We start from the raw sequence: 57,413 nt of genomic DNA on the forward strand, positions 1-57,413 counted from the left end.
TTCATAAGTTACTCCTGTCAACGACCATCCAAATGATGGTGTTACAAGAGTATGGCTTGCACTCGCTTTACTCTGCCGCGCAGCGGCTTCGTTCAACTACTTGTTCTAAACCGCACATATCTGGCTAGTAAAAGCTTTCTCTAAGCAGTCGTAAGTCACTCGCGGTATCGGTTTTGAACATTACCGTCGTTATTTATCTCGCGCTGCTCTTCGAGGAAATCCTTATTATTCTGCTCCCATCACGCTTCTAATCACGCACTCTGATCCACTAAAAATGGAAGTCACAACGTCACTAGCCTTAAAAAACGCCATAGATTTAACCACTTAGACAGGGTGGCACAAATACTGACACCCGAAATGATAGTTGTATTACTTTCAGTTCGCGCTGTAATTTAATTACAAATAGAAGCCAAGAAAAGCCTGATAAGTGGATTACTCCAACGTAACTTACTGAATAAACGGCATTTAATGGTTTTGAATAGCTCGGAATTTAGGATAACTAAAGAGTTGGTATGTGCGATATAATATACTAGAGGGTAATATGTTTAGTTATAGTGCACTAAGTTGTTAAAAAAGAAGGGCTAATGCCCTACTCTTCTTTATTACTCATTTCTTCACGAATTTGCTCAGCAACGATTTTGATAGCTTGTGCTGTGCTGATGCCCTGGGTCATCATTTCTTGAATTCGTTCAACAGCTTTCTGTTGTTCTTCGTGAGAAAGGGTTGGTAAGTCGTTTAGCATAGTCTGCTCCTTTATTTAGGAGCAGAACTATATAAGGACTGTTAGTAACTAGCAAGGAAATTGATTGACGCACCCATTGCATTTTCATTTGTGTAGTTAGCACTTAAATCTAACTGGAACAAATTGAGTGGCGACAAACCAATACCTGCAGTGACTGTACCTTCTGAACCAGAGTATGCCAAATTCTTGTAGTACCCTGCCCTTAGCTGAAGCTGACGTAAAACATCAACTTCTGTACCAACGCGAATCATCTGTTCATTATCTTTGAACGAAGTAAACTTTTCGGTTTCATTTAAGTCATAGTCGACACTAAGCGTGAAGTAGTCCGCTACGATACCAGCACCTACGGTATATACTGGCTCTAGTTTGTATGCGTATTGGCCACCGACTTTGTGTGTCACACCGCTGGTCGTCGTACTCGTTAAAGTTTGAGATGTATCTTTGGTATTGATATCTCTAGATATTAAGTTGGTAGCCGAAAAGCCAACTCGAAATGGACCTGTGAACCAAAGCGCGCCAGCATCCATATTAAAAGAAGTTTCACCTTCACCATTGTCTCTTACATCAGACAAATCGTAGCTCTTAACAGAAGCAACGTAGTTGTATGTGTAAATACGTTGAAGTTTAGGCGTGATACCAAATGAAATATGCTGCCCCATAAAGGTTTGATATTTAGCGAGAGTTAATCCAACTTCGGTAACACCAATAGCAACGGCTTCTACCGTCGACAACTCAAGCTTATCGGCATCTGTCGCTGACGCTTCATTGTAAACATTTGGTGTAGCAAACGATTCTGTATAGGCTTTGCCGAATAGGTTAGCCGCTATAAATTGATTTGGGATAGCGAATGCGACAACACCACCAAGTTCAACATTAGCTTGGTTACCATCGAGTTTTTTAAGAGCTGCATCTAAATCTGCAGTGTTTGTCGCCGCCAGAGCGGAATCAATATTTGATTTCATGTCTTGGGGGTCATTATAACTACCACCAAAACTTGGAGTGATCATACCCATATCATCGTTACGACGATAAATAGCAACAAGTGCTGGGTTATAGAATGGAGCTGTTAGGAAGTTTGCTGAAACAACACCAACACCACCCATCGCATCACCACGCGCTTCAATGGCGTAGTTTGCTGCTGAAAGAGGAAGACTGGCGAATGCAATTGATGCTGCGAGTAGTTTAGTTGTATTTTTCATGCCGTTTATCTTTGTTAGATCCCTTACATTATTAACGGCTCAATTCTAAATTACTTTAGCTACTCTTCGCTAGAAATATCATAAGTTTTACTGATAGTTTGTGCTTGCTCTATCGCTATGTCACCTTGCCAGCGCGAATGTACCATTGATACAGCTAAAACATAACGATCATTGGGCAGTTCTTCACCCGTTAAATTGGTCGGATAATCGGATTCATAACTTTTACCCCACACCTGCTTATATCGTTCATCGACATAATCGTACAAACCTACGTCTAGCTTTGGTAATGGGCAGTAGGGGTTCAGCAGTGCTTTTTTATCGATCAACCAAGAGTCTTTAGATGCCCAACGAACTTGTTGACGCATAACCACTTCACCAAGAATGACCCAAGTGCTCCAGGAGTTACCGCTATTTCCTTTTACAGTCAGGCGATAAAGTCCGGAATCAAGTTGAGACGCTAAGCTATAACGTTTGCTGTATACGCTCACTGAAGTGTTATTGATTACCGGGTTGCCTTTGGTAAACTCACTGTCAGACGAAACGACCTTGTCGACCCACTTCTCAAAGGCGATGTCTTGGATGTTGCTTTCCGATTCAACATCAATAGCCACGCGGAATGTTTCCCTGCCTGGGCTTTGAATAATGTGTCTTTTCACGACGACCGAGCTTATCCAGTCCGGTAACGTTTTTTTTGTAAGCGTTTTACCACAATCCTTGTTCAATGCTTGATCGAACAGTTGATTGAGATGATCTTCGCGAGATTGCGAAGCATTGATTTGCCAAACTTCCACCAATGAATCAAACATCAATGCTAAATCATTATCTAGCAGGTGCTTGTGCACTTGTGTCAGTGCATCACTGTCCTTAAACCAATCGGCTGCGTGTGCAGTATTGATGACACTTGATAAAATGAGTAGTGGAAGTAAGGCTTTTTTCATTACGCTTTCATCTTGTAGCCAACGCCACGTAAGGTTTCAATTTCTAAACCTGGCAACTTCTGTCTTAGTTGCAGAACGTGTGTATCTACAGTACGAGTTGTTGGGAAGTGGTTGTAACCCCAAACGTGGTCTAGTAGCTCATCACGAGTAAACACTCGACCAAGATTACTTGCCAAGAATAATAGTAAATCAAATTCCGTACGCGTTAACGTGACTTCCAGTTCGTTAAAAAACACTTCACGTGTTGCTTTGTCAATGACAAGGTTTTGAGCCATCACTTTTGATGCATCTTGATCTTCAGCATCAGGTAGGCGTAGTTGTGCACGGATTCGAGCAAACAGTTCAGCTTCTGCAAATGGTTTCGTCAGGTAGTCATTCGCACCTGAGTCTAGGCCGGCTACTTTGTCTTTTACTGTTACGAGAGCCGTTAGCAAAATAACTGGGATGTCTTTCTTTTTCTTCCAACCTGGAAGTGAATCTACTGAGTCACCATCAGGAAGTTGACGGTCTAGGATCACAAGATCCGCTTGTTCCCAATAGCCTTCAACTTCAGAGATCAGCTCGGCATGTAAACATTCATATCCAGCTTGCTCAAGGCTAACTAATAAACCGTCAGCTAAATTTTTATCGTCTTCAACGAGAAGCAATGTCTGTTTCACAAGGTATCTCCAAAATAAATGTTGTTGGGGGGCCGATAAGCGTCATGTGACCGCCCATTTTTCCGACCATAGATTCTACTATCGTCAGACCTAAACCGAGTCCACTCTTACTTACGAATGGCTTTCTTAGTTGCCCCCAATCTTTGCGAGACAAGTCTCCATTATCTATAACTTTGAATGTCAGCTTCTTGTCAGAAGTATTCAGTTCTAGTATCACCGGGGCAACGCCGTATTTCACGGCATTTCTGATCAGGTTATCGATACACGTTCCTAACCAATATACGTTTACTTTTGCAGCAATATCTTTGTTTACGCGGAGTTCAATGCCCGGTGCAAAGTCTTCTTCAACTTTGTATTGAAGCCACTCTTCAACACTTGGCACCCACTCTGTTGCAAGCGGTTGGTTGTCTGATTGCAAATAGTCTTTACTTGCTTCTGCCAACTGCCTTAAACGGCGTGTATCTTCACACAACCTACGAAATTCATCATATACCGATTCTGGCAAGTGTTCGAACTCTCGCCTAAACCCTTCAACTGTTAATGACAAACTCGCAATCGGTGTTCTTAATTCATGCGTTAGAATTTGAAGAACCAGCATACGGCTCTTCATCTCTTGTTTTTTACTGTTCCAGCGGTAAACCGCCCACCCCAACACGAGTAGGATATTGGCAATCACCAAAATAAACATGGCGATCTGCAGAAGTTCTGAATGATCTTCTATTTCCCAACATACATTGCCGCGTTGGACGAAACAGCTGTTGCTTTCTGAGGACAAACTAAAGGATAAGCCCGCGAGCGTAGCGTTTTCGTTCCAAACTGATTCTTTATACAGGTAATATCTATCACCGCGCTTAACCCACATTTCATCAAGCTCAACAAACATACTCGCACCCGCTAGCAAAGCTGTTATGGCTTCATTGTCCATATTCTGTAGACGAGACAGTAGTTCATCGTGTTCGGTGTTCGGTCGCTCTTGAATGTGCATGTAGCGCTTCAACGAGTCAAATTTCTCTGGGTATAACTCAACGTAGCGTGCGGCATATGAACCGCCACCGGGATGAATCAAACCACTTCGAGTAAACCAACGATCAGAAAGTTTAGTTCCTTTACACATTGCACGAGTAAAGACCAAAGGCTCTGTTATTAGAGGGCTTAAGGGCAACTTTCCGCTGCATGTTTTTGATAACCGGTATAAACGTTGGATGTCTTTTAGTGGGTATTCAGCAGTTTGCGGCAGCATAGAAGACGGCATGATCAAGCGAGTCGGGTAATCAGCCTGAAGCAGTCGAATATCATAAGATTCAATTGCCATTTCATGATCAAAAAGTTTAGTGAAGTTATCGATACGCTCAGGTAAAGAGTCAGCAAACGCGTTCACTGAAACGGATAATGTAGCGATAAGCAGAGTAAATGTTCTTTTGATGATCACAAACCAACGCAAATTCATATAGATCAATCAAATATATACCATTCGTTATCAAAGATAAATTTATAACCGCATGAAAAACCGTGCTAATGACGAGTTATAGCGACAATTTCGATCATATTAGGGCTATGTTGCACAGCTGTACTCACTAATCGTTTGAGTAGTCATAACTTCATTCCAATGAGTTTTACGTCCGTTTATCGGACTGTGCTTATGGGTCATGGATTGTTGCTTTAGGATACAGCGACTTTCAGATGAACAAAAAAAGGAGCTCTAATGAGCTCCTTATTTGGTTACGACTTAATGCTTTTGCTTAGAAAATACTTAAAAAGTGTTTCCTATAGATGCTCTAGAATACCGAGACAGCTCTGTTTCGCATCACCAAACAACATCTGCGTATTCTCTTTGAAGAACAGAGGGTTTTGCACACCTGCGTAACCTGTGTTCATCGAACGTTTGAATACGATAACGCTCTGAGCATTCCAAACTTCAAGTACTGGCATGCCAGCGATTGGGCTGTTTGGATCTTCAAGTGCTGCTGGGTTCACAGTGTCATTTGCACCGATAACCAAAACAGTATCGGTCTCATTGAAGTCATCGTTGAGTTCGTCCATTTCAAGAACGATATCGTAAGGTACTTTGGCTTCAGCAAGTAACACATTCATGTGACCCGGTAATCGACCAGCAACTGGGTGGATACCAAATCGAACATTGATGCCCTGCGCTCGTAGCTTCTCAGTGATTTCATGCACTGGGTATTGAGCTTGAGCTACTGCCATGCCGTATCCAGGAGTGATGATGACTGACTTTGAGTTTTTAAGCATGTCAGCCACGTCTTCAGCTGATGTTTCGCGGTGTTCACCTTGCTCTTCATCACCATCAGACACAACCACGTCTTGGCCGAATCCACCAGCAATAACGCTGATGAAAGAGCGATTCATCGCCTTACACATGATGTAAGAAAGAATCGCACCTGACGAACCAACCAATGCACCGGTTACGATAAGCAGATCGTTCGCAAGCATGAAACCTGCCGCTGCTGCTGCCCAACCAGAATACGAGTTCAGCATAGAGACAACCACTGGCATATCTGCGCCACCAATCGATGCCACTAGGTGGTAACCGAATGCGAATGCGATTAGAGTCATCACCATTAGCGCGAACATGCTGCCGTCCGCTTTAACGAACATGATCATCAGTAGTGTAGAAACTACGATCGCCGCTAGGTTCCACTTATGCTTATGAGGGATGTTCAATGCAGACGAAGAGATAACGCCGCGAAGCTTACCAAACGCAACAATAGAACCCGTGAACGTCACCGCACCGATAAACACGCCAAGGAACACTTCCACTAGGTGGATCACGTGCTCTGCATGAATATCAGCAGGGTTGATAGAAACAGTAGCAGGTGGATCAATGTAACTGTTGTAACCTACAAGTACTGCTGCCATACCTACGAAGCTGTGCAGAATTGCCACCAGCTCAGGCATTTCAGTCATTTCTACTTTTCTTGCGTAGTGGATACCAATACCACCACCGATCACCATAGCAATGATGATCCATACAATACCTGCAGAATGTGGGCCAAAGATCGTCGCGATCAACGCGATTGCCATACCCGTGATACCGTAATAGTTACCTGCACGCGCAGATTCCTGTTTCGACAACCCAGCCAAGCTCATAATAAAGAATACAGCAGCAACAATATAAGCTGCTTGTACTAATCCTTCAGACATCTGTCACTCCTTAGTCTTTACGGAACATTTCAAGCATACGTTTGGTTACGGTAAAGCCACCAAAGATATTGATACTTGCAATTAATACGGCAATAAATGATAAGAACGTGACAACGCCACTTCCTTGTCCTATTTGTAACAGTGCACCGACTACAATGATTCCCGAAATCGCGTTAGTTACGGACATCAAAGGCGTATGCAGAGAATGGCTTACATTCCAAACGACGTAATAACCCACCACACAAGCAAGTACAAAAACGGTAAAGTGAGATAAGAACGCAGCAGGAGCAACCGACGCTACCCAAGCAAATGCACCTACAGCAATCGCCATGCCTGCCACTTTCTTAATTGGAGAAACCGGCTCTTCAACTTTAGGCTCTGGTTTAACCGCTTTGGGCTTAGCTTGTTGTGGTTGAGCTGAAACTTGAATTGGTGGTGCAGGCCAAGTAACTTCACCCTCTTTAACCACAGTAACACCGCGTAGCACGACATCTTCAAAGTCAATATTGATGTTGCCATCTTTCTCTTTGCAAAGCAGTTTCAGCAAGTTAACTAGGTTCGTTGCATACAGTTGAGATGATTGAGTCGGTAGTCGACCAACCATATCTGTGTAACCTACCACTTTGACGCCGTTAGCCGTTGTAATGACTTGATCCGCAACGGTATATTCACAGTTGCCGCCATTGGCTGCCGCAAGGTCAACAATCACACTACCAGCACTCATGCTGTCTACCATCTCTTTGGTAATCAGCTTAGGTGCCGGACGACCTGGAATCAGTGCCGTTGTAATGATGATATCAACATCTTTAGCTTGAGCTGCATACAGTTCTTCAGCTTTCTTATTGAATGCTTCAGACATCTCTTTTGCGTAGCCGTCGCCCGCGCTGGTATCTTCCTTGAAATCCACTTCCAAGAATTCAGCGCCCATAGACTCGACTTGCTCTTTTACTTCAGGACGAACATCGAACGAACGAACGATCGCACCCAAACTACCCGCTGCGCCAATTGCTGCTAGGCCAGCAACACCCGCCCCAGCAACCAGTACCTTCGCTGGTGGAACTTTGCCTGCCGCCGTAATTTGCCCCGTGAAGAATCGACCGAATTCATGCGCCGCTTCAACAACAGCACGGTAACCCGCGATGTTAGCCATAGAACTCAATGCATCTAACGCTTGAGCTCTTGAAATACGAGGTACAGAATCCATCGCCATCACGTTAATATTACGAGTGGACAATTGTTCCATTAATTCTGGGTTCTGAGCTGGCCAAATAAAGCTGACCAATGTTGCGCCATCTTTAAGAAGATCAATTTCATTTTTAGTTTCGTCAACGATCGGAGCGTTAACTTTAAAAATAATATCGGATTTCCAAGCTTCATCTGCGGTGACAATTTTTGCTCCAGCTTGTTCATAAACTGCATCTTCAAAACTTGCTAACGCACCTGCTTGTGATTCAACACAAACTTCAAATCCTAATTTTAGAAGCTGTTCTACCGATTTCGGCGAAGCAGCGACTCGCGTTTCACCTGCGAGTGTTTCTCTTGGTACACCAACTTGCATAGCTATTCCTTGACTATTGGCACAATGACTTATTCGTTTGTATCTAACGACAACTAATACTTCAAGCGTTTTATTCAAAGAACAGGAAAAGTTATTACTTATAACGATTTGGATGGAATTGGAGCACTTCATTTGAAGAAATGACGCCTCTTTTGAGTCAAGAGGTCATACCACTTGCAAATATTCCTTTAAATAACAACCTACTAGCTGTTCTTTGTTCCTAAAACTAAAAAGAGCTTTCAGCATATAGACTGAAAGCTCTCTAAATTATGACCAACATCAATTCTAACCCTATTTGGTTAGCTAAAAATGCTATCGCCCATTTGGTCGATGAACATCTGCGATTTTTTAAGCATCAATTCATCGGCGTCTTGTTTGTTTGAAACAACATCAGAACGAATAAAACGATGAGTTTTGATTTCACCATCGAATTCTTTCTCGATTCGCCCTGCTACACGGTATTGACCAGATTCTGCAATGGCATCTTGATAGATATTGAAACCTTTATATTCGACAGGCTCAATTTCTACTTTTTGTTCGGTTTTTTCTTTGCCACTAAATAATCTAGAAAAGAATCCCACGTTTTTACTCCTTAAATGACCGAATTAACCGTAAACTATCATGACTGTTTACCGCTCAACAATGGCTTTTCATACCATTGTAATTCAACGTCATCATCAAAATTATGTTGACTAAAGATTACGGGGACATTGTCGTCACGCTCGCGTCTTCTGTCGTCAATGATCATACTTTCTGCATTTTTGACCGCGATCTCACTATTTCGTTTATACAGCACCAATTTATCCTCTGGCAATGCCGACAGAAAATCGACATCGAAGCGAATATAGATGGGTTTAAGCTGACCTAAAGCCAAACACGCAAGATCGGCTAACTGCTCGTTGGTATAGCCAGAAACATACTCTTCTGTCGCTAATACATTTCCCACCAAAGTTTCCATATAGTTATGGACATCGACACTGATTTGCATAATACACCTCCATGTTGAGCGGTTGGTTCTAGTTTAATCGTTGTTGTAACTCATCATTGTTGTAACTAATCGCCGTTGTAGCTAACCGCTTCTGTAGCTAGTCGTTATAACATCTGTTCATTGCTACTCAGCTAACCACCTACCCCTTAAGCACAAACTATCTAAATTTAGTTAAGTATCAATAACGGCTGTTTCATTTATCATATATACTGTGTAGCTCGTTCTATGGTTAATAGCAACTGAAATACATATAAATTTCATTGTACAATTAGCGAGCTATGATCATGTTTTTGCTATAATTTAGTGAAAAAGCTTGGCAATTGCTTGTTTACCCGTATCCTACGTATAAAATTAAAATATAAGATCATCATTATAGTTAGGCTCACCACATAAATGACATCTTCTTTCGTCACGTCGAGCATATTTCGATTTTGCTTTCCCTTACTTCTATTAGCAATATTACTTGCAGGTATGAACAACGTCATCCTAGTGACGGATTCAAACTTAGGGTTTGCTAGCAACCTCCCATACATTCTATTGAGCGTTGCGGTTTTGCTGTGCCACACATTTAAGCAAGGTCGTATGGCCATGGTGTCCTTAACCATGCTCGTCGCATACCTCATCATTCAAGTTCGTTTACAAACGCCACTCAACACAGGCACCACTCTATTAGAACTGTCTCTGTTAACCGCTTTAGTTCCTGTAACATGCTTACTGGTGTATGCCTTCCCAGATAACGGCGTTAACTCGAAATCCATGTTCCTATATGCTTTGGTTCTCGTTCTGTTTACGGTATGGGCGCAATTAATTGTTTCTCATTTCCAGTCAGGTGGATTTGAGTCATGGAGCGAAGGTATCCTGTTTATCGTTAACGGATTCTCGAGGCTACCTTTCGTTTTAGTGCTGTATAGCCTTTGTTTACTTGGCCTTACGTCGATTTTAGTTCTGGTATACAACCGCGCGATTGATGTTGTCGTATACAGCGCAATTTTACTTTCTACTAGTACATTCATATTTTTTGATGTGCAATACATCTCTAGTACGATGTTCTCGCTGTCTGGTACGCTATTCATTATCTATGTCGTCTCTGCTAGCCACGATATGGCCTTTAATGACCGTTTAACTAACATTCCAGGTAGACACGCACTAGAAGTGGATATGAAGCACTTAGGGCGAAAATACTCAATGGCGATGGTTGATATCGACCACTTCAAGAAATTTAACGATACCTACGGGCATGACATTGGCGACGATGTGTTGAAGTTGGTAGCACGTATATTGAGTGAAACAACCGGTGGTGCAAAAGCTTATCGCTATGGTGGTGAAGAGTTTACGATTATTTTTAAAGGCAAATACTCGGAACAGGTTAAAGAGCACCTTCAAGTTCTCATTTCGGAAGTACAAAACTACGATATGACGATTCGAAATAGCAACGATCGCCCTGACGACCATGAAGTCGGCATTAAAAAACGTGGTCAGAGCAACAAATCAACTGAAGTCGTAAACGTAACGGTGAGCATTGGGCTGTCTGATAGTAGAACCACTAAACAACCCGTAGAAGTCTTGAAACTTGCCGATAACGCACTGTACAAAGCAAAAGAAACTGGCCGAAACAAGCTGTGTGTCGATAGTTAAAGACGTTGAAAGTCTTGGAATGTAAAGCTCTGAACATCGTAATTTAACGGTGTGAACATCGAAAGCGTTGGTGCTTAGACTAATCTTGGTTAAAGAAGATGACTAAGCTCCCTCCTTTCAAACTACTTCCGTAATTGATAGTAAACCCTATTCCTACATTATCGACCCAGTCATTAAACAGATTTGGGTTAAGCAACCAACCTACACTACCTTCGTAGTAAGCTGTAGTGCCCATAGACGCGACAGTATCACCACCAATATCTATTCTTCTTATACTCGAATACATGGATGTGATGTTTTTGTCCCAACGAACTAAGTCATAGAAGATCTTAGCTTCATTTGCTATGTACCAACCTTCTGGGTGACCAATATTACCGTTATTGGCTTCTCCCCAACCTATACCATTAAAGTAATGCCAACTGGTACTGAGTTTATATTTACCCCAGTCATTCTTATCTTCAAACATCAACTTTATCTTAGGCTCTATTATGTATGCCCAAGCATCCGTGTTCAGATAAAGACCATCCAGCTGACCTTGAATTGGTGCAAGCAACGAAGAACGATATTCAAAATCGTTTCGATAATAGGAAATATGGTTACCAATTGCAGAACTAAAACTCCAGTATTCGTTCAACTGGGATACGTTTGCATACTCAACGTAACCAGAAACAACAGACTCTTTTTGAAAGTCGCTTATCGTTGAACTGGCATATTGAACATCCTTCTCTATCCGCAACGCAGATAAACGAAGTGTTACTTCTTGATGGTTGTCTTCAATATAACTTGGCACTTCAAAGGTATAAGGAAGGCTGAGGGAAGCGATATTTTGTCGGCGACTTACTGAGTCATTAGAGCCAATATCTTCATTGTCCAAACTAAAGACTTTGTTGGGATCAAAATTATTTATGCCAAAGGTAAACACATCCGTATCATTGAGCAAAACACTCGTTGCGAAGGTTTGTTCAATGTCTTTTCTGACCAATTCAGAGAGCGAAGCTGCGTTAACAGCTGTTGGACACACGGAAACAAACAGAGTTAATACAAGACCTTTGTTTGAGTTAGTCATGACGAATGACTTGGAATGCTGCATTTCTTTTATCACTTAAGTCACTTCCTAGCTTATAAGCTACTAGAAGTATAATTCAGGTTACTACCGAAGCTCGTCAACTATTGCTCAAGCTCCATAATATCGCGTTGTATGTAGGTATTTCTTCCACTTTGCTTGGCCTGATACAATGCTTGGTCAACCTTTTCGTAAATAGAAGCGATAGCTTCACCACCTTCAGGGATGAATGACAACACACCTTGTGACGCTGTCACCCTGTCAGACACTGCTGAGTAGTCGTGGACGTAGTTCATTTGATGCAGTGCTTCTTTTACACGATTGGCCTGTAAATTAGCCGCGGAGCTGTCGGTATCACTCAGAATGATGACGAACTCTTCACCGCCGTAACGTCCAACAAACTCTCCAGCTCGAACAAAGAGCTCTTTCAAAGTATTGGCAAGCCCTTGCAGGCACTTATCCCCTTGAATGTGGCCATAGTTATCGTTGTAAGGCTTAAAGAAGTCAACATCGAGTAGTATGACGGTCATGGATATATTACGTCGTCCGTGCCACGCAATGCTCTCTTCAAGCTTAGTATCCATATATCGACGGTTGTATAATTTGGTTAGGCCGTCTTCGTTGGCTTGTTGTTGCAGTAAAATATTCAGTTCTTCGAGTTTGGCGGTACTCTGTTTTAACTCTCGTCTCATGTGCGCAATACGCTGCATCGCAATCAACTTAGAGTTCAAAACAACTTTGTTTACCGGTTTGATCAAATAATCATCGCCACCAGCATCAATCGCTTTTGCGATCATTTCAGGCTCTTCATGACCGCTCAAAAAGATGATCGGAACCCATTCTGGGAATTGCCGACGAACTTCGTTAGCGACCTCAAAACCATCCATGTCTGGCATACTGATATCCAGTAACACGAGTTCAGGATCAAAATCAGAATAAACATTCAGGGCTTCTTTTCCGCTACCAACAGCTTCTACAACGTGACCCAGTTGCTTGAGTCGAATAGCGAGTTGCATCCTATCCAGTTGAACGTCATCAACCAGCAATATGCGCATCGAAGATCCCTTTTCTATCATCACATCACCTTTATCTAGTGTTGAATATTCAAAGTAGCTCAAATTTGGGCTTAAATCATGCCCTAATCTCTATATTATATTGACTTTTTTACAGATCTTTTTAGCATTGTTTCTTTTTAAAGAGAAATACTATGTCAGACGCTACAAACAACGAAGTACAAGAAATCGATTTAACCACTATCTCACCAGAGCTTCGCCAAGTTATCGAATTTGATGAAGTGCCTAAAGAGATGCACAACATGGTTACTTCTATTCACGAAGTGTCTGAAGAAGCAGTGCGTGAAACTTGGAGCAGCCTTCCAGCAAGCGCACAAAATGTTTTGGACAACTTTGAGCAATTCCACGCTCTAATCTCTGTTAGCCAAGCTTTCGCTGGCGTAAACATGATGGAGGAGTTCCCTACTCTTAAACTTCCAGAAGGCATGACTGATGAAGAAAAAGAAGAGTACCGAGCTCAACTGCTTGACCAAATTTTACATAACTGTGTAAAAGACATGGCTAAGCAAATCAAGAAAGCGCGCCGTGATGCTATCTTGAAGCGTGATTTCAAAGAAGTTTTCATCCGCTAAGCTATTCAGAGCACCTAAATTTAGGTTGAATGCTTAAGGAAAACTTAATGATTAAGCCGTATGTTATTTAAAACATGCGGCTTTTTTGTACCAGCAGCTTTTTCTATACGTTCTTTTTCTGCTCGCTTCTTCTATTATTCGAATGTAACGTCTGGGTTCTTGTTAGTGCAGGGATTCTCATTGTGGCTCTTAGAATTCTAACTTTTCTCATCGCACGAAAGTATACATACACACTCATATAGTATGACGCAGAACTGGCAGTTATACCGTATAAAAATGACGCATGTTGTCATTTATGGAATCAAGATCGAGTCACAGAATCAAGTTCGAGTTTTACCCGTTCTAAAATGAAACCAGAAACCAAGTACGTCGTGGGGCCTTAATGTATTACCACTAGATCTGAATATCTTATCGCATGAGCTTGCTGCATGAACTTAGTGCATAAGTTTAGTGCGTTATCGCAATATCTCTTTGCGCGACACTCACGCCTTTAATTTGTGCGTAGACACGTTGCCCAATTTCTAAATTCAGCTCATCCAGCGCCCACAATGTAATGGTTGCCCATAGGTAGCATCCGGCCTCAAGTTCTAACTCGACAGCGACACTCTGCTTATTCGAGCCTTGCTGGTGCGTCTCTACCCTTTTAATAGTGACAGGAAGGATATTACGTATCGAAGTGCCTTGCGGCTGCTGTAGCGTGATAGAGACATCATTTGCCCTCACTTGCAGCCTTACCGTAGTGCCAAGCTCGCTCGACACCTTTTGAACCCAAAGTGACGTTGATTTACCTAACGTTAGACGTGACAACGCATAATCATCATTATGTTCCGCTAATGTCGCTTCAAACAACGAACTTTGCTCTGAAAAAGATTGCCACGGTTGCATGGCTCTCGATGCCCATACCTCTTCCGTCATCCCCGATGAAATAACTGTGCCTTGCTCAATGATCACAAGGTGATTTGCCAAGCGTAATATTTCATTGAGGCTATGAGTGACATAGATAATCGGTATTTGAACGGTTTCAGATAAGTTTTCAAGAAACGGCATTACTTCACGCTTACGAGGTAAGTCCAGAGACGCCAATGGCTCATCCATCAATAGAATGCTGGGCTTAGACAACAGTGCGCGGCCAATCGCAACACGTTGCTTCTCACCGCCAGACAGACGGGCTGGATAGCGATCAAGCAGCGAGTCCAACGATAGCAGCGAGACTATTTGTTCAAAGTGCGCGTTATCGACGCATTTCATGCCGTACTTTAAATTCGCAGCTACCTTCATGTGTGGGAACAATCGTGATTCTTGGAATACATAGCCGACGTTGCGTTTGTGCGTTGGTAAGTTGATGCCATTTTCACTATCGAACAGAATGGTTCCAGATACGCTGATCAAGCCACTATCTGGTTGTTTGAGACCACTAATGGCATTGATAAGTGAAGTTTTACCTGCACCAGAACGACCGAAAATTGCCGTAATACCAGTACTTGGCAATTCTAAGTCAATATCAAAAAACGTTTCACCAAGCTGTTGCTGATATTGGAGGACTAAAGCGCTCATGCGACTCATGCGTTGCCCCCCAAACGTTTTGCTGACTTTTTGTTGAGCCATTCAGAAAGCATCAGTGAACTCAGTGCGATCACAATAGAAATGACACACAAACGTGCGGCTTCCATTTCTGCTCCTGGGGTTTCAATAAAGGTATACATGGCTAAAGGGATGGTTTGAGTTTCACCGGGAATATTTGAAACGAAGCTGATGGTCGCACCAAATTCACCCAGACTTCTTGCGAATGAAAGCATGGTGCCAGTAATGATCCCTGGGATCATCAGCGGTAATGTAATAGTGAAGAACACACGAAGAGGTGAAGCGCCCAATGTAGCTGCGGCCTCTTCAAGTTTACTGTCTACGGTTTCTAAGCTCAGTCGTATAGAACGTACCATCAGAGGCAACGCTACGACCACACACGCTAGAGCAGCGCCCTTCCAACTAAAGCTGAATACAATACCAAACACGTCATTAAGCCAAGAGCCAATAACGCCTTGTCTGCCCATCATCACTAGCAGCAAATAACCGATGACCACAGGTGGAAGCACCAAAGGCAAATGGACAATACTTTCTACAATGCTTTTGCCCACAAATTGTTTCTTAGCAAGCAGCCATGCCAAGCCGATGCCGATTGGAATAAGCCACAAGATGGCAAAACCAGCGACTTTCAAGCTCAGCATTAAGGCTTGGTATTCGTATTCCGATAGATACATCATTTAACGCACTTCAAATCCAAAACTGTTCAAGGTGTCCTTCGCTTTTTCGCTCTTTAGGAAAGTATAGAACTGTTCTGCGACGACTTTATCGCTCAATTTAGCTACAGGGTAACGTATTGACGTATGTAAATCTGATGGGAACGTCGACACTAGGTTCACTTCTTTAGATAGCAATGCATCTGTTTTGTAAACAATGCCAAGCTTAGCTTCACTACGCTCTACCAAAGCCAATGCCATACGTACATTGTTACTTGGTGCCAATCGAGTCTTCACATCGTCCCATACACCTAACGTTTCTAGCGCTTCTTTCGCATAGATACCCGCAGGAACCGACATCGTGTTGCCAACTGCAAGTCTTTCATTCATTAGAAGTTTAGCCCATTGGTCACCGCTTGAGAGGTCCAAAGATATTGGCGTCTCTTTCGGGGAAATTAACACGAGTTCGTTTTCGCACAAGTTTGTGACATTGTCACTATTAACCAATTGGCGATCGACTAAATGCGTCATCCATTTTTCGTTTGCCGAGATAAAAATGTCTGCTGGCGCACCTCGTTCAATTTGGCGCACCAAAGACGACGTGCTCGCATACACTGGAATAACATCGACAGAATGATCTTTCTCAAACTCTTCAACCAACAAGTTAACCGCGTTCGTCATCGACGATGCAGCATAAACTCGTAGTTTTTCAGCAGCCAAAAGATGAGTAGAACTCAGTGCTGAAACTAAGACGATAGTTAAAAGGATGACTCGTTTTTTCATTATTCTCATTTAATCTATTGTTCGTTTAAATTCTTGAGCTAACTTCTAAGTTGCGGCCTAAGCTGTTAATTCAGGCCAAAGCAGGTCAAGGTTCAAGTGATCTTCGATGGCATCAGCGATTCGATTGATACCCAACTCTTTAAGCTGTTCATGGTCAATCGCTGTCACATCATTAGCACCTGCCCATTCGCAAATAAGCGACAATGCATCACTGTTATCGAATACGCCATGCAGGTAAGTACCAAAAATTGAGTTATCTTGATTCACAGCACCATCAACACTGCCAGATTCTAACTGAACCGGTAATACCGTTTCATTGACATCAGTCCTACCTACGTGGATTTCATACCCTTTTACTTGTGCAGTTTTGCCATCAAGTGTCATGGTTCCACACACATTGGTTAAAGTTTTCTGCTGTGTTAGTGTCGTTTCAGTATCAAGATACCCCAACCCTTCACTGCTTCCAGATTTCCCTTCAACGCCATCTGGGTCGTGGATGATATTCCCTAGCATCTGATAACCGCCACAAATACCCATCACTTTCCCGCCCAAGCGAAGATGACGCTGAATATCTTTATCCCAACCTTGCTGTTTTAGGTATTCCAAATCGGCTCTTACCGATTTTGTTCCCGGCAATACAATCAAATCAGCGTTGTTCAGGCGCTCGCCTTTGCCTACGTAACGTAAATCAATCGACGGGTTAAGTCGCAGAGCGTCAAAGTCTGTATGGTTACTGATTCGAGTTAGTACTGGCACTACAACCTTAAGTTTAGCTTCTCCATCAGACTCTTGGGCTGAGGTAATGGCATCTTCCGCTTCTAAGTTAAAACCATGCAGATAAGGCAAAACCCCTATCACAGGCTTACCTGTTTTCTCTTCTAGCCAATCTAAACCAGATTGAAGTAACGCAATATCGCCTCTAAAACGGTTTATCACAAAGCCTTTTACGCGCGCTTGTTCAGATTCAGATAATAGAGCTAATGTGCCGTAGAGGTGTGCAAAAACGCCGCCACGATCAATATCAGCAACGATGATCACTGGGATGTCTGCCTTTTCAGCAAAGCCCATGTTCGCGATATCGTTTTCTCGAAGATTTATCTCTGCGGGACTGCCCGCACCTTCAATCATCACGCTTTGGTATTCTTCAGAAAGTCGATCAAACGAATCGATAACCGAATTCATCGCAACTTTCTTGTAGTCGTGATATCCGGTCGCTTCCATATTCGTCAGTGCTCTTCCTTGTAGAATCACTTGCGCACCCGTATCTGAATTGGGTTTTAGCAATACAGGATTCATATGGACGGTAGGCTCAATATTACAAGCTTGTGCCTGAACCGCTTGAGCACGACCAATTTCGCCACCATCTTTTGTCACTGCGCTATTTAGCGCCATATTTTGAGGCTTAAAAGGTGCCACTTTGATGCCTTTCCTTGCCAAAACACGGCATAAACCTGCCACCAAAACACTTTTTCCGGCATCTGACGTTGTCCCTTGAACCATAAGGGCGTTTAACGGTGATCGCATCTGTACTTAAATCCTTTATTTCTTAATTTTCAATTTATAGCTGTGGGCAATATTTCTCTGCCTCCATCTTAACGTCATTGTCGTGTAGATGCTCAATAAAATGAATGGAAAATGAATGTGTTACTCACTCTGGATTCAACCCCAGTGTTGTTTAATAGCTCCATCGAAACGAAGCTTACAAACAAAATAAGCGCACTCACGAAAAGAAACGTTTCAAATTAAGAAAAACGTTTCTAATAAAAACAACATTAAGGGATTCACCATGAAAAAAACTGTATTAGCTATCGCATCTACTATTATCCTCGCTCCTACTTTCGCAATGGCTAGTGACCATCACAGCGACAGTAACAGTAATCACAACAATAGCGACAGTAACCACAAGCATCAGAGCGCTATTGCGTACACGGGACCGATTGAAACCGTTTCAGTTGCGACTCTACTAGCAGACACCAGCATGTTCGCAGAGCAAGAAGCAATCGTAGATGGCAAGATTGTTCGTCAACTAAAGAACGATACGTTCGTATTCTCTGATGGTCAGAGTGAAATTCAAATCGAACTGGATGACGATATCCTTCTAGCGCAACCGCTCACCGCAGATACAAAAGTTCGTATATTTGGCGAATACGAAGGTGGTAAAACGCCAGAGATCGAAGTAGATCATATTCAAGTTTTGTAAGATACAAACTCCGTACCGTCGACTTCAAAGACATGATTTATAACAAATGGCCTGCATATTGCAGGCTTTTTTGCATTATAATGCCGAAAAATATAATTAATATGGAGTCACCATGCTAGGTAGCGCAAACAAGACGGTCCTTTTGGGGTTGGTTACACTGTGTTCATTCTCTGCGTATGCAAACAACTTTAACTACAATACATTTGAGCTGCGCACAGGTATTAGCCCTAGTACATTTGGTGGCGAAGTCACAACAATGTTCACTCAAAACTCACACTTTGTTGCTCGAATCGATTCTGAATTTGAAGGGGATTGGGATGCGGCTGTAGGTATGGGGTTCAACGGCCCAATTAATCAGTTGGCTGATATTACTGGACAGATGTTACTGCACAACATCGAACGTAATGATGGTAACCACATTAAAACTGAAATCAATATTGGTTTAAGAGCTTGGTTGCTGGCAAACATTGAAGTTAACGCCCGCCTTGGTCAACTCGTCGACAGCGACGACACGAGTTCAATTGTCGGTGTAGGGGCTCGCTTCCACTCAACAGAACAGCTTTCAGTAGGTATTGACCTTCGAAATAACGGTACTTACGGCCACCAATTCTTAATGTCAGCTCGATTTGGCTTTTAAGTCTATTCAACACTTATGATCCATCAGTGAGCAAATGTTAAATTCGATTGTTTAAACGGTAACTTAAAGGCTAATAGTCTCGTGACCTATTGGCCTTAATGTCTGATTTTGCAACTAAAAACTAAACATTTAGCTTAAAATCCTCGAAAATCACCCTTTCTCGTCACTTCCGTTTATAACTCATTTTTATACTATTCATTTATTGATAAAAATCAGTAATAAAATATCTTTACGGTAATACGGCGTACTGCTACTCTCTTCCAAATTTCTAATAGAGTGAAGTACCGTAAATGGGTGTTAGCAATATTTCAATCAAGAACAAATTAACATTGATGTTTGTTGTCATTATTTTCGCAATGACTATGATTCAGACTTATGTAACAGGTAAGCAACTTCTTAACGAAACCTATCGTTCCATTCAGCAATATTCAAATACACTAACTGATACAACGGTATCGGGTATAGAAAAATGGATTGAAGGCCGAATTAACGTTGTAAATGCAGCGAAAAATTCATTTACTTTTACCGATGACCCAACCAGCTATTTAACTCAAAGTACAAGTGCCGGTAAGTTTCAAATTGCCTACGCAGGGCTTTCTGACGGTCGCTTTCTTCTAGGTGGTGATTTGCCAGTACCGCAAGACTACGACCCACGTACTCGAGATTGGTACAAAGCGCCTATGGCGGCAGGTCAAACAGTCGTCACTGAACCCTATGTTGATGTAGCTACGAATGACCTAGTGGTAACAATTGCAAGCCCATTCAATACCAACGGTTTCTCTGGTGTTATTGGTGCAGACCTGAACTTAAACACCCTCATTAATGATATTGTAAGTATCGAGCAACCTGGTGTTTACGCTTTTCTTGTCGATGGTAAAGGTAACATTGTTGCCCATAGAGACCGTGGCCTAACGCTAAAGCCTGTTTCTAATATTTCAAACAACCTTTCTGCTCAGAAAATCAAATCACTTGCGCAAAATCCAGAATTTGAAGAGTTAACCATTAAAGGTACCGACTCCCTTCTTTCTGCTCAGAAAGTTCCTCATACAGACTGGTACTTCACTGTTGTTATAGATAAAAATCACTCTTTTGCTTCTTACTATTCATTAGTTCGTCAGTCGGTAATATTTGGTCTAATACAACTTGCTGTAATCGCATTTGTTGCGATGTTTATCATCAAGAAAGCACTATCGCCATTAACGACACTAAGCTCGGCAATGGAAGCATTGTCCAAAGGTGACGGCGACTTAACACAGCGTATGACTGTTCATAGTAAAGACGAGATTGGCACTCTAGCGCATCACGTCAACGCATTCATAGCAAAACTTCAAGAGATAGTGCGTGATATTGCGGGCTCTTCAAACCAGCTTAATCAGCAATCTGAAATTAGTACCAATGTCGCTCGTCAAACAAGTGAAGGTCTATCAGTCCAACTTCACGAAATTTCTCAGATTGCCACAGCCGTACATGAAATGTCGGCAACAGCAGAAGAAGTAGCAAACAACGCGCAAATGACGGCTGATTCAGCGATCAGTTCAACAGAGAATTGTGAACAAGGTAAGCAAGTCATCATTCGCAACCAAGATTCGATCACTAGTCTTGCTCAACAAGTTGAGAACGCTTCAGGTATCATTCAAGAAGTTGAGAAAAATGCGTTAGACATCAACACTATTCTATCAACCATTTCTGATATTGCAGAACAAACTAACCTACTTGCCTTAAACGCAGCGATTGAAGCAGCACGTGCGGGTGAGCAAGGTCGCGGTTTTGCGGTTGTGGCAGATGAAGTTCGTGTGCTTTCTCAACGTACTCACAGCTCTACAGACGAGATTCGCGAAATGATCGAGACTCTTCAGAAAAACAGCGTCAGTGCTGTTGAATCAATGCAACGTAGCCAAGACTTGGCGCAATCAAGTGTCGATGATGCAAACAATGCGACTATTGCACTGGAAGAGATCGCGACATCGATTCAACAGATCTCGGAGATGGCTTCACATATCTCGAATGCTGCTTCTGAGCAAAGATCGGTTACCGGTGAAGTCAGTAAGAATATTCAGTTGGTTAATGATGTATCAGAAAACATGTCTACTGAGGCTGATAACTCTCGTCACTTGTCTGAAGAGTTGCGCGGTATTGCTCAACAGTTGAATACTCAAGTTCAATTGTTTAAATACTAGACGTACGGATAATTCGTTCTAGCTCTTGAGCGCGGTTAAACAATGTTGTTTAACCGCGTTTAAAATTAGAACCAACATCAGAACGACAAAAAGCCCCCGACCACTATTGTGTTCGGGGGCTTTCTTATTCTCATTGCTTTCTTATTATAGTTAGCAAATAAACGGTTAGCTGTTAGCCGTTTAGCTATTTACTAATTTCTAATGCAACTATAGGTCAACCAATACGGTTATAGTCCAACTAAGACTGTTATAAGCTAACCATCAGCATCTTTTTCTGATGATCCAAGTACTCTTCATAAGTACCTTGGAAGCTCACTAATTGTTGGTCTTTTACATCAATGATGTGTGTTGCTAGCGAAGAAACGAACTCTCGGTCATGGCTTACAAAGATAAGCGTCCCCGTGTAAACCTTCAATGCGTCGTTCAGGGCTTGGATTGCTTCCATGTCCATGTGGTTCGTTGGTTCGTCCATCACAAGCACGTTGATGTCTTGCATCATTAGCTTGCCGAATAACAGACGGTTCTTCTCTCCACCAGAGCAGTTACGCGCTTTCTTGTTCGCATCATCAGCAGTAAACAATAGACGACCTAGAATACCACGTACCATAAGGTCATCGTGCTTCACTGTGCGCCATTGTGAGATCCAATCGAAGATACTCAGGTCGTTGTCAAAGTCAGACGTGCTATCTTGTGGGCAGTAGCCTACTGATGCGTTTTCAGACCATTTAACGATACCTTCGTTTTGTTCTAGCTCTTGAACTAGGCATTTCAATAGTGTTGTTTTACCCACACCGTTCTCACCGATAACGGCAAGACGAGTACCCGCTTCAAGTAGCAAGTTACCACCAGCAAACAGTGTTTCGCCATCGAAGCCGTGACCAAGCTCTTTAAGTTCAAGTGCTTGACGGTGTAGTTTCTTGCCTTCACCAAAATCAATTGATGGGCTCATACGGCTCGATGATTTCACTTCATCAAGTGTGATTTTGTCCATTTTCTTAGCGCGAGAACTTGCTTGTTTCGCTTTAGATGCGTTCGCACCAAAACGGTTTACGAAGTCTTGCAGCTCGCTGATCTCTGCCGCTTTCTTAGCATTGCTCGCTAGAAGTTGGTCACGAATCAAACCAGACGCTTCTAAGAAGTACTCGTAGTTACCCGGGTAAACACGTAGCTCGCCGTAGTCGATATCTGCCATGTGTGTACATACAGAGTTAAGGAAGTGTCTATCGTGCGAAATGATGATCATTGTACATTTACGCTGGTTTAGCTCTTCAGCAAGCCAGTTAATCGTGTGAATGTCCAAGTTGTTGGTGGGTTCATCAAGAAGCAGGATATCTGGGTTTGCAAACAATGCCTGTGCCAATAGCACACGCAGTTTCCAACCCGGAGCAACTTGTTGCATTAGGCCGAAATGGAACTCTTCTTCGATACCCGCTTGAATTAGGATATCACCAGCACGGCTTTCTGCTGTGTAGCCATCCATTTCCGCGAATTCACTTTCAAGCTCCGCGACTTTCATACCATCGTCTTCGCTCATTTCTGGCAAAGAGTAAATACGGTCACGTTCTTGTTTTACTTCCCACAGTTTTTTGTCACCCATGATTACTACATCGATAACGCTGTACTGTTCAAAAGCGAACTGATCTTGGCTTAGCACACCCAGTTTTTCTCCAGGAGTGATCGAAACGTTGCCCGAGCTTGGCGTCAATGCGCCACTTAGGATTTTCATGAACGTTGATTTTCCGCAACCATTGGCGCCGATTAGACCATAACGGTTTCCGTTACCAAATTTAGCAGAGATGTTTTCAAACAGCGGCTCTGCGCCAAATTGCATTGTGATGTTCGCGGTAGATATCAAAGAACTAATTCCTAAGCGTGTACTGACAGATAATTATTTGGCTATTTCAATTAGCCAAAATAAGAAGTACGAAAGTATGGATTAAACATAAAACGAAGCGCGGATTATATAGAGATCAGGATCACATTGTCGAGGTTAAACAGTGAACGAATGAAGAACAACGCACAATAAAGTGTATTTCGTCGTTTATTACATCATAAAAAGAAAAAATCCCCACTAATTCCATTAGTAGGGATTTCATTTCTCATCAGTAAAAGCATCAGACTCTAATTCGAATGAATACCGATTGACGCTATTTAGTTACTTTTTTCTGAACGTATTTTTGACCAACATCGACAACGGCAACATCTCTAAAGAAGCTTCTCCCCAACAGAATTGGGAAAGAAAGATGCGTTCGATCTGCTAGCGTAAACTCAGTCTTATCTTTTAGATCGCCGATTTGAATTGAAGCGACAACAACAGCACGTCGTTGTGTACCTTCCGCGCTCGACTGCTTGATCTTAACCCAACGCTCTACCGGCAAGCTGATCTCTTCAGTTGTGATGCCGTCATGTTCAATTTTGAACTTAACCCAATCTTTACCGTCACGTTCGAAATCAACAATATCAACGGCACTGATTGATGATGTTGTTGCACCTGTATCAACTCGTGCTTTAAACGCTTCTTTAAGACCAGGAACAAACACCCACTCCTCTTCGCCAAGAATCAGTTTGCCATCGCTTGTCTTGGTTGGTTTTGCAGTCGGTTTTTGTTCAGGCTTTGGTTTCGCTTCTGGTTCCGTTGGTTTTACTTCTTGAGGCTTCTCTGTAGGTTCCGTTACTTTCTCGCCTTCCGTTGTGTCAGTCTTAGAAGAGTCATCCACAACAGGTTGTTCTACTTGAGGCTTTTGCTCTGGCTCGACAGGAACTTGAGTCGTCGTCGAACAAGCAAACAGGCCACCACTTAGCATTAAGACTACAATCGCTTTCCAATTATACATTCAGTCACCTTCTATTTTGAAACGTTGGCTATCGCTTTAGCCACATAAGGAATATGGGATTCAGAAAGGCCTGCGATATTGATGCGTCCGTCACCAACACCATAGACTCCATATTCTTCACGTAGTTGATTCATTTGAGTTTCTTTAAAGCCTAGTACACTAAACATGCCTTTATGGCTTTCGATGAAGTCAAATTGTGACGTGTTGTAAGTATTTCGCAATTCATTACATAAACTTTGGCGCAGATTTAACAAACGTTGCTGCATTTCACTCAACTCTTGTTTCCAAATCGCCGTTAGTTCTTGATTCTGAAGAATTGTTTTAACCAACGCGGCACCATGATCTGGCGGCATTGTGTAAGTTGAACGAGCCAGTGTCAGTAGCTTACCTTTAGCATTGCCTACGTGTTCGCTGTTCTTACCGATAACAATCGCGGCACCCGTTCTTTCGCGGTACAAACCGAAGTTTTTCGAACATGACGTCGTAATCAACATCTCTTCTACGTTGTTCGCCATATGTTGAAGACCTTTTGCGTCTTCTTCTAGGCCATCACCAAAGCCTTGGTAGGCAATATCAACAAACGGTAAGAAACCATTCTTTTGCGATAACTTAGTAATTTCCTGCCACGCTTCAAAATCAATGTCAGCACCCGTTGGGTTATGACAGCAACCGTGAAGAAGTACCACGTCTGATGGACCCGCTTTTGAAAGGTCGGCCAACATTTTAGCCGTATCAACTTGCTTCGTTTCAGGACTGAAGTAATTGTAGTATCTAACTTTTAAGCCCGCCGCTTCCATCACCGGTTTATGGTTAACGTAGCTTGGGTTTGAAATCCAAACCGTTGTGTCTGGTTGAGAGACTTTCATCAAGTCACCCAACATGCGAAGTGCACCACTTGCACCTGGTGTTTGAATCGCAGCAACGCGACCTATTGCAGAAGTCCCTTTAAGCAACAGATCAACCATGCTCTGATTAAACTCTTCACAGCCTGCTAGGCCAACATAAGCTTTGGTTTTCTGTGTTTCAACAACGATATCTTGAGCCTTAGAGACGGCTTTCATGATCGGTGTTTCACCTTGGTCGTTTTTGTAAACGCCAATGCCTAAGTCGACTTTATCAGTACGAGTATCGCCGCGGTAAGCGACAGAGAGAGATAGAATTGGATCTAAAGTTGGTTTTGGTAGATGTGAAAACATGAAAGTCACAACCCTTTGAAATTCAAGTATGAGTTTCACGTTAACATTATCGTAGACAAATCAGAAACATTTTTTAATAGAAGCGCTTAGTTACCATAAGTAATCAGAAGTAATTAGAGATTGGTCATTTCAAACGGATAAACAGTGCAAATTTCAAACACCTAATAACCTATTGCACAATTCAAAGCGCTGTATGTCCAGGTATCTCATGCTTCTATGTGTTATGTTTCTATGCTCCCTATTAAGATCGCTATTGTGCACTTTGTTTGAATTGTCTTGGTGTCATTTCTGACCACGCTTTAAACCGAGTGCTAAAGTTAGCGGCATTTGGATATCCTACTATCTCACCAATGTGTTGAATCGACCAATCACTCGATCTAAGTAGCCGCGCAGCGTATTCCATTCTCATACGCATAATATGAGTCATTGGGCTGTGTGAGTAATAGCGCTGACACAAACGATGGAAGTGTGGCTCTGAGCACGGGAATAAGCTCGCGAGTTCATGAACATTCCACTCTTTGTGCAACTGTTTTTGTACGTTGTCGAATACGCGCCTTAAGCGAATCAAATTTCGTGATTGCTGCTGCGGAACCGGCGCATTAATCATGAACTCTATTTGGGCAACGCTGTGAGTGGCAATCGCTCCACCTAAATCTATGGGTAAGGCAATACTTCTCAACAGAGTATGAATGCACGACGAGACGACTTCTGCCGCCGGAGACAGCGTATAACTCACTTCATCACTGACGACATTTTCCCATTGTTTATTAGGCGAGAGAAAGATCCATGCGATCTGCCATGTTTCTTCTTCAATACCAAAACCGTTCTCAACGCCTGCAGGAACAGTAATGCAAGAGCCTGGTTCTAGAATGTAGCGACACCCTTCGCTTTCGAGCCATCCCTTACCTCTCACGGTATACAGCAACATGTGTTTTTGTTGGTTTTTCCGGTACACCGAAAAAAAATCGCGGTACGACGCCGTACCACACTGAACGATACCGAGCTCTTCAAATGCCAATACGTGGCTTTGATCGACAAACTCTTGATGCGTCTTTTCAGAGATCTCATACCTTTCTTGTTTATCACTCATATCACTGCTAACTCATTCAATTGGCCAACTTATCAAAGTGGATAGTTTGGCAAAAGTTTGTGATGAACAGGAAGAATACAGCGAAAACAAATGCCGATAAACTTCTCGCATAATCACTACCGGGGAAATGCGATGCTCTCGACATATCGTCATTTAGACAAAGAATTTTGGCAAAAACTATTACACATCGGTTTACCAGTCTCGTTGCAAACCATGTTGTTTTCACTGCTTGGCGTGGTCGATATTTTTATGGTCAATCAGCTTGGTGATTCTGCAACCGCCGCTGTTGGTGTTGGCAACCGTATCTTCTTCTTCAACTTGATCATGGTATCGGGGATTAGTGGAGCTGTGAGCGTGCTAGCTTCGCAATATTTTGGTGCCGGTGATTTCAACGGAATTCGACGTACACTAGCGCAATCATGGGCACTTTCGATCTTTGCCATCATTCCCTTTGTGTTCATCTATACATTGGCTCCTGAATCAGTCGTGTCTGTGGTGGCCTCAGACCCTGATTACGTCCGCTTGGCAACGGATTACCTTTGGATAACAGGAGCCAGCCTTATTGGTACCGCTGTAGTTGTGCCGCTAGAGAGTGCACTTCGCTCTGTGGGCGAAGCCAAGCTCCCCACCAAAATCAGTATCTGGGCAATCATCGTCAATGCAATTCTCAATGCCCTATTGATCTTCGGCTTGTTTGGGTTTCCAGAACTGGGTGTGGTTGGTGCGGCTATTGGCACCACAGTATCTCGATTCTTTCAAACCATTGCATTGCTTGTTATGGCAAGAAAACATTACCCGCACCTATTCCCGACGTTAAGCAATTGGCGAGATGCGTTATTACCGAAGCATAGAAAGAAGTACTTTACGGTGGCTATACCTATGTTGGTTCACGACACTGCGTGGGCGGGCGGGATTCTTATTTACAACGTTATTGTTGGCCAAATGGGGGTTGGAGAACTTGCGATCATTTCCTTGCTATCGCCTGTCGAAAGCATTTTGATCTCTGCTTTTTTGGGTTTTGCGGTTGCGGCTTCCATCATTCTAGGTAACGAGATCGGTGCGAAGAACTATCAACGTGTCGAGAATACAGCTTGGGGTTATGTGTTAGTGAGTTGTGGGCTTGCTGCTTTACTGGCGTTAATGTGCTTTATCGCCAAACCCGCGATCGTATACATGATCGGTCTTACTCACTTAGCGCTCAAAGATACGGCCGTTAACGTTACCTTAGTAATGACACTCGGTATGGTACTAAGAGTCTTCAATATGGTTGGTATAGGCGGAGTGCTGAAAAGTGGTGGAGACATCAACTACAGCATCTTCATCGACCTGTTTGGCCAATGGGCAATCGGTATTCCCCTCGCCTATTTCACCGCTTTGGTACTGGGTTGGCCGCTAGAATGGGTTTTGATGATTGTGCTGCTGGAAGAGTTAGCGAAAATAGCTTTAACTAGCCAGCGGATTCACTCTAAGAAATGGATCAACAACTTAATAGAAGAGCCAGATCAGGTCGTTGCTTGAATGGTAGTTTAAGCGAATAAACGAAAAGAACTCACACCCAAGGGCCGATTGGTTGCATTGCGCTAACCATGACGCCCTTTTTCGTTTTACGAGTGTGCTAAGCCACGACAACTGTTATATGTCAGTAAATCGATGAATGATTTGGTTTGAGCTACCACGCCAATCCAACATCGGATCCGCTTTGTCTTGCTCGAAACGACCATCAATCAAAGTATCCACGTATTCAAGCACTTGCTTCTGCTTTTCATCGAGTTCGTCGAGCTCGTAACCCGTCCACATCCAAATGTCTTTACCTTCGCACTCTGCTTTTACACGCTGAACAAGCTGAAGCACTTCAGATACGTTTGCAGGATGCAGAGGATCACCACCAGAAAGCGACAAGCCACGACGCTTGATTCGCGGATCGTTCAGATCAGCGATAATGTGGTCTTGCAGTTCTCGAGTGAACAAGTGCCCTGAGTCCAAACTTTGCGTCGATTGGTTGTAACACCCGCGACACTGGTGCACACAACCCGACACAAACAAAGTGCAGCGTGTTCCCGGGCCGTTTACAACGTCGATTGGGTGATATTGATGGTAGTTCATAAGGCAGTTTTGAAAACTCGTTATTGCTTAATAGTTTGAAGCGAAATGCTGTAAGAGCTGAAATAAAAGAATTGGTATCGACATAGCGCCGATACCAATCTTGTTTCTTGAAACGTAGCTCTTCTTAGTAAGCTAGCTAATGATTTTAGAGCTTACTAAAGGTGCTTCACGCGACGTTTAACTTCTTCTTGCTTACCGAAGTTAAATGGTCGTGCATCTGGGCTACCAAGGTAACCACAAACACGGCGTGTTACCGATACTTTTGTTGAGTCATGGTTGCCACACTTAGGACACGTAAAGCCCTTACTTGTACAATCAAACTCTCCGTTGTAGCCACATTCGTAACACTCATCAATAGGCGTGTTGGTGCCGTAGTAAGGAACACGTGTGTAGCTGTAATCCCATACGTTTTCTAGCGCTTCGATGTTCTTCTGCATGTTCGGGAATTCGCCGTAACAGATGAAACCACCGCTAGAGATTTCTGGATAAGGCATCTCGAAATCGATCTTGTCGTATGGGTTCACTTTCTTCTGTACGTCTAAGTGGAAGCTGTTGGTGTAGTAACCACGGTCTGTTACACCATCAATTACACCAAACTCTTTGGTATCTATGCTGCAGAAACGGCTGCATAGGTTTTCACTTGGTGTACCGTATAAGCTGAACGCGTAACCTGTCTCTTTTGTCCAAGATTCCACTTCACGCTTCATGTACTCCACCAGCTCAAGCGCTTTAGCACGCATTTCGCCGTCGTCATACAGGTGAACGTCTGTGCCGTAAAGTGCTGTCATTGCTTCATGGATGCCAATGTAACCAAGAGAAACAGACGCACGGCCATTCTTGAAGATATCGGCAATAGAATCGTCTGCTTTCAAACGAACGCCACAGGCACCTTCCATGTATAGGATTGGAGCAACACGCGCTTTCACGTTTTCTAAACGCGAAATACGAGTTTCTAGAGCGCGACGAGCTAGCTTCAATTTTTCATCAAGCAGTTCGTAGAACTTAGCCATATCTTGTTTTGCGTTAATCGCAATACGTGGCAAGTTCAAGCTAACAACACCTAAGTTGTTACGGCCTTCATGAATCAACTCACCGTTTTCTTCGTAAGTATTCAAGAAGCTACGGCAGCCCATAGGCGTTTTAAATGACCCTGTCACTTCTACCACTTTGTCGTAGTTAAGAATGTCTGGGTACATACGCTTAGATGCACACTCAAGCGCTAATTGCTTGATGTCGTAGTTTGGATCTTGCTTCTGGTGGTTCAAGCCATCTTTGATTGCAAATACCAGTTTAGGGAATACCGCTGTTTTGCGGTTCTTACCCAAACCTGCAATGCGGTTCTTCAAGATAGATTGCTGGATAAGTTTTGAACCCCAGCTTTCGCCAAGACCGAAACCAAACGTGACGAATGGTGTTTGTCCGTTAGCCGTGTGTAGCGTGTTTACTTCGTACTCCAAAGACTGGAATGCGTCGTAACACTCTTTCTCTGTACGAGAGATAGCAAAAGCTTCTGGGCTGTGAATATCCCACTCTTTCGCTAGTGATAGGTGCTTCTCGTAACTCGCCATTACGTAAGGTTCTAGAACCTCGTCGATACGGTTAATCGTTGTACCGCCGTATATGTGGCTTGCCACTTGCGCGATGATCTGTGCGGTTACCGCTGTCGCCGTAGAGATCGATTTAGGTGTGTCGATTTCCGCGTTACCCATCTTAAAGCCATGCGTTAACATGCCTTTAAGATCGATAAGCATACAGTTAAACATTGGGAAGAACGGTGCGTAGTCTAAATCGTGATAGTGAATGTCACCACACTCGTGAGCTTGTACGATATCACGCGGCAAAATGTGAGTTTTTGCATAATGCTTAGCCACGATACCCGCCAGCAAATCACGTTGAGTTGGGATAACTTTGCCATCTTTGTTGGCATTCTCATTGATCAGATCAACATTGCTTTCTTCGATCAGACCTTCGATCTCGCGAGTTAAAGCGCTTTGCTTTTCACGTGCGATGTCACGGTCATGACGATATTCAATGTAGGCACGAGCAAGAGACTTGTATGGTCCCTGCATTAGCTCGTTCTCGACCATGGTTTGAATTTCAGAGATATGAACTTCATCGTAGTCTTCGAGCTTCAACTCAACTGCTAATGCCACATTCAGAGCATAAATAGCAATTTCCTTATCGGTTTTGTCAGATGCTGCTTCCACTGCAGCTTGGATGCGATCTCTACTGAATGGAGCTCTTGAGCCATCACGCTTGATTACGATTGATTTCACCACTTCTCCTTACTCTTGAGGTATTCACAGACTTATCCACAAACACACTATAGAGCGATTTATCGTTTAACTAACACTAGATATTGTGGCGTATTTAACGAGAACCACCAACATTGAGTATTGATTTGGATCAATAAAATAGGCACGCCGAACAAGATAAATCCAATATTATTACGTGAGATCTCAAGTCGAAAAGAAACAATGTAACAATAAAAAAACTGCTAAAAAGAGTTGAATTTTCGGTAAGTGTTGTAGGATAACGGCTCAACTATATTGCACACCAAAATTAGGGATATTTGGGATGAAACGACTTCAAAACTGGATAATGTTAGGCTGCTTGCTCAGTAGCCAAGCATTTGGCGAACCTTTAACCATATCCAGTTGGAATATCGAATGGTTATCAACCAATGAGGCTGTGAATAAGTTTTCTGACCAACGTGATCAAGCGGATTTCGATAAGCTCGAACAGTATTTCCAATCCTTAAATTCGGATGTGGTGGCTTTCCAAGAAGTCGATGACATCAATGCCATTCAGCGCATCGCAGGTGATCAATACAAGATATTGATGTCTGACCGAGCATTACCAGAAAACAGCAACCATCAGTTCAAAGAAGTAAACCAATACACAGGCTTCGCGGTTCGTAAAGGAATCATACTCACCGACTACGCTGACTTTCCTCTCGAATCGGGCGCTAACAGCAAGCTTAGATTTGCCAGTTATATGGTTGTGAAAACGGATACAAAACCAATTCACATGTTGTCTGTGCATTTAAAGGCGGGTTGCAGCGGCGCGTATAAATCTAACCGTGACTGTTCAAGGCTCAAAGACCAAGCGCAACAACTTAATAAATGGATACAGCAAAGAGAACGCCAAGGTCAGGATTACGCAATATTAGGCGATTTCAACCATAACCTTTCTTACTCAAGAGATTGGATGTGGAAAGACTTAACTCAAAATGCCGATGCTCAGTTGGCGACAAGAAAAACTCGAGCAGATTGTAAGGTACGCTCTAACCGCAATAACCATCGCACACACCAGTTCCGTTCTGTGATTGATCATATTGTAGTGAGCAAATCCTTAGATGCCTCTCCTGCTAAACAGAAGGTCTTTGAAACACAAGATGTGCTTGATTACAAACTTAGCGACCATTGCCCAGTTTCAACGACTATTAAATAGTAGATTTTAGATAACGGCAGATCATAGCTAACGGTAGATATAGAAAGAGGCTGCCTGGCTTTTTTGCTAAAAGCGAGTCAACCTCTATGCTTGGTCAGTTCAGAACGAATAACGTCAAAGCCAATGTAATCAGCGATAAGCTTGCTACTAACAGGTTTTGTTCGTACGACCCGCCAACCACATTCCCACCAGCATGCTTAAGACGAACAGCCATACCGTTGGGTTACCCCCACTAAGGCTGGTTACTGCAGGGCCCGGGCAAAAGCCTGCAATCCCCCAGCCTAAACCAAAAGCAGTTGAACCTAAGATCAACTTTCTATCTATTAGTGGATTATTACTGCTATCTAAAGGTTCGCCATTGACGGCTTGAGCGCGCTTTTTAATGACCAAGTGATAAAACGGAGCGAAGACCAATAACGCGCCACCCATGACGAATGCCAAGCTAATGTCCCAGTCGCCAGCAATATCTAAAAACCCAAGTACTTTGTTCGGGTCAACCATGCCTGAAATGATCATACCTGAGCCAAAAAGAATACCTGCGACCAAACCGATAACGATAGTAAGTGAAGAGTTTTTCATTACGCCCCCAAACCGATCAAGTTCTTAGCCAACACAGTTACGATTGCCACACCCATGAATACACAAGTAGCGATGATTGAGCGCTTGGACAAACGAGCCATCCCGACAATGCCATGGCCGCTAGTACAGCCATTCGCCATCTTGGTACCGAAGCCCACCAATAATCCGGCTATGATAACCACTGCGAAGTTGATCTCTTCTAATTGCGGAAGTTGGTAGCCTGTTGGAATCAATAACCAGCCGCTCACGACCATTCCGACAACAAAAGCAAGTCGCCAATGTTTTTCGGTTTTCTCAATGCTGGAGTCCGAGTTCGATTCGGATCCTGATTCTAATCTTTTGTTCTTTCTCGACGGTAACAAGTGGCCAACAATGCCACTAATACCTGCTACTCGCCCTATTCCTAACATAAGAATAATTGCCGACGCGCCTAACAACATGCCACCGAACAATGCATCCCAAGGTATTAAACTCATCACTGACCTCTCTCATAACGTCGATTAACTCATCATCCTCAATTTAAATTAGAGTTTACTAATAAATATAAATTAGTCAATGCTAATGTATTGCTAGAATGTTTCGGTTTGTAAGTCTGGAATTAATAAGCGTCCTGCATGAAAAAAGCCCCTAGGCGTTAACCTAAGGGCTTATTATTTGATTCGGTTTATTGTGTCAGTTACTTAGTCTTGTTCTTTTCAGCTATCCACTGCGACATATACTTGGTGCTCGCCATGCTGTGGTGCTTCAGCATCGAACCAAAGAAGTTATCCAGTCGATGAGATTCAAGATCGGACTCTAACGCCGTTAATCGCTCAATCAATGTGTCGCCGAATTGATTCTGCTCGTAGTGCGCTTCAAGGATTGAATGACATTGGCTTTGTGCTTTAAGCCACTTCTCTTCATCTTTGTATAAACCGACAGCTTGTTCAACAAACTCGTCGATATCATCAGCCACTGCGCCCGGCCATTGCAATTCACCTTGCGGTAACATGCCTTCACTGCCGATTTCACTGGTCACGTTCGGAGTTTGCAGCTTCATCGCATCAAGTAACTTGCCTTTAATGCCCGCGCCAAATCGTAGAGGTGCAACACACACACGAGCTTGCTCCATCACTTCTTGAGCGTCTTTAGCCCAACCTTTTATATGAAAACCGGTTTTAGGGTTGTGCAAAGCCGTTGCTTTCGGCGGCGGGTAAGATCCGTAAATATGAAGTTCGGATTCAGGTAACTGCTTGCGAATCTTCGGCCAAATCTTCTGTAACTGAAGCACAGCATCCCAGTTCGGTGCGTGTCTAAAGTTACCTATCGTCATGAAATGCTTACGTTCTTCAAAGCTTTTTGTGCTTTCAGGAAGTGTATTAAGATCAACCATGAACGGCAAGTGATGAAGCAGTTTAGGATCGATATTGAACTCAGATTGAAGCAGCTCCATCTCGTAACTTGAAATGATCAATGAAAGATCACAGCGTAAGATTGCGGCAATTTCACGTTTAGCCAAGTCACTGTACAAATGCGCTTTGGTCAGTTCAGTCTCTTTCTTAACCGCTTCATGGCGCGCGTTACGTAGGAACTGCAAGTCTTCCGTATCCAGTAACTTAAATGCATTCGGGCATACTTTCTCAACACGCCAACCAAACTGCTCTTCCATCATAAAACGGTCAAACATCACGACATCGGGTTGCAGCTCTTCGATGTACTGGTCAAAGCTATCGCAATTTAACTGTATAGATTGGCTCGTGATGCCCTCTTCAGATAGATCAATCATGTGCTCGGTTTCTTGAGCTGGCGTTGCAAATTCAACTGACCAACCTTGTCTCTTGAACAGGCGTAAAAGTGACATCATATGGCTGCCCGCCGCCGATGAATTCGGTTCTGGCCAAACGTAGCCAATTGCTAAAACTTTCTTCAAAACACTTCCTAAGAAATAACAAAAGGGACTGTAGAAGTCCCTAATTAAACGAGCACTATCGTGGTCGATTTATATCATGGGGCGAATCCGACTTAAAAGGCGAACTCGTACCATACTCCGCTACTCACTTTCTGAGTTAGGCCGCGTTTTACAGTGTAAAATGGCTCTTTCTAGAAGCTCCAAAGCAGATTTATCCGCTTCTGGAAGCTTCGCATCCGATTGACCTAACGGTTCAACACGACCGCCCCACTTAATATGGCCAGCACCCCAAGTTAAACCTGCACCAAATGCCGCCACAAGAATGTTTGAGTTAGGTTTAACAAAACCTTGCTCTAATGATTCACACAGTGCAATTGGCACAGTCGCTGCGGATGTGTTGCCGTAGTTTTGGATGTTAACAAACGCTTTCTCGCGCTCAATACCCGCCATATCACACAAAGTCTGGATGATTCGGATGTTGGCTTGGTGCGGAATCACAACATCGATATTGTCGGTTGAGATGCCAGTACGGCTTAATACTGTGTGTGCCGCAGCGCCCATGCCTTTCACTGCACGCTTGAAGATCTCTTTACCTACGAAATCAAAGTCCCAGTAGCCATTATCTGCAGCAAAGCGATCCATAGAAGTACCGAATTTTGGTACCGCTAAAATGTCACGGCCTTCGGCGTCACAACCGATTTGCGCTTCTTGTAAGCCAACCTGCTCTTCAGTGCGAGATAGAACCACAGCACCTGCGCCGTCACCAAATAGAACCGCAGTATCACGCTTGGTCCAGTCGATGAAGAATGAAAGACGTTCTGCACCCACAACAATGGCATTGCGGTAGTTGCCCGCTTGAATCAGTCGAGTTGCGGTTTCAACGCCATAGATGAAGCCAGTACACGCTGCGTTAAGGTCGAAAGCCGCTGCGCTCTTGATGCCTAGGTTCTGTTGAACTTTAGACGCAGTATTTGGAATAAGGGAGTCTGGGCTGCACGTCGCGATGATCACGAGGTCGATATCTTCGGCAGTAAGACCAGCACACGCCATTGCGTGTTGAGCAGCAACAGTCGCTAACTCAGAGGTATTTACATGACTGATACGACGGTTTTCGATACCAGTTCGAGTTCGAATCCACTCGTCAGACGTATCAATGAAAGTGCTTAGATCATCATTGGACAACACGGCTGGTGGCAGACACTTTCCCCAGCCCGTAATCTCGGCGTAAAATTTTGTCATCATTTACCTATTTATTGTTTGTTTTTATTTAAGTATCGTATTCTAGTTTTAAACAGTATAAGCGCTCCGTGCGTGATTCGTAAATCGCGTTAGACACGGAGTTACAATAAAAAGAGAAAGTTATGTCTACATTCAACACACGTTGCCCTTCTTGTAATGGCGTAAACCGAGTTCCTTCAGAAAGAATTTCAGAAAGCCCAACCTGCGGTAAATGCAAAACAGCATTGCTCGATGGCGCTCCTATCGAGGGAACGTCACTTAATTTCCAATCTATTTTGAACAGTTCACAGCCTGTGGTTGTCGATTTCTGGGCAACATGGTGCAACCCATGTGTTGGCTTTGCGCCAGTGTTCAGTGACGTTGCTAAAGAGCGTTCAGGAGATATTCGATTCGTTAAGATTGATACTGAAGCTCAGCAACAGCTTGCCGCGATGTACCAAATCAGAAGCATTCCAACCGTGATGGTGTTTAAAGATGGTAAACGTGTCGATACGATTAACGGTGCATTACCAAAAGGTCAATTTGATCAATGGCTTAATCAAGCTCTAACCAAGTAACACTATTATTTAAGCTATCGTTTAAGCTATTGAATTAACTTTTGCTTTATTCTAAGTAAGCACACAAAAATAGGTTAGAGAGTCTTATCAAACAAAGACTATCTAACCTACTGTTTTATTTATGGTTATCACTTAACTTCTTGAATTAAACCACAGCTTCGCCTTTCGCTCGATTACTAGACTCTTGCTTACCTAGTCTGTATTCCTTTTTGATTTGATCTACGACTTTTTCGGCAATCATAATGGTTGGCGCGTTTGTGTTTGCCCCAATCAATGTCGGCATCACAGAAGCATCAATAACTCTTAAGTTATTCAACCCATAGACTTTCAGATTGTTATCTACCACGGCTAATGAATCACTGTTAGGGCCCATTTTACAGGTCCCGACTGGGTGATACTGAGTGTCTGCACGGTTGCGAATATCTTGCTCGATAGCCTCGTCATCACTGGCGTCTACTGGGTAGAAAGCATTACCACGGATGTCGTCAAACGCCGAACTCTCTAACATTTGATACTGCTTCTTCCACCCTTTAATCATGATCTCCATGTCTTCAGGGTGACTGAAAAACGCAGGATCGATCTTAGGCGGATCATAAGGATCATTACTATTGAGCGTTACGCTGCCGTTGCTTTTCGGACGCAACAAGGTGACATGAGACGTAAAACCATGACTGGTATGAATTTTTCTTGCATGGTCATCGACAACAGCGACCACAAATACAAACTCTAAATCCGGCACCGCGATATGATCTTCGGAACAAAGAAAACCTATCCCCTCTGCAAAATTACTGCTCATCTTGCCACGGCGTTCTTTGTGCCATAGCGGCAGAGCTTTGGTCATTTCAGAGGCCATTTGTAGCGAGATACCAAAAGTTTCACGCTTTTCACTGCACTTGTACGAATGCACCAAGTCGATATGGTCTTGGAGGTTCTTGCCCACTCCAGGCAACTCATGAACCTGCTCGATGTCATGCGCCTCCAAATCGTCTTTAGCACCGACACCAGACAGTAATAACAACTGGGGAGAACCAAATGCACCAGCAGATAGAATCACCTCTTTGTTACATTGGATCTGATAACGCTTGCCATTCGAGCCGTATTCAACACCTACCGCTTTCTTCTCCTCAAACAAGACCTTATGCGTGGTTGCCTTGGTCACGACCGTAAGATTTGGTCTCGAAAGGTTTGGCGTTAAGTAAGCCTTGGCAGCACTGCACCGTTCGCCATTCAACTGGGTTACCTGCGTCGGCATCGCCCCAAACTGAGCAGCACCGTTGATGTCTTCATTACGGGGAACCCCTATCGACTCACACGCCGTTAAGTAACGTTCCAACATCGGACTTGGCGATCGAAGGTTAGTGACGTTCAGAGGGCCACCTTGGCCGTGATACTCATCTTGGTGAACTTCGTTATTTTCGGCTTTCTTAAAGTAAGGCAGACACGATTCATAACTCCAACCTGCATTACCCAAACTTTCCCAAGTGTCGTAGTCGTAACGGTGCCCACGAGCGTACATCATCGCATTGATAGAACTGGACCCACCAAGTGTCTTACCTCTTGGTTGATAACCTTTACGACCATTCAAACCCGGCTGTTCAACGGTCTCAAAGGCCCAGTTGTTTAACTTAGTTGGCATCATCGCGGCTATACCTACGGGTGTATGAATTAATGGGCTTGTGTCTTTACCACCTGCTTCCAATAGGCAAACCGTGACATTGGGATCTTCAGACAGCCTTGCAGCCACTACACATCCTGCCGAGCCCCCGCCAACAACAATAAAATCATAACTATCCATTTGCCTATCTCCAATGGGTGTAACTCTCGTTTACGCTATTGCCTGATTGATAACACCATACGAATGAACATTTTACGCGGGTATTTGTAATCATCAAGTTGAACACAACACCATTCCTCTCTGGCCTGCTCTATGACGTTACGTATGTTCATGAAACACCAATGAGCTTAACTTTCTTCGCTTGAATTATCGTGATGATCAACAACCATCACGGATGACCTACGCGGATGACTGTATCGCTTACAAAACCATAATGAACGTAATCCTAGTGGCTTTTTGACCGCATAAAATCTCGCCAAATCGTAAATTCCGCTATGGTATTTTAGCTCAAAATCTCGATAAATTTCTTTTATCTTAACGACCATTTTTATTCGTTTTACCCAATTCGGTTTCTCCCCCATAGTCGCGGAAAATTCATCGTTTCTTCCACTATTTAGAGGCTCCTGCATTGGACAACATCCAACCAACAACTCGCATAACTGTTCCGGTTATTGCATTGTCTTTTTACGCGATCGCTTCAGGCTATTTAATGAGTTCATTACCATTAATGTTGTCTGAGTATGGCTTAGACAAAAATCTATCGAGTTGGTTGGCGAGTGCATTCTATGCAGGGCTTTTAGCCGGTACGTTATTGATTGAACGTGCGATCGCACGTGTTGGTCACAGAGATGCGTTTGTTATCGCTCTGGCTATTTTTATCGCAACGATCCTTGTGTTACCACTCATCCCACATCAAGCGGTATGGTTATTAGCCCGCTTTGTCGCTGGTGTAGCGGTTGCAGGTATCTTCGTGATTGTAGAGTCTTGGTTAATGAGCGGTGACGAATCTCAGCGCGCGAAACGCTTAGGCGTTTACATGTGTTCGCTATACGGCGGCTCTGCCGTTGGCCAACTCGGCATCGGTTACCTTGGTATTACAGGTGGCGTACCTTTCATCGCAATGTTCACCTTGTTGTTTGGTGCAATCATTGTGTTGATGTACGGACAAGCGACAGCACCACAAATTCACGATGCGCAGTCTTTATCATTAAAGCAAATCAGCAAACTGAGCCACAGCGCTTTGATTGGCTGTATTGTATCTGGATTAACACTTGGATCTATTTACGGGCTGATGCCTGTTGAGCTTGCTCAACGCAACATCGCACATCAAGATATTGGCGGTTTGATGGCGTTAGTGATTATGGGTGGTATGGCCGTTCAACCAATGGTGACATGGTTATCTCATCACATAGGACAAGTGTTATTGATGGCGCTGTTCTGCTTACTAGGGGTTGCAAGCATTGGTGTACTAACGATTAACCATGATTTTTATGTTCTTGGTATGAGCTTGTTTGTGTTAGGTATGGCGACTTTTGCACTTTACCCAATCGCGATTAACTTGGGTTGTCGTAACTTAGACCCGAGCTACTTGGTCTCAGTGACTCAGGTTATGTTGTTGTGTTACAGCATCGGTTCAGTCGCAGGACCATTGGTTGCAGATAGCTTTATGGATTCACAAGCGGGATTATTCACTTACCTGTTCGCGTCTCTACTCGCTACAACGATCTACATGTTGATTGCTAGCTTAAAACGCTCTCCTCTACAGATTGCAGGCGAGTAAGTTCGAATGACAACTATCCTCCTCAGGTAGGATAGTTACCTCTAGAGCTCTTAGTTATGACTTTCCGTCTAACGAAGAGCTCTTTTTGTTTGATGACTTCTGAGCAAAAGTCGACAAAAGCATCAATACTAGAAATAGAGGTGTTCTTCAGGTTAAGGCTGAAATATGTAGCCTTCACCAGTAATGGTAATGATTAGGCCATCCCCGAATAGTGATCTGATCTCAGATATCGCAACAATCACTGACGAGTTAGTGACTGACCCATTCTCCCAGCCAATCTTCTTCAATTGCCCGACACTGAACAATTTCCCTCGGTTTTGATTCATAAACAGAATGATCTTACGATACGCTAAAGGCATGGTAGCCAGAACATAGCCGTTTTCAACATTGCGTATGAGTTTGGTGTCGAGTTCAACTATTTTTCCGTTGAGTTCAAGTATTACGTTGTGTTCAGAGTGGTGAGTATCTATTACAGGATAGGCGTCCATTTTTATACAATTCCCTTACGATATAGCCAGCAACAAAGTTAAATTCCGTCATTTTTGTATAACGTCGCTTATAAGTGGACGTTTAAAATCGAAGATAATGAAAGCAGCGTATACGGTAAAGAGATTAAATTTTTATTATTAATATATGAACAGGATATCAATAAAGGGTAATTAATCCTCCAGTACATAACCTTCGTTGGAAACCGTTTTTATACAACGACAGTCTAAGATCCTTCTTATCTCGTAGATAGCAACCAATACTGAAGCTGATGTCACGGCTTTACCCGCCCAACCTACACGCTTCAAAACTCGCTTACTGATCACATGTCCTTTATTTTGATACAAGTAAAAAAGAACCTTACGATGAGGCTCTGAAAGCGTCCCTATTATCGAGCCACACTCCTGCTTTCGGACGATCCTCGTATCAGATTGAAACTCTTTTTTATTTAGAACCCACTTAGACGGAAGTTTAAAATCGTCTACGTGATTCGCTATTTTTGGTATGGATTCCTCACGCTTCATAAGCAGTCGTCTTTTAAGATATTTCCAATATTATCGAATGGTACAAAAATACTAAATTGATAGATCACTTAATACCGTACATTTACTGCAAAATTGATCTTGTGGAATTGTTCTAAGAAACGAATTTTTAGTGGACAACCAGTACTACCCGGTAAGTCGATGGCTTTTACGGTATTGGCTTGGAGATAAACCAAAATGCTTTTTAAAGCGATGTGAGAAGTTATAAGGATCTTTGTAACCCAAGCGGTTGGCAATCATCGACACCGACCAATCTTGGTATTTTAACAAACTGGTCGCTTTATCCATTCTTAGTTGAATCAACTTGCTGCGTGGTGATAGGTCGAAGAGCGTCTTGGTAACTCGATTAAGCTGCTCTTCGCTGATAAACACCCTTTGAGCCATACCAGCTACTGTCCATGGTTGATGCAGACTACTTTCAATTTCATTATAGAGCGCTTGAACACGAGCGGTGGTGCTTGTTGATTTAGGTTCAAAACCCGTCAACGTTCGGACTATTTCACTCAAGAGTAACTTACGGTAACTGGCTCGGCCCCCTATCTCAAAGTAAACCAAGTTCATTAATGACCAGATCTGCTCACACTCTCCAAAAGGCACAATCCCCTGACCTAAACTTGCTATGTGTTGCCACTGCTTAGTATCGGGGGTCAACATCCACGCCATTTTCCAATAGTTATATTGCGGATCGAGTTCAAAACGAAATGGGGTTCCGGCAGGAAGAACCACCAGCGTATACGGTGTAATCGCTTGTACTGATGTCGTGGTTGTTAGAATACCGCCACCTTCCATAGTGAAAATCAACGTATGAACATTAACGGATTCTCGCTCAACCCAATAACCATCGTATAGTTTTGCCATACCGCCCATATAGACACCAAAGCTTTTCATCTCTGGGATATCTTCAACGGTCAAAAAACGTTCTTTGCAATGTTCCGCGAGAAAAACATCATCTTGCCACGTTGATTTAGGCTCCATGGTATCAATGACGGATTCGCACAGGTTTTGTTGTTTTTTAAACATGTTGTTACTTCGCTCAAATCACTATAGTTCTGCCATAAATCGGAGAGCTTATGACAACTAACATCAACCCTAACTCATCTATGAATAACAAGCCAGAGAGCATATTACCTCGTATCGTTAAACTTGGTTTACCTGTAGCTTTGCAAAGTGCGCTGGTTGCTATTCTTGCCCTTGCTGACGTCTTGATGGTCAGTGATTTTGGTATGGAAGCAGCAGCCGCTGTGGGAATCGCATCAAAATGGCACTTCGTTGCGATTATGATTATGGCAGGGTTGGCCTCAGCAAACGGTACATTAGTTGCTCAATGCTGGGGAAAGAATGACCGAAAAAGTGCACGTACCGTGTCATCTATCGCGATGGTGTTTGGTTTAAAAGTTCTGCTGCCTGTTACAGCAATCATCACTCTTGGTTCTCAGTTTTTAATGATGTTGCAAACTAACGATCAAACCGTGATTGAGCTTGGAGCGACTTACCTTTGGTATGGGTTCCCTGTTCTACTTCTAACTCACATTGTTGTAGTGGTAGAAGCAAGCATGCGCTCATCAGGTGACACCGTAACTCCACTATTGTTAGGTGGTATTACTATTGCACTCAACATTGCGCTTAACTTCGTTCTAATTAAAGGGGCTTTCGGCATTCCAGCAATGGGCGTTGCAGGTGCTGCATTGGCGACAACCTTAGCGCGATTGATTCAAGTGGGCTTAATGTATAGCTACATGCGTGTGCGTAAACACTGGCTGCTAACCACCCCAAGCTCACCACACCGTCCATCACTGTGGCTTTCTTACCGTCGTATTGCGTTGCCGCTAACGATGAATGCCGTGTTGTGGGCAATGGGAACAATGGCATATCAAATGATCTTTGGTCACATGGGCACGACTGAACTTGCGGTGTTCTCGATGCTCGCGCCGTTCGAATCGCTGTGTTACTCGATCTTCTTTGGTATCTCCGTAGCGTGTTCAGTATTGCTTGGCCATTCGCTGGGCCGTGATGAATTTGATGACGCGATGAGCATGGGTCTAACATTCATTAAAGCCGTCGTTGGCTTTGGCGCTGTCGTTGGCTTGCTACTCTTTATGGGTAAAGAGCATGTACTATCATGGTTAAACCTTTCTACAGATGCATTGTACCCGCTTGCTTCGCCAGCAATGATGATCATGTGTTTTGCAGTGGTGATTCGTATGCTCAACATGGTGATTATTAACGGTATTATTCGTGCTGGTGGTGATAACGCTTTTTGCCTTCGCATGGATTTCATCGCGATGTGGATGGTGGGCATTCCAGTGTGTGTTTATGGCGCGTTTGTCGCTGGATGGGATTTCAAATACATCTATGGCCTGATGTTGGTAGAAGAAGTGGTGAAACTGGCAATATGCTCGCACCGCTACTTGAGCCGACGCTGGATCAACAATCTCACAGTGACCTACGACGAGCCTCAAGCGGTGTAGCTTTATACATAAAGTATTCTTTCTACAAGACTGCCTTCTGATAATGCAGTTAGCAGAAACACAAAAGGTCTGAGCAATCAGACCTTTTTCGTTTCTTCTGCGACCACTTTAAAGCACTAGTTACTTCTTGTTCATTCGGATATGGCGATTAGACACATTCGGCAGTGGCTTCTCTGGCACTTTATGTTTCTCATGAATCAAATGCCTGATCGCTAAAATCGGATGCTTAAGTAGCATTCTTGGCCCTGCATAGCGCATCACTAAACGCATCTGCTCTTTAGGATCAGGCTTATAACAATGAATCGGACACTTGTTACAGGTCGGCTTTGCTTCGCCATAAGGGCATCTATCAAGTCGTGTCTCTGCATAACGCAACAGTTGCTCACACTCTTCACATAACGCGTTATTCTGACGAACCGCACCGTGGTGATCTTTACAGTAGATGTGCACCATCGCAATAACGGTTTTGTACTCCGTTGCGAGTTCGCCTTGTAGAATGTTGTTATGTTGGAACATGATTAATTACCTAATGAGAGACCGTACAGGTTGAGATTGACGCTTTCATTAATCGTCTCTTCAACTCGTTCGAACACAAAACCTAACTTAGTCAGTAGTGCGATACTTCGAATGTTATCAGAGGTAGTGATGGCAACTAAATGATCGATATCAGCATTATGCTTAGCTTGTTCAATTATCGCTTGTGTCGCTTCCAATGCAAAACCTTGCCCATAGACTTCAGGGACAAAACCATAACCAATATCATGAGACTCTAAGGTATCTCTTTTAATGAGTCCGCAGACACCAATTGGTGTTGAGGAGTCTTTGATTTCAACCATCAGTAGACACACACCCTTCTCTCTATACATATTAAGAATGTTGTTTTCGATGTATTCAACAGCCTTGCCTGTATCTGTGATCTCCTTGTCTCCGATGTAACGCAAGAAATCTTCTGAGCTATATAATCGCTGAATAAACGCCGCATCTTGAGGTGTGATCATTCTTAATCGTAAACGTGCGGTCTCGACGGCCTGCATAGTGATATTTTCCTTGCTGAATACCATGTAAATATTGAGTTCTAGATCTAAAATGATTATCCTCCACCGCATAAACTAAATACAAGGCTATGCAGCAATGAACCGTAAGAAAAAAATCAATCAAATTCTAAAGAAAAGACAGAAACAGGCGAATTCTAAACTGCATGGTAGCAACAAGCCTCGCTATATTTCTAAAGCTGATCGCGCAAAAATGGAAGCTGAAGAGCAAGCGAAAGCCGCTCTAGAACAAGCAGAAGGATCTGTAGAAGCTGGTATCGAAACTGAAGAGACAAAAGCTGCAGAGTAAGCTTTTGACTCACGAGATACTCTTGCTCAGCGCTCAGATCAGAGCCTGTAGACAAGAACAAAAAAAGCAGCCTCTATTTAGGCTGCTTTTTTGATCCTACCGTATTAACCTAGCGACTTAGCGATTCAATTAACCTTTGAATGGTTTAACTTCCCAGCGTGCGAACGGCGCTTTTGCATTAATCCCTGCTCTTCCCCAGCGGTCTACCGAGTCAACAACAAGAATTCGCTCATTAGGCACCAATGACTTAATCAAAGTCGTCGGCTTTTTCGCTGTCACTAACCATAGCGCATCGTCTTCTGAAAACATCGCTTTGAGCTTCGCTTTATCTTGCTCTGTCCATTCCAGTTCAGCTTTGAACATACGTTCTTCAACAAACAGTTGGCTGCCAGAAGCAAAATCTTCCAAGCTTTCTGAAAGCAACAATACTGAATCTACATCGTTATCCAATAATACCGCTTGTTGCTTGTTAATCAGTTCACGAACATCAAGCATCACACGCTGCAAATTACGATCAATCGTCTCTGCTTGCGCTGGCCACAATAACTTAAAGTCGTCAGCCACGATAGCGGCCATTCGCGTTAGATTGGTTGGATTTAACCAGGCATACTTAGACACATCACCACTCGATAACGTCAACGCAGCGACACCTTGTGCTCGTGGAGTAATCGCTTGAGCCGCATCCACCTCTACCAAACGGATGTTACCCTGCCTTGCGTATACAAATGTAGGATCCGCTTGCCAAATAGATGACAGTGTTAATGCAACGGTCGCCTTCTCTCCTGACTTAAGCACCTTGCTTTCACCCTTGGTGCCAAACCAGTTAGGTAAGCGATCAATGCCGTAACGTTTTGGTGGTAGGTATTCAGTGGTAATGTCAGTGCCTTTGGTTAGCTCTGTTGCCAATGCATAAGTCACAGGTGTGCTCGTTAAGATATCTTCTGCATTAGCGTTCAGTGACACCACAGATCCAGCCATTAACACACTACCAAGTACACCCACTTGAGCCGCTGTTTTTACTGAGCTTGAAATACGATTCATCAAAGGAGTCATGGTTATGCCTTTCTTATAATTCGGTATAGCGTTGCCGCTAGGAAAAACGTTGCAGAAACGATGATTATTGAAGCGCCTGACGGCACTGGCAGTTTAAGTTCCATCGGTAATACCGTTCCGACCAAACACGCGATGGTTGCCAGCAACGCAGAAAGCAAAACAAAGCTGCCCATGCGTTTAGTCAACAATCGCGCCGTCGCGCCCGGAATCAGTAATAACGCGCCAACTAAAACGGCACCCACGATCTTCACCGCAGCAATCGTCACCAAAGTAATCATCATCACAAACAGGTAGTCATAAAAGCTGGTGTTATAGCCGCGCACCTTGGCAATATCCGGGCTGATACAAGTGAGAAGAATACGGTTGAACGTCGGTATCAAGAGCAAAATGATGAGCGCGCAGCTGCCTGCGAGAATTGCTAAATCTTGGTCTGTTACCGTGAGAATCGAGCCAAATAACACGTTCTCAAGCATGTGGATATTGATCTTACGCGCCACGTACATCAGCAATGCCGCACCTACTGCCAATGCTAGCGCTAGAAAAACACCGACTAAGGTATCGTATGGCACATTGGTTCTGTTTCTTACAAAGTGAAGAAGCAAAGCGAAGATCATACAGAAGCTAAACAAGCCAATAATTGGGTTTTCTGGTGGCTCACCAAGCAAAACACCAATGGCAATACCGGTTAATGCTGCGTGACCTACCGCTTCAGAGAAGAATGCCAGACGCTTTGCAATGACCAAAGTACCAAGGCCACCTAATAACGGGCCAAGTAACAATGCGGCAACCAGTGCGTTCACCATAAACGCATACATGAAGCTGTCTGATAACCAACCCGCTTCAACGCCACTAGTGGCAAGTTGTCGTAACCACTCCATTACGCAACCTCCTTCGATTTGGTGATGGCAGATCCACTGCTATAGTGCTGGAACAGACTCTCGATTTTAGTCGGGTGTAGTACTTGTTCATGTGGACCACTATCCACCAAGAATCGATTCACAACATGTACATTCGCTTCAAGGCGACGCACTGCGGTTACATCATGGTGAACGGCAAGAATCGTACGGCCTTCATCAACACATTCACGAACTAGCGATTCTAAATAACGAACGCCCTGCTCATCCATGCCAGTCGTAGGTTCATCCAACACCAATAGGCTTGGGTTATCCAATAAGGCTTGAGCAAACAACACACGTTGCTGCTCGCCACCCGACAATTGACCCATACGGCGGTCGCTACGAGTCGCCATTCCCACACGGTCGAGTTGCGCTAATGCAAGAGCCAATTGCTTAGACTTACGACGCCAAAACAGTGGAATTCGAGTTTGGTTAAGCAGGACGAAATCCATTACCGTCAGAGGTAAGCTCGATTCGAAGGTCGCTTTCTGAGGAACGTAACCAATGCTTGGCTTTTCTGGCCAATGAATGTTGATTTGACCAGAGAAAGGCGTCAAACCAAGAACTGAACGTAGCAAAGAGGTTTTGCCACCGCCGTTTGGCCCCATGATCACATGGCACTCACCCGCTTTAAGATCTAGCGTGATATCATCAAGAATCACGTTGTTGTCGTATTGCAGACCGAGTTGGTTGATTGAAATCGATGGACCTTGCATTACGCCTTCCCGCTTTTAGTCTGGTTAGCCGCAGCAAATTTCATGGCTTCGATTAACGTTTCTAAGTTCTTCTTCATCTCAACTTCTACCTTATCGTCTTGATACTCACCGTGCGTCATGTGAGAGAAACGATAAAGCTGAACGCCTGTTTCTGCTTCAATCGTGTCAACAAAGCGGTTTGGCATGTTTAGCTCGTAGAACAGAACATCAATGCCTGATGCGCGGATTTTCTCGATCGTATCTTGCAGTTGGCTCGCACTTGGTTCAACACCGTGTGCAGGCTCAATCACCGCCGCAACATCCACACCAAACTCTTGAAGGATATAACCATAAGCATTGTGCGTGGTCGCTACTTTCATACCTGATGTATCGAGTTCACCTAATGACAACATTGCATCACGCTTCATAAAGCGAAATTGCTTGGCGTACTTACGCGCGTTCTTGCGATAAAACGTGGCGTTGTCTGGGTCGAGCTTAGAAACTTCACTCGCGATGGTGTACACCTTTTGGATTGTTGTAGAAAGACCAACAAACGTATGTGGGTTCACTGCGCCTTGGCCAACAGACTGGCCTAATGCAGGAAGTAGAGGTACTTCTTTGTTCGCTTCAATAACCATTAAATCATCACGTTGCGCAGCTGAAATGACTTTTAATGCGAAGTCATCGTGGCCAATACCGTTTACGACGATTGCGTCCATCTGGCTCAATCGCTTCAAGTCATTCGGTTGTGGTAAGTAGTTATGTGGGTTAAAGCCAGCATCAACCAAAGGAAGGATGTTCACTTTGTCACCTACCACAGCTTTTACGTAGCTATAGTAAGGCTGTAGGGTAATACCTATCGTCAACTTGTCGCTGTCGACTGTGTATTCTTTTGCCAATGCATTGGGTGTCGATAGCACCGCCATTAACGACATCAATAGAGTCATGAATCGCATAGTAAATCTCTTATTATTTGTGAACTTATGGTCAATGAGCTGATTAGTCCGTAAGCTTTTTGATTTTGTGAACATCTTCTTTTTGAACATATTGCTGATGAGAACCTAAGGTTTGAAACATTGCTTAATGAGAAGAAGCGTCATGTTGTTCAGATATTTCTGACTCGTTCACCACCAGTTTCCAGCCTGCAGATTCCAATGTGTTTTCATCAAATTGAGTAGGTTGGCTTGCGACACCACCAAAGAAAATCCAGATTTCCGGAGAAACACTGTTCGCGTTCAAAATAAAGGAGTCCGCGAAGCCATGAGTGTTTGGCGTAGCTTGTTCGCTTGGCGTAGAAAAGTAATAACCACGCTCGTCCAATAGCCAAGCATGAGAACCTTTGCGCTTCCAACTCTGGTCTTCAACAAATGGCGCAACCCATTCATCTTTAAGTGACACAACACTTGGCCATTCGCCGTCTAAGTCCATGCGAAGATCTCGAATCTCTTCATGAGCCAAACGGAGTTCTGACAGCATCGCCAAGTTTTCTTGCTCAACATCAGTCACTAAGACTTGGTGATCAAGGGTCACTTCGATATGAGATTCTGCTTGATTAAACGGAATAGCAACCGTCGCAAAACAAAGGATGAATATAATGATTAGGCCAACCCACTTGCCCTCTCTTCCGCCTGTGTCAGCGCGTACACTTTGAATCATCATTTTTCTTTGATCTCTACAACGTCGACTTCAACAGGAAACTCGTGACCTGAATCAAACACGAGGTAAAACTCAGAATTTGGGTTTGGAAATTCGACAATAGAGCGTTTATCCGTCATCTCTTTCGCTATCAAGTTATCTTCGTAGTCGTACATCGCGACTGCGTAATCTATCGCTTTACTACCATCAGAGTAACCTGCCTCACAGGCAACCGTTTTGCCTTCAAACCAACAGCTCATCAATGGAAAGTGTGCTTGCGCAGGTAATGCCGCTAAACCAAGCCCCAGAGCTAAGCACGGAGCAATTATGGTGTTTGCTTTTATTGTTATTTTCATCGTTCGTACCCTCGCCACGTTACAAATTTTCAGTGGTATACTGACCGTTAAAGGGCTCTAATGAGCCCTTGTCTTTTTTATCTAATAATCAGGAGCTTTCTCCCGATAAAACCGACTATTGAAGCAATGCTTCGAATGTCAGGTGCACATTCGTACTTGCTTTGTCTGCCAGTGGGTTGTCAACCAACTCACCTTTGTAGTTCGCTTTCATTACGTAACGACCCGCTACGTCTGGAGTAAACGTGATTTCACCGTTTTCATCGCTCACTACATCAATCTGCTCTTGGTGATTGCGGTAAAGCGTACCTTCACGAGTAATTTCCGCTTTCACGTCTTTCTGGATTTCACCGTTGTAGAAGAATTGGAATGTCACCGGTTCGCCTTCAACGATGTCTGAAGGGTGTGTAACAGGCTTCATTTCAAGAAGCTTGCCTTCAATTTTGAAAACTGAATCCGTTGGCTTGCCTACTGTGATGTAACTTTCTGCGCGAGTGAAACCAACTTGAGTTACCACGTCACGTGATTTTTCAGGTAATAAGGCATCACGCTCAGCTTTAGTCGCTTTAATCCATTTTACTGTGTCACGACGACCCGCTTTGTACTGTGTCCAGTACGTTGGTTCATTGTTGATTGCTACTTTGTGTGTACCTTCTTCCTCAAAATAGAAATCAAACATTGAGCGACGCTTGCCTTTTACAACGAAGTTAGGACGCTCGTTACGGCCATCAGGCATGATAACGAATGCTTTATCACTTCCTGCTGGCTTATCAAAAACAAACGTACCGTGGGATGCCGTCACATCAAATGTTAACCAGTCACCACCTTCTTTAGAAACGGTGAAATGAGAAGGCAAAACCCAACGAGGGTGAGCTTGTGCTGTCGTCGTTGCTGCTAGACCGAACGCCATTACACCTGCAAGAGCAAGCGCCTTTATTTTTGTCTGTTTCATCATGTTCAATTCCATTATTTGTAATTTTTAATCGTGTCACTCAATGAGCGTCTACGATGGCTACCATTATTTATCGCTTCTTTATCTACTACTTAACGATATAGTTGAGCGTAATCTGACCGGTTTCTTCCGTTGGTTCTAATTGGTAAGAAGCATTTTTGTCAGTGAGTGCTGCTTTTTGGCGAAGATAGTTTCGGCCACCATGTTCACGTACAACTTCAATATGAACCGTGTATTCACCTTGCTCTAACGATTGACCGGCATCATTTTTGCCATCCCAAGCAAAACGATATTGACCAACAGGACGTGTTGCGGAAGTCACGGCATCAACGAGTTCGCGGTCGTAACGTCCGACTTTTCGCCACCAACTTCGTAAATCTTTAAGCCATTCATCTTGGCCGACCCAAAGCTCGATCGTTTTAACTGACTTTCTTTCACTGTTCTCTACCCATATCGCTACGTAAGGGCGCTTGTATGGAGAAGCCTCAATTCTTGGTAACTCGAAATGCACATCGAGCTTTGCTGTGTCAGGAAGCACCTCAGCCATGCCTAAGCTTGGTAAAAGAGACAAAGCAAGGAGCGATTTGCTCCAATTCATTTTTTTCATGTTTAACAACCTTTCAAATCCGTTGCGCCTTTAATTCACCTTCACACCGCCTCATGGATCGGATCGCGGGTTACGGTACGGCGACAAAATAGATAGCAAGTGAAATTGCAGACCCAAATACCGTCCATTTAATAGAGGTATTGAGTGTTTTTTTCTTAGGTAACAGTAAGCACACGCCAGTCAGTACAAAGAAGATCATCAGCAGCGCAGTGATATCGATAAACCACTTCCACACTTCACCGCTATTACGCCCTTTGTGTAGGTCATTCAACAATGCAATAACGCCATAATTCGTTGTTTCGACTTCCACCATTTCAGAAGTCACATCAACAAACACAGAAGCGTTGTAGCCAGGTCCTTTGAAGTCCATAGACACTTCACCGATGAGCAACTCACCGTCTTCAATCTCTGCGTAGATGTCTAACCCCGAAGGAACGCCAGATAGGTTTGCTTCTTCAAACAAAAACGTTTCAAAAGCAGACTCGTCGGCTTTCAGTCGACCGTCTTGAATCGTAAACAAACTCGTGGGAAGCGTTAGCGTAGAGTGTTGGATATTGGGTTGGCTGGATTCAAATAGCTCAGGGCGATTAAGGGTGATGCCTGTCACTGAAAAGAAAAGAACAACAAACAGCAGCGCCATAGAAATGTAAACATGAAGTCGACGAGCCCATGATTGAACTGCCCTACTTTTTAACGACATACAAACCAGTACCTATAGATTTTATGGCGATAATTTAGTTGATAATAATTCGTATTGGCATTCAATTTACATTGTTTACGTTTCTCGCGCGTCGCAAGGAAATTCACATAACATCTACTGAAGAACAATCGAACTGTATACATATAAGAATCGCGGCAATATAAGTGGGAAACGTAGATATCCTGAGCTCTAGAGCTTATAAAATGGCCCTGTTTAGTCGGAGTTCCGTGCATTTAAGAAAGGAAGTTGAAGCTATTTAGAACAGAGATCACTATCAAGGGCATTGGCATGACGATTAGCTCAAGAGTGGTTTAAGCTTATTGACTATAAAACAGACATAACCATGCAAGTTTAAAAGGATTTAGAAATGCGTATTATTGTAGCTTTGGCTGTATTGGTAACGGCTTGTACTAGCCAGATTGTTAGTACTGACGAACATGTCGAGAGTTACATCGGTTCCAATATTGCCGATGCTCAAACGTTGTATTTAACGCCCCACTCTCAAGCCGTTACATTTTGGGAGTCACGCACATTTGCTTGGGTGGAAACTCAAACCTCACTCGAGCATGGTGAAATACAACATTCTTTCAAAAACCCCTATCGTGACTGCACCATTAACTGGATTGTAGACCAAAGCGGAGTGATCATTGCGGGATCACACAGTGGCGAGATGTGCAGCCTTTAACTAGAATTCTCTTTATCTTTATACCAATCGTAGTAAATAACTGTTCATCCTAGCTGGTTAAAACACTCGATAACATCGTTAGAAATTTTGATTGTAGAATAACTACTTATCGAAAATTTCCGCCTTGTTCTCAAGCATTTTTCCTGCGCTATTTATGATCACTTACTTACTGTGATTGGTATTATTCTTACCTCAGTCAAACAACCGCACCGCTCAAGCACCAAGGTTTAAGGTTTAAGTCTATTGAATACAAAAAAAGGGTGTCATTTGAACATTCAAATGACACCCTTTCACTGTCGTATTTAGTACTCTGTTTTCTAGCTTCTAACTATATGTGATTAGGCGTTTCCACTTTCGCTTACCGTTCTCAGCTGGGTCAAATATTTGATCCACCCTTTAGCCTCAGGAGACGGTTCAATGTTGTTCGCCCGCTTAGCTTGAGCGAGAGCATTATCTAAGTTCTTCAACTTATACCATGAACGTACTTTCGCTAATGCAACGTCAGCTTGCTTGTTCTTGTCTTTCACTTTGTCTAAAACAACCAGAGCTCGCTTGTAGTAACCTTGCTGAACCAATAATTGAGCAACATTCCAATGGTATCGAGTGTTCATGTTCGACGCTAACGTCCACACTTCAATAGCATTGTCCCACTCTTTCGCTAGCTGCCAGTAGGTTGCTTGCTCAGCCAGAAGTTGAACATCGCTGTTTGCGTCATCTAACTTGCTAATTTCTTGCGCAGCGCGCTCAGGGATGCCTCGTTTCGCGTACAGTTGAGCAAGTAGCCTACGGTCTGAATTATTCAGTTCAACACCTTGTAGCTCAGCAAGCGCTAAGGTATTCAACGCATCTCGGCTACGCTCTAGCCTTAACTGAATCCCGACCAGTTGACGCCACCAGTTGTCTTTTTCGGGTTGAAGTTCAACTAAACTTTCTAACGTAGGAATTGATTGCTTCCATTGTTTTAACTGTAGTTGAGCACCCAGCTTTAACGAGAGAGGCGACAACTGTGGTTTTGAATTAAACTTGTTATGATTACCTATAGCCGCCAGTACTTTCGTCCAGTTTTCAATTTGGTATTCAGCTTGAGCAATTCGCATCCATAGCGTGTCTTTCTTTTCAGTTTCCGGTGCTGTTTTAACGAGCTCATAATAGTGTGGTAATGCCGCTTTAAAATGCTGCTCGCTAAGCAGTAAATCAGCTAACATACGTTTCGTTACCCAAGCTTGTTCATCGACCAATAAGCGACTATCCACTGCATAAGTAAGCTGCTTGATTGCCGTCTCTGTTTTACCATCTTGCCAGTAAAACACACCAAGCATGCGAGCGACATAGGCTTTGTCATAGCCTTTAGATAACTCCAAACTAGCCAAAACCTCAATCGCCTGTTTAACCTGCTCCTCTTGAGCAAGTTTGTTCGCCTTTTGAACACGAATAACGGTGTATTGGGTAAGCTCTTTTGCCGGTACTGTAAGGGGCATTATCAACAAGCCCACTAATATCCATATCTGTTTCATCATTTTGCCAACTTAAACTCTAGTTTCACGGTTTGACCAACCTGCGCTACCGCTTTTCCATCGACGACTTTAGGTTGATACTTCCATTTTTTAAGTGCTCTTATCGCTTCACGTTCAAACATACGACGTGGATTTGCATCCGTAACTTGAATATCAACAGAACGTCCTGTTTCATCGATTGTAAAAGACAAAATGACATACCCTTCTGCGCCACGCTTTAGCGCTTTTGCTGGATAACGAGGTTCAACTCGATAAAGCGGCATTACCTGTTGATTTGACCCAAAATCAGAAAATGTTGGAGCGTTAATCGCTAGGCCTTCAATTGAAGTATTCAAATCCAGTGAAGACAGTGAAGACATTGAATTCAGAGGCGTTACTTCAGCTTGCGACTGAGACGTTTGCGCTTGCGGTGGCGGCTCTGGCATTTCGGGTTGTTCCGGGACTGCACGTTGTCTTCTCTGTACTTCTTGTTCTTGTTCAACCATCACCATGTTGAAACTTAACGTCTCACTGTTGTCTGGCGAACGTTGGTGTCCATTATCGACCATCCAAGCCATGAAAGAAAATAGTGCTAAACCCAACGCTCCCGCTAAAGGTAATGCAAGAAATAGGCGAATCATTGATTAAGATCCTCCAAGATCATCGCTTTTCAGCTGCAAGCGCAATATTTTTAACACCCGCACCTTTGGCAGCGTCCATCACTTTAACAACCGTACCGTTATAAGCATGCTCGTCCGCCTGAATAACCAAAGAAGCATCTGGCTGTTCTAGCAACAACTGTTCTAACGTCGCTTGAACACGTTCAACATCCACAACACGTTTGTCTATGAAGATGTCATTCGCAGAAGTAATCGCGACAAAGATACCTGCATCTTTTTGGCTCACTACATTTGAAGCTTGCGGGCGATTTACTTCAACACCAGATTCACGAACAAATGAACTCGTCACAATGAAGAAAATAAGCATGATGAATACGATATCAAGCATCGAAGTAAGGTCTATTTGAGCCTCTTCGTTTTTAGAATGACGTCGACCGAGTCTCATCGTTGACTCCTTAAAGATTTTTCTAATTTCAATTCTAAGCGGTTACAGACTTTCGCTAAACGAGCATGAACAAACATGCCAGCTAATGCAGCAACCATACCCGCCATCGTTGGTAAAGTTGCCAACGAGATACCTGAGGCCATCAATTTAGGATCACTGCTTCCTTGAGTCGCCATGACATCAAAAACGGAGATCATACCGGTTACGGTACCGAGCAAACCCAACATCGGACAAATAGCAACTAACAGCTTAATAAAGTTCAAGTTTTGGTTAAGTAAAATACTCGCTTGCCCCAACCAACCTTCACGAATGGCTTTAGCATGCCAAGAAGAGTGATCTTCTCTTTCATGCCACTGATTAATCCAAGCTTGACGCTGCTTTGGAAAGTAGAACGCGAGATAAAGCACGCGTTCTACCACAAGTACCCAAAAAACGAGGACGACAACCGCTAGCCACCACAGGACGAAACCGCCCTGCTCCATAAAGTTTGATAAAGACAGCAGCCAGTTACTCGTTAACCAACTCGCTGGTAATAGAGAACCCGACAAAATATCCATTACGCGGCAGTCCCAACTTGTGAAACAACAGCGCTTGGTTCAATAGACTTCTCTGCCTGCTCAGCAACAAGGCCAATGCCCTGCTTCTCCAGAATATTTCGAATGTTCTCTGACTGAGTACTCAGAATGTTGTGTGCCAATAGCAGTGGCATTGCAGCAACAAGGCCAAGTACCGTTGTAACAAGTGCCATCGAAATACCGCCCGCCATTACTTTAGGGTCACCATTACCAAACTGTGTGATCACTTGGAATGTTTCGATCATGCCGGTTACGGTACCTAGCAAGCCAAGCATTGGTGCTAGAGCAGCTAGAAGCTTCAGCATTGATAAACCTTTCTCTAGGTGAGTTTGTTCATCCACTACCGCTTCTAAAAGTCGCAGTTCTAATGCTTCTACTGTTTGATTTTTCTCTTTGCTGTAAACCGCAAGAACACGACCCAGAGGGTTATTACCTGCTTGTTTTGGGTTCTTAAGCTGTGCACGAATCTTCTGACGAGCGATAGCCAAAGAAATACCACGAACCAATGCGATGATTAAGCCAATTGCCAACAAGCCAAGAATAACTTTACCTACTAGGCCACCAGCTTGCAGACGATCAGCTAGGCTTGGTTCCAAAGCTAATTGTTCTAGCATGAATCCACGAGAAGGATCGACGACCACGTTAGACACTTCGCCATTCGCTAAAGTAGAAAGCGACGCCAGTGTTGGACCTTGTGATGGCTGCTTCAAGTAAACTATTGCATCTTGATGTTTAGCATCCCACCATACGTAACCTGACTCAGCAACTAAGCCAATAGAACCCAGTCGATAAGCTTCTGCCTTTTCAGTAACCCCTTCACTATTAACTAGTGAAACTGTCGACTTGCTTATCTCTGAACTTGCTTGAATTTGCTCCATCATGCTCAACCAAAGACCTGTTAACTGGGGCATTGACGGTAATGATTTTGCGTCCACGATTTGATAAACAGTTTCTGTATACGCTGCGCGATCTACGTTAGTTACTGTATCCGTAAGCTCATGTTCAAGGTCTTTTGCATTTTGTCTTACAACGCCAAACAACTCACCTAAGCTACCTGTTTCTAAACGCAGTTTCTCTTCTAAACGAGCAAGCTTGTTTTCGTTATCACTGAATGTCTGAGTCAGAACATCGGTCGCACCTTGAATAGAGCTACGTTTAGCTTCAAGCTGTGCTTTGATCGCTTTGAGTTGTTGTTCTGTCTTTTTAAAGTCAGCTTCACGAATTACGTTATGAGACGCTTGCGTGCGACTCTCTGATTTTGCTTTGTTAACAAGCTGAGCTGTCGTGTCTGATGCAGAGAAAGCAGAAAATGAAATTGACGTAATGCAAAGCAATGCTGCTAATGGCTTTAAGTTCATTACTTAACCTCCGCAACAGTTAAAGAAACAGGTAATGTGATTAAGCTTGGAGATGCTTGTTTATTAGCAATATCGTACGCTTTGTCCAACTCAGATTTCATGGAAGAATCCAACTCTTGCCATTGAGCACTATTTTGGTCCCAAGACCAATATTGAGTACCATTTAAGTTACGAGCGACCAGTGAAATGCGGCCAAGATGCAAAATATCAACTTCAAGCACTTTATCTTGACTTAACTCGACACGGCTTGAATAAGAACTTAGCTTAATACCGTAATCCACTTCAATTTGGTACGCCTCTAAAATACGGCGATATTTTTCAGCATCACTGACATCAGCACGAGTCATCATCGCTTTCAGCTTTTCAACGCGACGCAGACGGCTATTTGTCTTGAAAGGTAGATCGCTTTCAATAACTTCCTGGAGACCATCGATCATCTTGTACATTAAAGGCACAACACCTTGACGTGTTAGTTTGATTTCGTCGATCTGCCCTTCAATACTCTGCGCTTCTTGATCTTGGCTCTTAACCAATGCGGCAAGATGATCGTGATAG

Annotated in this window: 58 protein-coding genes and 1 pseudogene (1 of these 59 running past the window's edge); 12 read left to right on the forward strand and 47 right to left on the reverse strand. The window is 43.4% G+C overall.

Features of this window, described 5'->3' with window-relative positions; genetic code table 11:
* Window positions 1-589 precede the first annotated feature (589 nt).
* The 9 genes from AB4589_RS05290 to AB4589_RS05330 all read right to left on the reverse strand — a co-directional run bounded on the left by AB4589_RS05290 (window position 590) and on the right by AB4589_RS05330 (window position 9,246).
* Window positions 590-742, reverse strand: coding sequence for a YoaH family protein (locus AB4589_RS05290; RefSeq protein ID WP_004731009.1), 153 nt, complete (start codon window positions 740-742; stop codon window positions 590-592).
* A gap of 41 nt (window positions 743-783) precedes the next feature.
* Complete coding sequence (locus AB4589_RS05295; protein ID WP_135384362.1) at window positions 784-1,941, reverse strand: conjugal transfer protein TraF; 1,158 nt, start codon at window positions 1,939-1,941, stop codon at window positions 784-786.
* A gap of 59 nt (window positions 1,942-2,000) precedes the next feature.
* On the reverse strand, window positions 2,001-2,879 hold the full coding sequence (locus AB4589_RS05300; protein WP_135384363.1) for a DUF2861 family protein: 879 nt from the start codon (window positions 2,877-2,879) through the stop codon (window positions 2,001-2,003).
* Entirely contained in the window at window positions 2,879-3,538 is a 660-nt protein-coding gene (gene vxrB / locus AB4589_RS05305) for a response regulator transcription factor VxrB (protein WP_009845363.1), read from the reverse strand. The genes AB4589_RS05300 and vxrB overlap by 1 nt, the downstream gene beginning before the upstream one ends.
* Window positions 3,513-4,985, reverse strand: coding sequence for a sensor histidine kinase VxrA (gene vxrA, locus AB4589_RS05310; protein ID WP_372099709.1), 1,473 nt, complete (start codon window positions 4,983-4,985; stop codon window positions 3,513-3,515). Before vxrA ends, vxrB begins: the two co-directional genes overlap by 26 nt.
* A gap of 317 nt (window positions 4,986-5,302) precedes the next feature.
* Window positions 5,303-6,700 carry a Re/Si-specific NAD(P)(+) transhydrogenase subunit beta gene (gene pntB / locus AB4589_RS05315; protein WP_372099669.1) on the reverse strand — a complete coding sequence of 466 codons (1,398 nt, stop codon included), beginning with the start codon at window positions 6,698-6,700 and terminating at the stop codon, window positions 5,303-5,305.
* 10 nt (window positions 6,701-6,710) lie between these two features.
* Window positions 6,711-8,258 (reverse strand): Re/Si-specific NAD(P)(+) transhydrogenase subunit alpha, encoded by a 1,548-nt coding sequence (gene pntA, locus AB4589_RS05320; protein ID WP_372099671.1) that lies wholly within the window; start codon window positions 8,256-8,258, stop codon window positions 6,711-6,713.
* A 299-nt stretch (window positions 8,259-8,557) separates the two neighbouring features.
* Window positions 8,558-8,839, reverse strand: coding sequence for an HlyU family transcriptional regulator (locus AB4589_RS05325; protein WP_012600627.1), 282 nt, complete (start codon window positions 8,837-8,839; stop codon window positions 8,558-8,560).
* Window positions 8,840-8,877: 38 nt separating this feature from the next.
* Window positions 8,878-9,246 carry a late competence development ComFB family protein gene (locus tag AB4589_RS05330; RefSeq protein ID WP_009845358.1) on the reverse strand — a complete coding sequence of 123 codons (369 nt, stop codon included), beginning with the start codon at window positions 9,244-9,246 and terminating at the stop codon, window positions 8,878-8,880.
* Window positions 9,247-9,639: 393 nt separating this feature from the next.
* On the opposite strand from AB4589_RS05330, the gene AB4589_RS05335 reads away from it, so the two are divergent.
* The gene (locus AB4589_RS05335) at window positions 9,640-10,881 is read left to right on the forward strand and encodes a GGDEF domain-containing protein (protein WP_012600626.1); all 1,242 of its coding nucleotides are present in this window, start codon (window positions 9,640-9,642) and stop codon (window positions 10,879-10,881) included.
* Window positions 10,882-10,960: 79 nt separating this feature from the next.
* Here the strand turns inward: AB4589_RS05335 and AB4589_RS05340 are convergent, their stop codons facing one another.
* Both AB4589_RS05340 and AB4589_RS05345 read right to left on the reverse strand, forming a co-directional pair.
* Window positions 10,961-11,947: a Solitary outer membrane autotransporter beta-barrel domain gene (locus AB4589_RS05340; protein ID WP_371702111.1), complete on the reverse strand. Its 987-nt coding sequence runs from the start codon at window positions 11,945-11,947 to the stop codon at window positions 10,961-10,963.
* 101 nt (window positions 11,948-12,048) lie between these two features.
* The gene (locus AB4589_RS05345) at window positions 12,049-13,020 is read right to left on the reverse strand and encodes a diguanylate cyclase (protein ID WP_198135326.1); all 972 of its coding nucleotides are present in this window, start codon (window positions 13,018-13,020) and stop codon (window positions 12,049-12,051) included.
* A gap of 131 nt (window positions 13,021-13,151) precedes the next feature.
* Between AB4589_RS05345 and AB4589_RS05350 the strand changes: the two genes are divergently transcribed.
* Window positions 13,152-13,589, forward strand: coding sequence for a DUF3069 domain-containing protein (locus AB4589_RS05350; RefSeq protein ID WP_017098271.1), 438 nt, complete (start codon window positions 13,152-13,154; stop codon window positions 13,587-13,589).
* Between the two features lie 447 nt (window positions 13,590-14,036).
* On the opposite strand, the gene modC is transcribed toward AB4589_RS05350, so the two are convergent.
* The 4 genes from modC to AB4589_RS05370 are packed head-to-tail and all read right to left on the reverse strand — an operon-like array spanning window position 14,037 to window position 18,130.
* The gene (gene modC / locus AB4589_RS05355; protein ID WP_371997024.1) at window positions 14,037-15,143 is read right to left on the reverse strand and encodes a molybdenum ABC transporter ATP-binding protein ModC; all 1,107 of its coding nucleotides are present in this window, start codon (window positions 15,141-15,143) and stop codon (window positions 14,037-14,039) included.
* Window positions 15,144-15,148: 5 nt separating this feature from the next.
* Window positions 15,149-15,847, reverse strand: a complete 699-nt coding sequence (modB, locus tag AB4589_RS05360) for a molybdate ABC transporter permease subunit (RefSeq protein ID WP_017102126.1) — start codon at window positions 15,845-15,847, stop codon at window positions 15,149-15,151.
* Window positions 15,848-16,606 (reverse strand): molybdate ABC transporter substrate-binding protein, encoded by a 759-nt coding sequence (gene modA, locus AB4589_RS05365; RefSeq protein WP_372099673.1) that lies wholly within the window; start codon window positions 16,604-16,606, stop codon window positions 15,848-15,850. It lies immediately after the preceding gene.
* A 57-nt stretch (window positions 16,607-16,663) separates the two neighbouring features.
* Window positions 16,664-18,130, reverse strand: coding sequence for a cobyric acid synthase (locus AB4589_RS05370; protein WP_102582277.1), 1,467 nt, complete (start codon window positions 18,128-18,130; stop codon window positions 16,664-16,666).
* 262 nt (window positions 18,131-18,392) lie between these two features.
* Here AB4589_RS05370 and AB4589_RS05375 point away from each other — a divergent pair, with 262 nt between their 5' ends.
* From AB4589_RS05375 to AB4589_RS05385, 3 genes are all read left to right on the forward strand, one after another.
* The gene (locus AB4589_RS05375; RefSeq protein WP_012600619.1) at window positions 18,393-18,806 is read left to right on the forward strand and encodes a YgiW/YdeI family stress tolerance OB fold protein; all 414 of its coding nucleotides are present in this window, start codon (window positions 18,393-18,395) and stop codon (window positions 18,804-18,806) included.
* 112 nt (window positions 18,807-18,918) lie between these two features.
* Complete coding sequence (locus AB4589_RS05380; RefSeq protein ID WP_009845348.1) at window positions 18,919-19,443, forward strand: hypothetical protein; 525 nt, start codon at window positions 18,919-18,921, stop codon at window positions 19,441-19,443.
* 290 nt (window positions 19,444-19,733) lie between these two features.
* Window positions 19,734-21,620, forward strand: a complete 1,887-nt coding sequence (locus AB4589_RS05385; RefSeq protein ID WP_372099675.1) for a methyl-accepting chemotaxis protein — start codon at window positions 19,734-19,736, stop codon at window positions 21,618-21,620.
* A 247-nt stretch (window positions 21,621-21,867) separates the two neighbouring features.
* On the opposite strand, the gene AB4589_RS05390 is transcribed toward AB4589_RS05385, so the two are convergent.
* The 4 genes from AB4589_RS05390 to AB4589_RS05405 form a co-directional block, all read right to left on the reverse strand.
* Window positions 21,868-23,475, reverse strand: a complete 1,608-nt coding sequence (locus AB4589_RS05390; RefSeq protein WP_080518033.1) for an ABC-F family ATPase — start codon at window positions 23,473-23,475, stop codon at window positions 21,868-21,870.
* 292 nt (window positions 23,476-23,767) lie between these two features.
* Window positions 23,768-24,454 (reverse strand): RimK/LysX family protein, encoded by a 687-nt coding sequence (locus AB4589_RS05395; protein WP_371709615.1) that lies wholly within the window; start codon window positions 24,452-24,454, stop codon window positions 23,768-23,770.
* A gap of 11 nt (window positions 24,455-24,465) precedes the next feature.
* Window positions 24,466-25,650, reverse strand: a complete 1,185-nt coding sequence (locus AB4589_RS05400) for an amino acid aminotransferase (RefSeq protein WP_102258008.1) — start codon at window positions 25,648-25,650, stop codon at window positions 24,466-24,468.
* Window positions 25,651-25,900: 250 nt separating this feature from the next.
* Window positions 25,901-26,740, reverse strand: a complete 840-nt coding sequence (locus AB4589_RS05405) for an AraC family transcriptional regulator (RefSeq protein ID WP_372099677.1) — start codon at window positions 26,738-26,740, stop codon at window positions 25,901-25,903.
* A 90-nt stretch (window positions 26,741-26,830) separates the two neighbouring features.
* On the opposite strand from AB4589_RS05405, the gene AB4589_RS05410 reads away from it, so the two are divergent.
* Window positions 26,831-28,258, forward strand: a complete 1,428-nt coding sequence (locus tag AB4589_RS05410) for an MATE family efflux transporter (protein ID WP_017102121.1) — start codon at window positions 26,831-26,833, stop codon at window positions 28,256-28,258.
* Window positions 28,259-28,372: 114 nt separating this feature from the next.
* On the opposite strand, the gene nrdG is transcribed toward AB4589_RS05410, so the two are convergent.
* Window positions 28,373-28,843: an anaerobic ribonucleoside-triphosphate reductase-activating protein gene (gene nrdG / locus AB4589_RS05415; protein WP_372099679.1), complete on the reverse strand. Its 471-nt coding sequence runs from the start codon at window positions 28,841-28,843 to the stop codon at window positions 28,373-28,375.
* 155 nt (window positions 28,844-28,998) lie between these two features.
* A complete protein-coding gene (nrdD, locus tag AB4589_RS05420; RefSeq protein WP_009845338.1) occupies window positions 28,999-31,119 on the reverse strand; it encodes an anaerobic ribonucleoside-triphosphate reductase in 2,121 nt (706 codons plus the stop codon).
* Window positions 31,120-31,420: 301 nt separating this feature from the next.
* On the opposite strand from nrdD, the gene AB4589_RS05425 reads away from it, so the two are divergent.
* Window positions 31,421-32,296, forward strand: a complete 876-nt coding sequence (locus AB4589_RS05425; RefSeq protein ID WP_102258006.1) for an endonuclease/exonuclease/phosphatase family protein — start codon at window positions 31,421-31,423, stop codon at window positions 32,294-32,296.
* Between the two features lie 147 nt (window positions 32,297-32,443).
* On the opposite strand, the gene AB4589_RS05430 is transcribed toward AB4589_RS05425, so the two are convergent.
* From AB4589_RS05430 to AB4589_RS05445, 4 genes are all read right to left on the reverse strand, one after another.
* The gene (locus AB4589_RS05430) at window positions 32,444-32,875 is read right to left on the reverse strand and encodes a YeeE/YedE family protein (RefSeq protein WP_009845336.1); all 432 of its coding nucleotides are present in this window, start codon (window positions 32,873-32,875) and stop codon (window positions 32,444-32,446) included.
* Window positions 32,875-33,351, reverse strand: a complete 477-nt coding sequence (locus AB4589_RS05435) for a YeeE/YedE family protein (RefSeq protein WP_102582285.1) — start codon at window positions 33,349-33,351, stop codon at window positions 32,875-32,877. Before AB4589_RS05435 ends, AB4589_RS05430 begins: the two co-directional genes overlap by 1 nt.
* A gap of 200 nt (window positions 33,352-33,551) precedes the next feature.
* Window positions 33,552-34,784, reverse strand: a complete 1,233-nt coding sequence (locus AB4589_RS05440) for a glycosyltransferase (protein WP_372099681.1) — start codon at window positions 34,782-34,784, stop codon at window positions 33,552-33,554.
* A 120-nt stretch (window positions 34,785-34,904) separates the two neighbouring features.
* Window positions 34,905-36,002, reverse strand: coding sequence for a ketoacyl-ACP synthase III (locus tag AB4589_RS05445; protein WP_102249604.1), 1,098 nt, complete (start codon window positions 36,000-36,002; stop codon window positions 34,905-34,907).
* A 122-nt stretch (window positions 36,003-36,124) separates the two neighbouring features.
* On the opposite strand from AB4589_RS05445, the gene trxC reads away from it, so the two are divergent.
* Window positions 36,125-36,559 (forward strand): thioredoxin TrxC, encoded by a 435-nt coding sequence (gene trxC / locus AB4589_RS05450; protein ID WP_017097619.1) that lies wholly within the window; start codon window positions 36,125-36,127, stop codon window positions 36,557-36,559.
* Window positions 36,560-36,704: 145 nt separating this feature from the next.
* Here the strand turns inward: trxC and AB4589_RS05455 are convergent, their stop codons facing one another.
* Complete coding sequence (locus AB4589_RS05455; protein WP_372099683.1) at window positions 36,705-38,354, reverse strand: GMC family oxidoreductase; 1,650 nt, start codon at window positions 38,352-38,354, stop codon at window positions 36,705-36,707.
* A 240-nt stretch (window positions 38,355-38,594) separates the two neighbouring features.
* Window positions 38,595-38,803: pseudogene (locus AB4589_RS05460) on the reverse strand (hypothetical protein).
* On the opposite strand from AB4589_RS05460, the gene AB4589_RS05465 reads away from it, so the two are divergent.
* Window positions 38,803-39,954: an MFS transporter gene (locus tag AB4589_RS05465; RefSeq protein ID WP_012600602.1), complete on the forward strand. Its 1,152-nt coding sequence runs from the start codon at window positions 38,803-38,805 to the stop codon at window positions 39,952-39,954. The pseudogene AB4589_RS05460 and the gene AB4589_RS05465 overlap by 1 nt on opposite strands.
* A gap of 152 nt (window positions 39,955-40,106) precedes the next feature.
* Here AB4589_RS05465 and AB4589_RS05470 read toward each other — a convergent pair whose 3' ends face one another.
* The 3 genes from AB4589_RS05470 to AB4589_RS05480 all read right to left on the reverse strand — a co-directional run bounded on the left by AB4589_RS05470 (window position 40,107) and on the right by AB4589_RS05480 (window position 42,002).
* A complete protein-coding gene (locus AB4589_RS05470; protein WP_012600601.1) occupies window positions 40,107-40,442 on the reverse strand; it encodes a winged helix-turn-helix domain-containing protein in 336 nt (111 codons plus the stop codon).
* A gap of 171 nt (window positions 40,443-40,613) precedes the next feature.
* A complete protein-coding gene (locus tag AB4589_RS05475) occupies window positions 40,614-40,787 on the reverse strand; it encodes a winged helix-turn-helix domain-containing protein (RefSeq protein WP_240798054.1) in 174 nt (57 codons plus the stop codon).
* Window positions 40,788-41,108: 321 nt separating this feature from the next.
* Window positions 41,109-42,002, reverse strand: coding sequence for a helix-turn-helix domain-containing protein (locus AB4589_RS05480; RefSeq protein WP_017097624.1), 894 nt, complete (start codon window positions 42,000-42,002; stop codon window positions 41,109-41,111).
* 50 nt (window positions 42,003-42,052) lie between these two features.
* Here AB4589_RS05480 and AB4589_RS05485 point away from each other — a divergent pair, with 50 nt between their 5' ends.
* On the forward strand, window positions 42,053-43,450 hold the full coding sequence (locus tag AB4589_RS05485) for an MATE family efflux transporter (protein ID WP_372099684.1): 1,398 nt from the start codon (window positions 42,053-42,055) through the stop codon (window positions 43,448-43,450).
* 120 nt (window positions 43,451-43,570) lie between these two features.
* Here AB4589_RS05485 and AB4589_RS05490 read toward each other — a convergent pair whose 3' ends face one another.
* Entirely contained in the window at window positions 43,571-43,966 is a 396-nt protein-coding gene (locus AB4589_RS05490) for a nitrous oxide-stimulated promoter family protein (protein WP_102257997.1), read from the reverse strand.
* 2 nt (window positions 43,967-43,968) lie between these two features.
* Window positions 43,969-44,484 (reverse strand): GNAT family N-acetyltransferase, encoded by a 516-nt coding sequence (locus AB4589_RS05495; protein WP_372099686.1) that lies wholly within the window; start codon window positions 44,482-44,484, stop codon window positions 43,969-43,971.
* A gap of 97 nt (window positions 44,485-44,581) precedes the next feature.
* Here AB4589_RS05495 and AB4589_RS05500 point away from each other — a divergent pair, with 97 nt between their 5' ends.
* Window positions 44,582-44,791, forward strand: coding sequence for a DUF2986 domain-containing protein (locus tag AB4589_RS05500; protein WP_102249609.1), 210 nt, complete (start codon window positions 44,582-44,584; stop codon window positions 44,789-44,791).
* A gap of 129 nt (window positions 44,792-44,920) precedes the next feature.
* Here AB4589_RS05500 and AB4589_RS05505 read toward each other — a convergent pair whose 3' ends face one another.
* The 9 genes from AB4589_RS05505 to AB4589_RS05545 form a co-directional block, all read right to left on the reverse strand.
* Entirely contained in the window at window positions 44,921-45,844 is a 924-nt protein-coding gene (locus tag AB4589_RS05505) for an ABC transporter substrate-binding protein (RefSeq protein WP_009845394.1), read from the reverse strand.
* Between the two features lie 2 nt (window positions 45,845-45,846).
* Complete coding sequence (locus AB4589_RS05510; protein WP_009845395.1) at window positions 45,847-46,722, reverse strand: metal ABC transporter permease; 876 nt, start codon at window positions 46,720-46,722, stop codon at window positions 45,847-45,849.
* On the reverse strand, window positions 46,722-47,456 hold the full coding sequence (locus AB4589_RS05515; protein WP_372099689.1) for a metal ABC transporter ATP-binding protein: 735 nt from the start codon (window positions 47,454-47,456) through the stop codon (window positions 46,722-46,724). Before AB4589_RS05515 ends, AB4589_RS05510 begins: the two co-directional genes overlap by 1 nt.
* Window positions 47,456-48,391, reverse strand: a complete 936-nt coding sequence (locus tag AB4589_RS05520) for a metal ABC transporter solute-binding protein, Zn/Mn family (RefSeq protein WP_269336403.1) — start codon at window positions 48,389-48,391, stop codon at window positions 47,456-47,458. Before AB4589_RS05520 ends, AB4589_RS05515 begins: the two co-directional genes overlap by 1 nt.
* Window positions 48,392-48,515: 124 nt before the next feature.
* Complete coding sequence (locus tag AB4589_RS05525) at window positions 48,516-49,094, reverse strand: DUF6162 family protein (RefSeq protein WP_269336402.1); 579 nt, start codon at window positions 49,092-49,094, stop codon at window positions 48,516-48,518.
* Window positions 49,091-49,426 (reverse strand): hypothetical protein, encoded by a 336-nt coding sequence (locus AB4589_RS05530; RefSeq protein WP_012600589.1) that lies wholly within the window; start codon window positions 49,424-49,426, stop codon window positions 49,091-49,093. The genes AB4589_RS05525 and AB4589_RS05530 overlap by 4 nt, the downstream gene beginning before the upstream one ends.
* A gap of 115 nt (window positions 49,427-49,541) precedes the next feature.
* Window positions 49,542-50,378 (reverse strand): DUF4198 domain-containing protein, encoded by an 837-nt coding sequence (locus tag AB4589_RS05535; RefSeq protein WP_017102108.1) that lies wholly within the window; start codon window positions 50,376-50,378, stop codon window positions 49,542-49,544.
* A gap of 85 nt (window positions 50,379-50,463) precedes the next feature.
* A complete protein-coding gene (locus AB4589_RS05540) occupies window positions 50,464-50,982 on the reverse strand; it encodes a DUF2271 domain-containing protein (protein WP_371709607.1) in 519 nt (172 codons plus the stop codon).
* A 70-nt stretch (window positions 50,983-51,052) separates the two neighbouring features.
* A complete protein-coding gene (locus tag AB4589_RS05545; protein ID WP_102249612.1) occupies window positions 51,053-51,682 on the reverse strand; it encodes a PepSY-associated TM helix domain-containing protein in 630 nt (209 codons plus the stop codon).
* 367 nt (window positions 51,683-52,049) lie between these two features.
* On the opposite strand from AB4589_RS05545, the gene AB4589_RS05550 reads away from it, so the two are divergent.
* A complete protein-coding gene (locus AB4589_RS05550) occupies window positions 52,050-52,367 on the forward strand; it encodes a hypothetical protein (protein WP_371709606.1) in 318 nt (105 codons plus the stop codon).
* A gap of 338 nt (window positions 52,368-52,705) precedes the next feature.
* On the opposite strand, the gene AB4589_RS05555 is transcribed toward AB4589_RS05550, so the two are convergent.
* The 6 genes in view from AB4589_RS05555 to AB4589_RS05580 are tightly spaced (at most 19 nt apart) and all read right to left on the reverse strand, a layout consistent with a single transcriptional unit that may run on beyond the window.
* Window positions 52,706-53,884 carry a hypothetical protein gene (locus AB4589_RS05555; protein ID WP_372099692.1) on the reverse strand — a complete coding sequence of 393 codons (1,179 nt, stop codon included), beginning with the start codon at window positions 53,882-53,884 and terminating at the stop codon, window positions 52,706-52,708.
* Window positions 53,881-54,501, reverse strand: coding sequence for an energy transducer TonB (locus AB4589_RS05560; protein ID WP_009845405.1), 621 nt, complete (start codon window positions 54,499-54,501; stop codon window positions 53,881-53,883). The genes AB4589_RS05555 and AB4589_RS05560 overlap by 4 nt, the downstream gene beginning before the upstream one ends.
* 19 nt (window positions 54,502-54,520) lie before the next feature.
* A complete protein-coding gene (locus AB4589_RS05565) occupies window positions 54,521-54,925 on the reverse strand; it encodes a biopolymer transporter ExbD (RefSeq protein WP_108194898.1) in 405 nt (134 codons plus the stop codon).
* Complete coding sequence (locus AB4589_RS05570; RefSeq protein WP_372099694.1) at window positions 54,922-55,482, reverse strand: MotA/TolQ/ExbB proton channel family protein; 561 nt, start codon at window positions 55,480-55,482, stop codon at window positions 54,922-54,924. Before AB4589_RS05570 ends, AB4589_RS05565 begins: the two co-directional genes overlap by 4 nt.
* Entirely contained in the window at window positions 55,482-56,858 is a 1,377-nt protein-coding gene (locus tag AB4589_RS05575) for a MotA/TolQ/ExbB proton channel family protein (RefSeq protein ID WP_372099695.1), read from the reverse strand. Before AB4589_RS05575 ends, AB4589_RS05570 begins: the two co-directional genes overlap by 1 nt.
* On the reverse strand, window positions 56,858-57,413 hold the 3' portion of the coding sequence (locus tag AB4589_RS05580; protein WP_372044175.1) for a DUF3450 domain-containing protein. It continues 212 nt past the right edge of the window; only the last 556 of its 768 coding nucleotides appear in the window; its start codon lies beyond the right edge, outside the window; it ends in the stop codon at window positions 56,858-56,860. The genes AB4589_RS05575 and AB4589_RS05580 overlap by 1 nt, the downstream gene beginning before the upstream one ends.

The organism is Vibrio sp. 10N.222.49.A3 (assembly GCF_041475145.1).
GTDB lineage: Bacteria > Pseudomonadota > Gammaproteobacteria > Enterobacterales > Vibrionaceae > Vibrio > Vibrio tasmaniensis_A.

Coding starts and splice junctions, on each gene's coding strand:
- AB4589_RS05290 (WP_004731009.1), bottom strand. CDS start 742: ATGCTAAACGACTTACCAACCCTTTCTCACGAAGAACAACAGAAAGCT.
- AB4589_RS05295 (WP_135384362.1), bottom strand. CDS start 1,941: ATGAAAAATACAACTAAACTACTCGCAGCATCAATTGCATTCGCCAGT.
- AB4589_RS05300 (WP_135384363.1), bottom strand. CDS start 2,879: ATGAAAAAAGCCTTACTTCCACTACTCATTTTATCAAGTGTCATCAAT.
- vxrA (WP_372099709.1), bottom strand. CDS start 4,985: ATGAATTTGCGTTGGTTTGTGATCATCAAAAGAACATTTACTCTGCTT.
- pntB (WP_372099669.1), bottom strand. CDS start 6,700: ATGTCTGAAGGATTAGTACAAGCAGCTTATATTGTTGCTGCTGTATTC.
- pntA (WP_372099671.1), bottom strand. CDS start 8,258: ATGCAAGTTGGTGTACCAAGAGAAACACTCGCAGGTGAAACGCGAGTC.
- AB4589_RS05330 (WP_009845358.1), bottom strand. CDS start 9,246: ATGCAAATCAGTGTCGATGTCCATAACTATATGGAAACTTTGGTGGGA.
- AB4589_RS05335 (WP_012600626.1), top strand. CDS start 9,640: ATGACATCTTCTTTCGTCACGTCGAGCATATTTCGATTTTGCTTTCCC.
- AB4589_RS05340 (WP_371702111.1), bottom strand. CDS start 11,947: ATGACTAACTCAAACAAAGGTCTTGTATTAACTCTGTTTGTTTCCGTG.
- AB4589_RS05345 (WP_198135326.1), bottom strand. CDS start 13,020: ATGATAGAAAAGGGATCTTCGATGCGCATATTGCTGGTTGATGACGTT.
- AB4589_RS05350 (WP_017098271.1), top strand. CDS start 13,152: ATGTCAGACGCTACAAACAACGAAGTACAAGAAATCGATTTAACCACT.
- modC (WP_371997024.1), bottom strand. CDS start 15,143: ATGAGCGCTTTAGTCCTCCAATATCAGCAACAGCTTGGTGAAACGTTT.
- modB (WP_017102126.1), bottom strand. CDS start 15,847: ATGATGTATCTATCGGAATACGAATACCAAGCCTTAATGCTGAGCTTG.
- modA (WP_372099673.1), bottom strand. CDS start 16,606: ATGAAAAAACGAGTCATCCTTTTAACTATCGTCTTAGTTTCAGCACTG.
- AB4589_RS05370 (WP_102582277.1), bottom strand. CDS start 18,130: ATGCGATCACCGTTAAACGCCCTTATGGTTCAAGGGACAACGTCAGAT.
- AB4589_RS05375 (WP_012600619.1), top strand. CDS start 18,393: ATGAAAAAAACTGTATTAGCTATCGCATCTACTATTATCCTCGCTCCT.
- AB4589_RS05380 (WP_009845348.1), top strand. CDS start 18,919: ATGCTAGGTAGCGCAAACAAGACGGTCCTTTTGGGGTTGGTTACACTG.
- AB4589_RS05385 (WP_372099675.1), top strand. CDS start 19,734: ATGGGTGTTAGCAATATTTCAATCAAGAACAAATTAACATTGATGTTT.
- AB4589_RS05395 (WP_371709615.1), bottom strand. CDS start 24,454: ATGTATAATTGGAAAGCGATTGTAGTCTTAATGCTAAGTGGTGGCCTG.
- AB4589_RS05400 (WP_102258008.1), bottom strand. CDS start 25,650: ATGTTTTCACATCTACCAAAACCAACTTTAGATCCAATTCTATCTCTC.
- AB4589_RS05405 (WP_372099677.1), bottom strand. CDS start 26,740: ATGAGTGATAAACAAGAAAGGTATGAGATCTCTGAAAAGACGCATCAA.
- AB4589_RS05410 (WP_017102121.1), top strand. CDS start 26,831: ATGCCGATAAACTTCTCGCATAATCACTACCGGGGAAATGCGATGCTC.
- nrdG (WP_372099679.1), bottom strand. CDS start 28,843: ATGAACTACCATCAATATCACCCAATCGACGTTGTAAACGGCCCGGGA.
- AB4589_RS05425 (WP_102258006.1), top strand. CDS start 31,421: ATGAAACGACTTCAAAACTGGATAATGTTAGGCTGCTTGCTCAGTAGC.
- AB4589_RS05430 (WP_009845336.1), bottom strand. CDS start 32,875: ATGAAAAACTCTTCACTTACTATCGTTATCGGTTTGGTCGCAGGTATT.
- AB4589_RS05435 (WP_102582285.1), bottom strand. CDS start 33,351: ATGAGTTTAATACCTTGGGATGCATTGTTCGGTGGCATGTTGTTAGGC.
- AB4589_RS05445 (WP_102249604.1), bottom strand. CDS start 36,002: ATGACAAAATTTTACGCCGAGATTACGGGCTGGGGAAAGTGTCTGCCA.
- trxC (WP_017097619.1), top strand. CDS start 36,125: ATGTCTACATTCAACACACGTTGCCCTTCTTGTAATGGCGTAAACCGA.
- AB4589_RS05455 (WP_372099683.1), bottom strand. CDS start 38,354: ATGGATAGTTATGATTTTATTGTTGTTGGCGGGGGCTCGGCAGGATGT.
- AB4589_RS05470 (WP_012600601.1), bottom strand. CDS start 40,442: ATGGACGCCTATCCTGTAATAGATACTCACCACTCTGAACACAACGTA.
- AB4589_RS05480 (WP_017097624.1), bottom strand. CDS start 42,002: ATGTTTAAAAAACAACAAAACCTGTGCGAATCCGTCATTGATACCATG.
- AB4589_RS05485 (WP_372099684.1), top strand. CDS start 42,053: ATGACAACTAACATCAACCCTAACTCATCTATGAATAACAAGCCAGAG.
- AB4589_RS05490 (WP_102257997.1), bottom strand. CDS start 43,966: ATGTTCCAACATAACAACATTCTACAAGGCGAACTCGCAACGGAGTAC.
- AB4589_RS05495 (WP_372099686.1), bottom strand. CDS start 44,484: ATGCAGGCCGTCGAGACCGCACGTTTACGATTAAGAATGATCACACCT.
- AB4589_RS05500 (WP_102249609.1), top strand. CDS start 44,582: ATGAACCGTAAGAAAAAAATCAATCAAATTCTAAAGAAAAGACAGAAA.
- AB4589_RS05505 (WP_009845394.1), bottom strand. CDS start 45,844: ATGACTCCTTTGATGAATCGTATTTCAAGCTCAGTAAAAACAGCGGCT.
- AB4589_RS05510 (WP_009845395.1), bottom strand. CDS start 46,722: ATGGAGTGGTTACGACAACTTGCCACTAGTGGCGTTGAAGCGGGTTGG.
- AB4589_RS05515 (WP_372099689.1), bottom strand. CDS start 47,456: ATGCAAGGTCCATCGATTTCAATCAACCAACTCGGTCTGCAATACGAC.
- AB4589_RS05520 (WP_269336403.1), bottom strand. CDS start 48,391: ATGCGATTCATGACTCTATTGATGTCGTTAATGGCGGTGCTATCGACA.
- AB4589_RS05525 (WP_269336402.1), bottom strand. CDS start 49,094: ATGATGATTCAAAGTGTACGCGCTGACACAGGCGGAAGAGAGGGCAAG.
- AB4589_RS05530 (WP_012600589.1), bottom strand. CDS start 49,426: ATGAAAATAACAATAAAAGCAAACACCATAATTGCTCCGTGCTTAGCT.
- AB4589_RS05535 (WP_017102108.1), bottom strand. CDS start 50,378: ATGATGAAACAGACAAAAATAAAGGCGCTTGCTCTTGCAGGTGTAATG.
- AB4589_RS05540 (WP_371709607.1), bottom strand. CDS start 50,982: ATGAAAAAAATGAATTGGAGCAAATCGCTCCTTGCTTTGTCTCTTTTA.
- AB4589_RS05545 (WP_102249612.1), bottom strand. CDS start 51,682: ATGTCGTTAAAAAGTAGGGCAGTTCAATCATGGGCTCGTCGACTTCAT.
- AB4589_RS05550 (WP_371709606.1), top strand. CDS start 52,050: ATGCGTATTATTGTAGCTTTGGCTGTATTGGTAACGGCTTGTACTAGC.
- AB4589_RS05555 (WP_372099692.1), bottom strand. CDS start 53,884: ATGATGAAACAGATATGGATATTAGTGGGCTTGTTGATAATGCCCCTT.
- AB4589_RS05560 (WP_009845405.1), bottom strand. CDS start 54,501: ATGATTCGCCTATTTCTTGCATTACCTTTAGCGGGAGCGTTGGGTTTA.
- AB4589_RS05565 (WP_108194898.1), bottom strand. CDS start 54,925: ATGAGACTCGGTCGACGTCATTCTAAAAACGAAGAGGCTCAAATAGAC.
- AB4589_RS05570 (WP_372099694.1), bottom strand. CDS start 55,482: ATGGATATTTTGTCGGGTTCTCTATTACCAGCGAGTTGGTTAACGAGT.
- AB4589_RS05575 (WP_372099695.1), bottom strand. CDS start 56,858: ATGAACTTAAAGCCATTAGCAGCATTGCTTTGCATTACGTCAATTTCA.